This is a genomic window from Pseudoalteromonas sp. MMG012, assembly GCF_018100875.1.
In the GTDB taxonomy this organism is placed as follows: domain Bacteria; phylum Pseudomonadota; class Gammaproteobacteria; order Enterobacterales; family Alteromonadaceae; genus Pseudoalteromonas; species Pseudoalteromonas aurantia.
Genome location: NZ_JAGJEF010000010.1, coordinates 1 through 57,671 on the forward strand (window position 1 = coordinate 1; position 57,671 = coordinate 57,671).

Sequence of the window (57,671 nt, forward strand, 5' to 3'; positions counted from 1 at the left end):
GTGATAGGTGGCCTAATGTATTGACGAAAGAGTTGTCTCAATACTCTAGTGCACTGCCTTTAAAGATATTGAAATTATTAGAGGTAAAGCGTACATAGCCAGTACGGCGTTCAATTAGTGACGGCGCGACAAGCCCAATACGTTTAAACTGTTCTATTAATTGCTTTCTAGCTCTGTGTATTTGAATATTAATGTGGCACTCACTGAGCCCTAAGTCTTTTGACAACTTTTTAATTGAGACCCACCCGTCATCAGCTTCTTGTTTTAGCATATCTGTTTTATATCGGGCGAGTAAGGCGGTTAAATAATGATGACAACGTACATCCATATCAATCATTGTTTTATTATGTTTTACTTTTAACCCAGTGTGCTCTTCATCTTGACTGATACGAAATATATACTTTAACTCAACCTCTTCTTGCTGATTAAGTGCCACCGTTGCGATATCATTTTCGTCAGATCCAGTGACAAGTTTCCACTGCGTGTTTGCAAAATAGATTTTTTCTCCTTCAGAAACTGGGTGGGATGTCATATCTTCAGCATTTTCACATACCCAGCGTTTTTCTTCAGTGTTATATGACAACACAATTTCAGGCGCTGTTTCATTGGGCAGTAAGTTTAACTCGTCAAGGAAAATGGCTTTGGGTAACTGATTATGGTGAACAGTTTGTTTTGTGTCAGGCACTAATGCATCGAGTGGTTTATCTAGGTTGGTAACGGTGAATGTAAAATCGGCTGTTGCATTGAGAGATATCGTGTCGCCTATTGATAGAGGGTATTCAAGATCTACATCCAGCTGTTTGTTATTTAGCCAGACACCATTTCTACTCATATCTTTCACATGCCAACTATTATCACTCCACTCTATCAGCATATGTATACGAGATACATTGGGGTGATTAATATGAGTATTAACAGCATCTTCTTTACGACCTATTAAATGATATTTTGAAAGGTAAACTAGCTCTTGTGATGCATTAATTTTTAACTCTGCCATGCGTAATGTCCTTTTATTAAGTCCTTGCTATATATTAAACTTTAGACTAGCAAGGTGTATATGTATGTCTATTACATGAATATTACATCTAATTATCGCTATCAAATAAGGCATTATTATTGACTCGTCATAAAGCCCATATGCTTGCTACTTGCTACCAGAGGTATTGATGTGATGTTTAGGTTGTACTGCACTTGAATACATTTTAGAGATAGTACCTTCGAGAGAAAGCCTTTTGAATAAAGGAGTCTCGAAGATATCGTCATATTAAATATATTTAGCGCTTTAAACGTAGAGTCCTTGCTGATTAATGGTTGATTCATTTTTTGCCTGTTTCACCCAACCTAAATCGACAGGCACTTGATACAGGCGTTGATTAGCCAGTTGTGGCCATATATGACACAAACCAGGTGCAAAGACTTTTGCCGTATTTATGGGTAACTCATCTCGGGTATAGTCCACAACTAACACTTCAATGTTCTGATCTTCAAGTGCTGCAACCACAGCCTGAATATTATTTTTAATATCTTTGTCAGTTACCAATTTAACACTTTCAACCGGTACATTTTGCGGATAGAGAAAAGGGCGCTTAGTTATGGCATCAAAATCAAATGGTGCATTCTTTTGGTCTCTAACCGGAATTAATTGACAGAGTTCCGTGAGTGCTCTTTGGGCAGCCATTTCAGGCTCTAAATGGCAACCAAAACCAAAAATGAGACCGCCATTATGCAGATGCTCTCCCACAGCCGCCATAACCGGAATACCAAAATCATGGGTTAAGTCGAGCACCCAAAAATTGTGGCTGACTTTGAGTGTGTCGTTCAAAGGTGTAAAGTAATCTAAGGCAATACGAGAAAGCTCAAATGCAGGCCTGTGTATTTGGTTATACCACCAGATGGCCGTTGCATCACGCTCTATCAGTTCAAATAGCCCTTGCAGTATCGCTTCTTCCAATGAATTACCAGCGGCGGCACCATTTGAATGCCAGCGGCCAAAAGAGTCGTCTGTAAAAGGAATATTAGCAAAGCATATACTTAGAGGAAGGTACACTTTTTCGTTATTGGATAATGACCAACTCGCAAACCAATGTATGGAGTCACTGTGATACCGTCTGACAGCTTGGCTGCGCTGAGATTCTGGATTATTAATGTCACAAAACATTGCGTACTGCTTCTCACTAAAGGGGGCCAGCTGATGAAAGTTCATGTGTCGCTCGTTCAATGAGTGAGCCGTTGAAATGTGAAAGGATTCATTCCCTTGGTACTGCGCATTACGCCTTTCTATTGCCTCACACAATGCACTTGCTTGCGATTGTGAGTGGCTAACCCCTTTGCCTAAACAACTTTGTACGAAACTATTATTATCTAAGCGGTTAATATGTTTTCCCAAAGGCGTTTTAAAAAAAGCTGTTTGATAAATTTTTATTGGCCCTTCATATTTTGTTTCAAGTGGTTTCAGGTGGCTGATAAAGCCCGTTACAGGGTCTACAAAGGGCATGATTTTTAATATGGTTTGTTCTGGTGTTAAAGTCCGAGAACCACCATCTGTATTGTATGTAATCGGGCTGCTTTGTAATAAAATAGGTTGGCCAAATAATGTCTTTTGTAGTGTAAGTACGCGCCTATCTTCTGGAATTAGGTGAGTTGATGTCTGATCCTTGCCTATATCATATTGTAGTAGCTCACAATGATGACTCTCCATTTGCTGCTTTAGTAATCTTTGTATATCTTGCCATTGAGGCTCTAAAAATTCATGACGCAACTCGTATGGTGCAAACGCTACTCGCCCCTCGTTTTGACAGGTAATAAAGTGGTTTACGGGACGGTTTTGCCGAAGTAGATCTTGAAGATATCGCAAGCTGGCTTTTTTAGTGGTTAAACTTTGCGGTGACGTGTTACGTTTTTTGCTAAAAATAGGGGTGAATTGCAGTATATTTCCGGTAACTTTGATAACGCAGTATTTATCGAGCTTTTTGGTTAGAGGCAAGAGTTGTTTATCGAGTAAATCATCAACGAGTAATATATGTAACTTATCTGCACGTTTTTTTTCTTTTGACTTGAGTACGGTTTGAAGTTTCATGCTCCATAGCTTTAAGAAGTCAGAGGCTGCTGAGGATATACTTTTGATCTCAAAGTTATCGCTGACGTAAAGTTGTGAGCATAGTTGGGGAGATGGTTGGCGGTACTTAATTGTCATGGGGTCAGAGTTATTACATAAGATTTTATGTTTCACTAGCTGATTGGCGCGATATAAAAATGTGGCGCAGTGTACCGTTGAGTGTGCAATTGTTGATGCGTTTTGAAGCGGTTGTGCAAGAGTATCATTAATCGTCGTTACAGCAGGGTAATCGCGTTCACTGAGCCAAAAAAATTCATGTTCAGCAATAAGTAACACGCCTATGCGTTCAAAGCGATAGGGGAGAAACTTAGGGTGCCAGATCAATTGATTAGTATTCATTATAAATAACTTTTATTATAAATTATTGGGTTACGAACATTGTCGGGCAAACAATAACCAAAAGCGTCGGTTTGTATATGCAGTGAAATTGACAGGCTCAGCCTGAAAACATCGGAACTATTAGGTCCACTACAGTGCCAAGTATTACCGTTATGGATAGAGAATTCATTATTATTTGAGTACGCATAGACTTCTTGATAGCCCACATTGTCAGGTGTTATGTCAACAAGCTTCTGGGTTTGCAATTCAAGATCACATGGCGCGCCATCATTGAAATCATGTTCAGTATTGCCGGACCACAAATGTGAACCCTTTACAAACTTCATATTGCCGCTGTGTTTACTGATCGGGTTTAAAGGGATACATGCAACAATGATGTTTAATTTATTACATCGACTATTTTTATAGTCAGTGTGCCAACCAACGTTGCCAGAGTTACCGCTATGGGCTGGTTTAAAAAATAAATGAGATGAGTTCAATTGAATTTTATGAGCACCTGTGAGGTTGATGATATACTGAATAAGTGACGGTGAAAAAATTAATCGATATACAGAATGACTGAGCATATGCACAGTGTCGATTTTTTGAATTTTGTTCGGTTCTCCGATATTCCAACACAGCGCCGCGGGGATTTTATTGGCGGCTGCGTTTGTAAAGATCCGAGTAAACTGATAACAGATCTCATTTTTTAGTGCTTGCCAGTTTTTGTCTTGTTCTAACACAACAAACCCATCTTTTGTGTATTTGTCTTTCATTGGAGTAGCCTTAATACAATTAGCCGGTAAGTACATGGGTACTTATTGAGCGGGGTTAAATTAACAGTGCATGTTGGTTCAGTTGTGATTCTAATTTTCTCTTGGCTTGTAGCTGCATAGATACAGGGACAGAATAAAGGCGCTCTGATGCAAAGTAAGGGAATAAGTGACATGTACCTGGGATGATTACTTTTGCTGTATGTAAACACATATCTGGACGAGTGTAATTCAGTACGAGTACATCAAGTGTTAAGCTTTTTGCGCAATCTAGTAAGTGTTGTATATCGTCACAGATATCTGAGTTATAGGGCCGCCTAATTTCATTAGTACTCTCCGCGGAATATTGAAGAGGAAATAGAAAATCTTTGTTGGTTATCTCATCAAAATCAAAAGGGGCTGTATGATTGTGTCGTATTTCGAAAATTTGGCATAATTCAGTTAACGCTCTGTGTATCGCGATAGTGGGATCAATGTGGCAACCAAAACCTAAACTAAATTGTTCAGTGATTTTGTTATGTGCGACTGCTGCAAATACAGGGACGTTAAAATCGGTGGTAATATTCAAGACCCAATAATCGCAATGTTGCTCCAACGTATTTGATAGCTGAAGTGATAACTCGTTATTGATCCCTTTTAAGCAAACGCTATTTCTAGGTACTTGATTATACCACCAAATGGCAATAGCATCTCGCTCAATGATTTCAAGGAACCCCTGTAAAAGGGCTTCTTCTAAGGTATTTCCGGCAGCGCCCCCATTGTGGTAAAAACGACTGTATTTTTGATCTTCAAAAGGACAGTGATCATAACAAAAGCTGGTTGGCACAAAGCACTGTTTGTGAGTGACTAAAGACCAAACAGGGCTCCAGTGTAATGGCGTATCTCCATCGTATGGTTGTGTAGAATACAAATTATGTTGGGCATTACTTTTGGATGAAAAATGTTGATACTGAGCGTCTGAAAAAGGGGATAACTGCTGTGGTAGTATGTACTTATCAGAGTTTTTAGGTGGAGTTGCTAAGTGTGTGGGTTCGTCGCCTTGATATTGAGATGCTAAACGTTCAATTCCTTCACTCAATGCGCTAACTTTAGATTGCATGGGAGTGATCCCTTTGCCCATAGAGCTATACCAAAAAACCGGCAACGGAGTTTTTGAGTCAAAAGAGAGCGGTCGACGTGGTACTTGAAAGAACCCACTGCGGTATATTTGATTGACCCCCTTTTTAGAGCTTGATTCGGTATGGCAGTGAGTCAGTAGGCCACTAATGGGGCTGACTAATTTTTGAAGTTTATCATGGGTCTCACTTACTGGTACCGTTCTATAGCCACCATCGTCAAGGGTTAACTTTTTGCTAGGGCTTAGCTTAATAGGCTTGGTATTGTGTTTGAATAAATGGGGATCTCCGCAGCTTTGGCATTGAGGGCGTTTAATGACCGGATGGATTGTCATCGTGGTGTCATTTATTTCATAAAGCGTATTGAGGTGGTGATCATTCATTAATTCAGGAATGACTCTTTCGGCCTGTGACTTAAACTGCTGCATACGATGTGTATCATAATGAATCGGAATTGGCGCTAAGGCTTGGACTGAAGGCTCTATGGAAGCACTGTCTTGACTATCAGTGAACCAACGTAAAGCACTATGAATTAGCATACGGTGCTGCAAGCATTGCCAGCATGCACTTTCAGCTAAGGGGTTAAACAAAGGTCCGACAAACGCGCGCTCCCCCGTCACTTTAATGATTAACCATTGAACTTGATTGTCACTATATGCTTGATTAATCGCAGATAGTCGCGGATCTAAGTAATCGTCTGCGATTACGAGGCTTGTTTGCTCCAATATAGCGTCAGGGAGGGAGACACTTTCAAAATCAAAGGGTAAATCAGGTTTAGATAACCAGACGATTTCTTTCCAGCGACTATTATTGTTTATTTTGGGAGGCAAAGTATATTGGGGCACATAGTAATGACTGATTTGAGGAAGACTTTGGCGTGGTAAAATGAAGCCTGCTTGTACAAGTACTGGCAAAAGTGTTCTAAGGCTCACAATGACCTTACTGGAACAGAGCGAACTTATTTCAGTTAAACTTTTACCTTGCGTTAAAATCGAATGTAATGCGTCCATCTGCTCTATTTCAATCAGGTGGGTATCGCATTCTGCCAATAATCGGTAGTGGGTATCCCGATAGGGAGCCACAAAGAATTTTGGGTGCCACTGATAGTGCTCATTAAATACTGCCACTGTTTAATCTGCCATCTCTATGTGTGAAGCTGCAACGATATGATGTGATTCAGTAGATAGATTGGTCGCACTGGACCCGTGTTCATCGATTTTTAACTCATAAAACTCTCGACCATTATTAATAGTGATATCAATGCATTCAGTCTCGCTTAACTCGCTCAACTGTTCAGTTATATTCTCAGTCGTGAAATGCAAATGGTCTGGGTGTGGAAAGTCTGTGCCATATAATAACTTTTTATGGCCAATAATATTGATGACTTCGCGTAAACAAGGTTCGCCCAACTCAATACCTACCCAGCATTGGCGTTTAAAATACTCGGAAGGTAGCATTTTTATATTACTTTCTACTAGGCTTGGAAATTCAGGGAAGCAAATGTTATCCAAACGCCATAACCAAGAAGGTAACCAAGATGCCCCAGCTTCTAAAAAAGCGAATTTCAATTTTGGGTATCGTTCTAGTACGCCACTTTCTAGTAAAGCCACAAACGCCATTTGTGCTTCCATTGGATGAGAGCATGCGTGCAATGAGAATCTCGCACTAAAGCGTTGGTTTCCGGTGGTTGAGCCATGCAGGCAAGAGCCGCCATGAAATGCAACCGCGATATTGTTAAACTCACATGCTTGCCAAAAAGATTCGTAATCAGGGTGACCTAAGTCTCGATTTGCGATGACTTCTGGACGTAATACAATACTAGACCAACCATAGCTTATTATTTGTTCTAATTGTCTAAGTAAAGAGCTTGGCTTATGGCGACTGATCAGGCCCACTGCTTTTAACTGATTTGGTGCATGTTGGCAATAATTGTGAAGCCAACGATTATACGCATCAGCATAAGCAAGAGATACCTCAGCGGGTAGCTGTTGATGGTTGACGATAAAAGTAGCGAAAGTAGGGAATAAACACGCTACATCAATATTACTTTGCTGCATGGAATCAAGTTGTTGCTCCCCCGACATTGCTTGCTCACGTTGTTCAATACTGTCGGTATTCAAATAAGCGCTGGCAAGTTGCTCTGTGTCATGCCAATTATTGATGATAGGAATATCGCCAATTGTGAATATAGGGGGAAGGTCAATGCCACCCTGAGGTCCAAACTTTAAAATACGCTCACGCTTTTTGGCGGGCGTGTCGTATACACAGGTAAGTGGGTATTTTTGGAAAATAGTACTTTCAACATATTGCTGCCACATAGCGAAAGGCTCTACAACATGGCGGTCTGAGTCATACATCTGGGTTGTCCTTTATAATGATGTTACGGTGTCATTTCAATTTTATGAATGAGATTGCAGGCACTATTTTTCATAAATTATTGGGTATGTCGTGTTGTCTTTTAGCATTTCTCTAGCGCGTGTTTCATTGGTACTGAACGTCACTTTATCTGTTATTAAACACATACTAACGGCATATCTCCCTGTGTCAGTGGTGTTTTCGGCACTGCCATGCAAAGTTTTTGGGTGATGAAAGGCAATATCTCCTGCATTTGTTATCGAAGGCGTTTCGATCCAAGGATGGGGGAGAGAATCAATTTTTAGCAGTTGTCGCTGTTGGTGAAGATTGTGTTGTGCTATGCCAGAGTAACGAGATTTTTTTGGCCAACAATGTGATTGATTTACATAAGTGAGAGGCGCCATTGCTGCACACATATCAACCAGAGGCAACCAAGCATTTATTACGCCAGAGGTAAACGCTGAAATATAGTCGTTATCACGATGAAAACCAACTTCACCTCCTTGACCACTGTTTGGCGGTTTGTAATATAGTTGACTGAGTACAATTTGAACGCAACTTGCGCCAGTGATTTGTGCTGCGAGTTGACCAATTACAGGGGAAGTTAATAATGCTTTTATTACGTAATTAGCAAGGTGAATTTGTTGAACTCTTTGCACTTGATTATCATTGCCTACATCAGGGGTGCTCCAAGGCGCAATACCAGTATCATAACGGCCTACGAGTACTTGCTGAGTACCTGTTAATGCATCAGCAACCACGGCAGGGTTAATACTATGAGGATGCAGAGAGAATCCATCCAGTTCATAATTCGTATTATGTGCGTTATCTATTTTAGACTTCATGCAAGTATCGTTCAAAATGGAATCGGTAGTAAGTACACTACAGAGTGATTTAGCAATGTAATGTACTAATATATCAGCTTTTTACAATATACTTCTTAGCCTACAGTGAATGGCTGGCTGGCGCGTAATGCAGTAAAATCGGCTATTGCAGAAGCCCCAACATCGAGTATTTCTGGTGGTGACGGTAGTACGACTTCAAGTTCACTTGCGTACTCAGCTGGGTGCCACCTTTCGCCGCTTTTTGGCAACTCAGCGGCATAGTGTATGTAAATCTTCAATCCTGGAGGGATGGTATATCCTAGAGTTTCTAGCATTTCTGGGTAGCTAGATAATTGATCTCCACCGGTGATGGTGTTTTTAAAATTCTCATTAATAATTTTTTCTAAGCCAGCGGTCTTTAATGTGTCTGCTATATCGGTTTGTAGCTGAGGGAAATGATGCACAAATTCCCGATAAATATGCTCCTTAGAAATACCTTGTTTAAGTTCACTGCGGATCTTTTCTTGTGCCTCAACAATTGTTTTAGAGTCTTGTAATGTCGCTTTAATGGTTTTAAAAGTCTTTTCACCCGTTAAGCTATTTGAAAAACGAATCGTCGCTTTTTGCCATCGACTGTTCCAATTATAGGCAACCATCCTAGGTACAAAGTATTCCCAGTTAGCGTCTTCTGTGAAGGCGAAAGCCCCACCACGGTCGAATAATTGACCAACACTATTGGGTTGCTCTCCTGCTTTTTTATGCTGAGCGCTAAGCAGATTCAATACTTCGGCCTTTAAACCTTTAATGAATGGCTCATTACTACTGGTGTCATATGTAAAGAGGTACCAGGAGATAATTGCGCAAGACAAGCTGTCGATGATGTTAGTGGCACAATTTTGAGCAAGCTCGGCATCTGTCTTGCCTGCGTTTTCATTACAAAATGAGGGAGTAGCAGGGCGGTTTTTTGTATCATAGTCATCAAACAGCTGGCTTAGTGGGAAGTAAAAACCAAGCAATTGAAAGTTAGCAATAATATCAGCTTGGCTTTGGTTGTTATTTGCGGTGTTTTCAGCATTAAACATATGATAAAGCGAATTTACAGGGGGGATTTTGACGTGTAGCTTACCGAAAAGATGCTCATACCCATTGACAGGCTTAAATAAATCGCCGGTGTTGTATGTGATGTCGTTATCAATAGCTTGCAGTGTCACTAATACTTCTTCACCGACGGTACTGACAATATGTGCTGATGTTGGATCATACGTACCAGCAGGCGACGGAACTACATTACCTTGTTCATCGCGGTATACTTCTGTAACATTTTGGATGTTGAGGTCATATTTTAGGATGTCATATAGGCACCTTACACAATCTCCTTCATCACAACGTTGCCAGTATCTCGCGAGCACGTTCGGCCATATATGGTTCAGTACGAGTCTGTCAGTAACGACAATATTATTTATATTTGAAGACGTATTGCTCATTATTCGTTCCTTCTTGCTTTTAGGGTTATGCGATTGCACTTAACGCACTTAGGTACCGCTTAGTATATAAAATCAGGTTTATACGTGACGTTTTGTAGCCCACGTTCGTTCATGTACATGGTTAATTCTTTAAGCTTATGATTGTAATCACTTGTCATCAGCTCAGGCGCAATTGCCTTTAAACAATGCAGTGCTTCGAGGGCAGACCACCTAGAGTTTTTTTGCCACGCTAATTGTATTGAATCATGTAAGAGTTGCTTGATTTCATGACTCACAGGGTTGCTTACTCCTTCATGATAACCTTTTAAAAATAGGCATTTCGCTAACGTTGTTTTGATATATGGAAACCATATAAATGTGTTATTCCGCTGTGCAATGGCAAAGCTATCTCTAAAGCGTTTGATTGCTTCATCAAAGTGATGATGTTTCATGTACAGTTTGGCTAAAAAAGTACACCATCTAGCGGTGGAAATATTTTGCTCAGATTGCCTAATAATATTTGTTTTTAAGTTGCCTAATTCAAAATCGTCCGTTGCAAAGGCATAAAGCGCACTCAGATATACAGTATGATGTACCACGGAGGTTCCTTTACCATATTGACGATCATAAGCGTGCATACTGTCTTTGATTTGTTGGTTGTCATTTAAGTGAATTGCATTAATTGCCTGAAATAAGTAGACAAAGACTCTAGATATGTCATCTAAGTCATCAGTAATTAATGATTCGGCTTGGGCGAGCCTAATTGCTGCTGTGGAAATATCACCGCTATGCAAGTAGTACATCCCACCCATCGCGAGATTCTGTACATGAGGATGTATACCGTAATCGCGGTAACAATTTTTATCGCGCTCAGGATCCCAAAGTGATATCGCCTTTTCGTGCAAAACCAACGCGTTGTCTATATCACTATCAAAAAAGTAGACTTCGGCTAACATCATCGCAACCATCATGTGTCTTTGAGTGTCATTATGCGCAATAGCATCGGCCATCATTTCTCGGCCTAAGATCCCCGCTTTTTCGCGTTGCGATTCGTAGAATAAATTCAGGAATAATACCCAGTCGCTTTTATCTTTGGTTAATTTTCGAAGGTGTGTATTACCTGTCGGCGCTAACTCATTTAGTTGTTTTACAAGTGCAGGGATCTGCTGGGTTATATGGGCTACTCTATCTCCTCCATATCCGTCTAGTGATAAAACAGGGGCTATTTGAGCACCAAGGATTTGTATTTCTAGCTCCATAGCAACTGTGGGAGTTTTAATATGTTGACACCAGTCTAAAACCTCTTTGGTAGCTTCAAGTGCCTCGACGTTTGCTGAATAAGTGACTTGTTGTTGAACACCTTTTAAACCGTATTCGGTTGCCTCGCGGTATTGTTTCGCTAAAAAGAAGTGCCTAGCAATTAAAGACATAGACAAATCGGCATTATATTCCAACGACTTCTCTAAAGACTTAGCTACTTGTAAGTGAATTTGTTCTTTTTGTTGAAGAGACATCGCTTCATAAGCGGCATCTCTTACTAAGGCATGTTTAAAAATATAATTATCGCCATCCACTTGCCGTTGTTGGAAAACAAGCTCCGTATTGATTAACGCTTGTAAATCATTTTGTATTTGTGCTTCATCTTTGTCAGAGGCAGAGACAAGTAGCGCGTAATCAAATTCGCGACCAATTGCTGCCGCCAGTTGTGCAGTGTCTTTTCCTGATTGCAGCTGATCAAGCTTTTGCTGTAATGAATCTCGTAACGTCATGGGTACAAGGGCTTTTTTATCTTCACTCACGAAGTCAAATTGCCCGTTTATTTTATGGACCAGTTTTTGTTTTTGTAATGAGGATGCCAGTTCTTCAATAAACAATGGAATACCATCAGTGCGCTCTTGAAGCACTTGAAGCAGGCCTGATGCGAGAGGCTGGTGGTCAAACAAATAAGTGATAAAAGAAGTTGTATCTTCTTTGTTTAGCTTTGGCACACATAGCTGAGTGAACAAATGAGGGTCAACTGACGCAGGCTGAGACTCTCTTGAAGTTGTTAGCCAGCTGTGAGCACCTTCTCGAAATACACTGGTTGAAACAAAGTACCCAATGAATTCCTGGCTGGTTGGATCTGCCCAGTGCATATCTTCAAAAATAAACAAATGCCTGACAACGGCTGCTCCATTATGGTAAAGCTCAGAGGGCTGGCATAACAGGTGCACTAAAATATCGAATAGTCTTTGTTTTTGTATTTCTGGAGATAAACTCGAGGCGTTATTATGCTCTGGCAATGGAAGATTTAACCACGCGGATAAAATTAACAGCCCTTGTTCTTGCTTTTCTTGAGTCAAAAATGTTCTTTGTATTGCCTGTTTGAGGACACCTAATGCTTGGGTATCAGTGAGGGCATCAAGCGAATATTTAAATTTTAACAACGTGATGATAGGGAACAGCGCATTGTTTCTATATTCCGGTAAACATTGTGCAACTAGGTGACGCAACGCTTTACTCTGAGTGCGCAGCTCAAAAACTAGACGTGATTTGCCAATACCTGCTTCACCTTGAATATGTACACACCTAGGTCGGTCGGGGTTTAATTGACTAGTAAGTAGGGTGTGTAATGTTCTCAGTTCAGGCTGGCGACCAACAAAAATGGAATTTTTTCTGGTGCCTCTAAGAAACCCAAAAGCCTCTAATTGACGCTCTCCATGTAAAATGAATATTGGGTCATTTTGATTATGAGTAAGATTTACTTGATTGCACATATCAAAATGTAAATAGCCATCTAGCAAATGTTTTACGTTTTCAGAGCAAAGAATTTGATTTGGCGGGGCTTGTCGACACAGGTTCATTGCTTCATGTGCGGTTTTTCCTTCCGGCATGTTATTCGCTAGGCTCACCATCATCCCTACTTGTATGCCCATATGGGCATAACATGTCACACCTTGTGTTTTTTTGAGTAACGCATTTTTTTTATGTAAATTGCTGGCAATTTCAAGAGCTGTGCGACTACATAAACGACTATCATTGTCGGTGACTTGCGGGTAGCCAAAATAGAACAGTAATGTATCGCCTAAGTTTCCAACATGGTAGGCACCATACCTCACAGCAATATCGATACATTGCTGCATTTGATCAGCATGGAGCGTGTCAAGAATGTCTTGTTCTTCATTGCCGATTGTAGCTTCTTGAACCGTGCTAATAATGACACAAAGCACAGAGACTTGTTTTCGCTCAGTTAATCGAGTATATGATAAGCGAGCATCGTAGTATTGCGTTTCATCGTCATCGTTAGATTGTACAATTCCTCTATTATCACGGTTGGTTTGAAAAGAAAGAGAGCCAACTAAATTAGAGAAATTCAGCTTTTTAAAATGGTGATAAAGTTCGGTTGTACTTGCTGGGCGTTCTTGGGATTTCTTGTTTAATACACGACGCAATAGATTTGCGGACTCATGGCCCGCTAAAAGCCCTAAAGGTACATTGGAGGGACTTAACTGTTGATGAAAAATAGCAGCTAAGCTACTACCTGAAATGGCAGGTTGGCCAGTAAGGCACTCTAAAAACACAAGTCCCCAAACATAAATGTCAGTTTGAGGTATTGGAGGTTCTCCTCTGAGCTGCTCTGGTGCGCTATAAGATGGAGTACCCAAGGTTTCTTGCGTCAATGTAATACTTTTGTAATCAAGCTGACGAGCTTCGTGTCTTAATGCTCCAATGCCAAAATCAAGTACTTTAACGTGTGTATTTGCACCTACACGGTAGAGCATTATGTTTGCTGGTTTTATGTCTCTATGAATAACACCTTTGTCATGTGCATGGGCAAGGGCATCTAATACACTCGCCATGATATGTGCAGCGTCTGAGGGTTCAAAAGGGCCTGAGTTAATTAATTTGTCGCGAAGTGATTGCCCATCAATGTATTCATACACGGCGTAAAGTAGAGAATCTTGTTGTTGACCTTTATCGATTAATTGCACGATATTGGGGTGATTCAAGCGACCAATTAAATCAACTTCCCGGTGAAAGCGCTCGATATAGCGACGTCTTTTATCTTGAACCAGTTCATGTGGCAGTGAGAGAAATTTTATTGCGACAATTTGCCCTGTACTTACTTGCTTTGCCTTATAAACGAGCCCAAATCCTCCTTCACCAATTTTATTAAGTAGTTTGTAATAGTCTGAACGAAAAGTTGTTTTGATATCAAGGTCCGTGGTTAACGTAGCCATGTGCGAACATATTCCATATGAGGTACAACTGTTAAATGTTTGTTTTTATATTATATCCAATGTACATCCTTATCAATAATTACTGTGTAGTCGAGGGATTATGTTTAAGGAAATTGTGGTTATATGAGGGTTACTGATTCTGATGGTAAGTCGCAGATGTAAAGCGTGTTCGTATTAGACATTGAACAAATATCAAAAGAGGCCTTCAATTCTTAGTTACGTTACATATATCATGTGATGAATCGGGGTTTTCCTGTCATTAATTAGACATTATAGGGTTGTGCTTTTTATCGAGCCTAACCTTGAGTTTTATATACTTCTAGACAACACTTAAGCTACTGAAAGCGAAGTTAAGCGATGCAATGAAACAATTTATAGAGCAGTTAAACTCCCGCGTTGTACGGCTGTATGTTGTCGCATTTTCGGTTGCAACTATTTTGATATTGAATGCTTTATTGGTTCATTTATTACACTTGAAAACACATCAAAAGGGGGTTGAGATTGTAAAAGAGGTACATCAATTAGCGACACAGCATAGAACAAATGAGAAAATTTCAGAAATTGCACAGCAATATGGTTTTGATTCGCTCTTATCAGAGGAAGTTGGCGGATCATTAGAACATGAAGTATTTGTATTTGACGGACTGAAATTAACCTTATCACACCCCACCATAATCGAGCAGTACGCAGCTGTGTTACTCTTTTTTAATGTGTTATTTATTGGTTTTTTAGTTTTCTGTTATCGTTGGTGGCTAGTTTATCGAGTGAGGCCAAAAACCTTCTATTCGCAAAATAGGCAAGTGAGTACTTCGAGTAGTGTGGCACTGCCCGCTGCAATTGAGCCAAGAAAGTCGGACGACTCACTGTTTAATGTGTTTGCGTTAGTTAAATGGCGGTATGTCATTGATTCAAAAATAGATGCTCAGCAGCACTTTTCCGTTATTTTAGCAAAGCATTTTTCTAATTATACTAAGTGTTCGGTGAAGTGCCTTAATTCGGGAGCGCTCGCTGTGACATTTGAGCGTATTCCTTTTGGTGATGTAAGCCAAATTGAGAAGCGATTACATGAAGTTGTTTTTCAGGCGCTTTTAATTATGCGTCCAGATTTGTCTCGTAAAACGGTTAAAATCGGTGCCTGTTATTATCAAGCAAGAGCAGATCAAACTCAGGTATACCAGTTAGCCCGTTCAGCGCTCGCTGTTGCTGTGAACAATGTGTGGCAGCATGTGCATATGGTACCGTTAAACAAAACACATGCAACGACCATGCAAAGTAGTGAAGATGATTTTATAGCGTATATCCATAAAGGGCAGTTTGTTTTATTTTTTCAGCCTTTGTTTTGTTTCAAGCAACAAGATATTAAACAAAGTGAAGCATTGCTTAGAGTAAGACACAGCCAACTGGGTTTAATTTCAGCTAAACAGTTTATTCCACAAATTCACAGTAGTGAGCATATTAACACCTTGGATAAGACTATCGTGACGCATACGTTGAAAGTGTTACAGAAAGAAGCCAATAAAACAAAGGTAAGTATTAACTTACACTATATCAACTGGTGTGATGAAACATTTGTTAGTTGGCTAGTAAAAAAAATCACAGACAGTGGCGTAGCTTCTCGAGTACAGTTCGAAGTGTCAGCTTATGACTATTATCATCATCACCGCGCGTTATTATCTGCTTTTAGTCAGCTATCAAAACTGGGAACGGGTGTGTTGCTGGATCATGTAACCGATGTTTTACCTGGTAAAACACTGCGTGCAATACCTGCGATGGAAGCCATAAAACTGTCTTTTGAAGTTGTGCACCATATTGATACAAATCAATTGCAACAGCGTAGTGTTCGTCAAATAGTACGACAAGCCGAAAGGGTTGGCATACCTGTTTATGCCGTGGGTGTTGAGACCCAAGCCGAGCTTAATTGCCTTCAGCAGTTAGGTGTACAAGGTGCTCAGGGGTATTATTTTGCTGAATTACTTCAACAAATTGAATTAGTCGGATACTAAAGTGCGAGGTAACTCGTGATTTTTATTCTGTGAGTTAATGCTTTATTGTCAATTTAGATCATATCTCGATACCTGAGCCCGTCTAGACCTTGTAGCCCGCCAGTGTGTATAAATGTGATATGGCTTTGGGCAGGGAAATACCCTTGTTCAATGAGGTTCCATAGCGCGTAAAATGCTTTTCCTGTGTAAATAGGCTCCAATGGAAGGTTATATACGTGTTTCATCTTTTTACAAAAGAGCCATAGTGTTTTGGAAAACTTACCATAGCCGCCATCGTGATGATCACATAATAATTGCCAATTATGTTGAATGGCAGCGTTGGGATTTAACTTAATGATGTCTTGTCGAAGGTATTCGGCGTTTTTTAACACAGCAACCCCGATTAGCTGTGTGCTTTCAGGAATACCCCCAATGAGTCCGGCAAGAGTTCCACCACTGCCTGTAGCACAGACAATATAATCTGTATTATTGAGACTACCTGCGAGCTCTTTGACCCCCTCAAGTGCGGCATGATTACTCCCACCTTCTGGGATTAAGTGACAATGCGGGAATGTATTACGTAATTTGTTTTGATAGGCGGGTTCGTTACGTTGTCGATATGTGAGTCTATTTACCGGATATAAATGCAATTTACAGGCTCGAGCCATTTTGATAGTTGGGTTTAATTCATCAATATTGGGTCCTCGGATAATAATATTCCCTTGAATGTTATATAGTCTAGCAGCCATTCCTGCGGCATATAGATGATTAGAAAATGGTCCTGAAAACGTTAAAAATGCGTTTTTATTATTTTTTTGCATTTCTTTTAGGTTGTATTTAAGTTTGCGCCATTTGTTGCCACTGATTGTTGGGTGTAACAAGTCATCACGTTTAATGTTTAATGTGATCTGCTGTTTTTGTATGATGGGTGAGGTTACCTGCTGTATTGGTGACTCAGGCCAATCAAATTGAAGAGGGCGCATAGACATATCTCTGATTTTAAGTGTGATAAGTGTAACAAACCTCCTATATAGAATGAAAATCTCAATAGAATACTGGCAACGAACTAGGCAATAGGGGTAAACTGAGATATTAATTGCTCAAAGCTTGTGTTTTACCTTGTAAGTACATAGCATAAAGCCTTAATTATAAAAAATAACAACGACCAAATAATTGCCGCTTTTGGGAATGGAATATATGCGAATTGCTCCTTTATCTTTTTTTGTCACTGCCACTTTGATGGCTGCCGGTGTTTTTGCGCAGGATACAGCTACCGTTAATGCCGTTGAGTCAGAGTTAGCTGTAAAGCAAACTGAGTTAGATAACTATACGCAGATATTAGATAAGCATATTAGTGAAGAAGCTCGGTTACAGTCACAGTTAGCTTTGTTGCGTACACGTTCATCTGAGTTAGACAAAGAAAAAAACCAGGCGTTAGATGCAATGAATGAATTGTACAGACGCTTAATTGATGATCCTTCAATTGACATCACAGCCGCGCAAACTCGTTATCAACAAGCTGTGGCAACACATAAGCAGAATAAAGATGATATTTCGATGCAGTTGGCGGCGATTGCATCACATCGTAAAGATATCGAACAAATCAGAATTACTAAGCACACATTAGTCAATACACTCGAAAGCTTGAAAGACCAGTTAAGCACGGCGCGAGTTGAGCGGTTGCGAAATGAATTTACCCGTGAAGGTACACTTGAGGTAGAACATACCATTAATTGTAAGCGTACTGAAACATTGGCAGCGTGCGAGCTACGTGGGCAACAGCTCGGACTACAAAAAGCAACTAAGCGCTTTATTGATCAGGTGTTTGCTAATTTAACAGAGCAACGCATTGTTGAACCAAAACGCAATATTGCGGGGGCACAGGTTCAAGTGGTAAATAGCCATGTGGTAGGTAGTGCCTTTAGTGGACAGGGGAATTATAGTGTTAATCTAAGTGTGACCATGCGTGGAGACATGAATAATAGTCGTCTTTGTAGCCTGTTAAATTTAGATAATCGTTTTTGTTCTGAATATGGAACCCCATTGTCTATGGGATATCAAGCAAGCTATCCCACAACATTTAGTGACACGCAGTTAACGTTTAAAGATTCAACAGATAACATAGGGCAAGTTGAAGTTGCTAAGGTTCAACAACAGCCTATTATAGAAGTCAATACACCTCGAGTTGCAAATACGAAATCAACACCATCTCCTGAAGTTAACTCAGTTTCGGTAACGTTACGCTCAAATGTATATGACGATGAAGTTTTTATAAATGGTGTGAGCTATGGTTCAACAAAGTTAACCGTAAAAGTCCCTAAAGGCATTCACGATATTGAAGTCAGAAAGTTAGGATATCAGCCATATAAAGCGCAAGTTAATATTCGCAAAGCGCAAACGATAAATGCTCGGCTATCAAAAAAGCCTGAGTCGATTGCTGCACCGACACCGAAAAGTGAGCAAAATACCAAACCTATCAAATTAGCAACGTCGACAGTTACATCTGCAAGTAACAATGGGATTGTGATTATTCCAGCAGGTACTTTTAAGATGGGAGATTTGACTGGTAATGGTTTGGCAAATGAGAGACCTGTAGTTGAGAAGGTGCTGAGCAATTCATATGCTATGCAAAATACGGAAGTCACCGTTGCACAATTTAGGTCGTTCATCACCAGTACGGGTTACCAAACTGAAGCTGAAAAAGGCAAAGGTTGTGCTTATTATAAAAATGGTGAGCCAATATGGGAACTTGATTACAACTGGAATAACCCAGGCTTTAAACAAGCAGATAATTTCCCTGTGGTATGCGTGTCGTATGAAGATGCAAAAGCGTATGCGAATTGGTTATCGGGAGAAAAAGGACAACAGTTTCGCTTACCCAATGAAGTTGAGTGGGAGTATGCAGCGAGAGCAAGCACAGCATCAGAATACCCATGGGGCAATGAAATTGGTAAAAATTTAGCAAATTGTGGTTGGTGTGGTAGTGAGTACTCGAATAAGAGTGCAGCCCCTGTTGGTGAGTTTCCACCAAACAACTATGGTTTGTATGACACTGTTGGGAATGTGTGGGAATGGACTCAAAAGCGCGCGTCACAAGATGATGTTACAGTCAGAGGTGGTGCTTGGAACTTTGCGCCTAGCTTGGCTCGAGTGTCGACTCGGTTAGCACTAGCTGCTGACTTTAGAGCAAATTATATTGGTTTTCGATTAGTTCGAGAGCGATAAATAACAATTACGATGGGTGGCAGAATTGTTTGCCACTTGACTTAAAGTATTTCTGTAAGGTTACCCAGCCTCATGTTTAAAAAATTACGTGGATTATTTTCTAATGACCTATCTATTGATTTAGGTACGGCCAATACTTTGATATATGTAAAAGAGGAAGGCATTGTATTGAATGAACCTTCCGTTGTCGCGATACGCCAAGAACGTGCTGGTGGTCCTAAAAGTGTTGCATCGGTAGGTACTGCAGCGAAACAAATGTTAGGTAGAACACCTGGTAATATTAAAGCAATTAGGCCTATGAAAGATGGTGTTATTGCTGATTTCTATGTTACGGAAAAAATGTTGCAGCACTTTATTAAACAGGTGCATAACAATAACTTTATGCGTCCGAGTCCGAGAGTACTGATTTGTGTTCCATGCGGAGCAACACAAGTGGAAAAACGTGCCATTCGTGAATCTGCAATGGGGGCTGGGGCACGTGAAGTTTATTTAATTGAAGAGCCAATGGCTGCGGCAATTGGTGCAGGTCTTCCCGTCTCAGAAGCAACAGGATCAATGGTTGTTGATATTGGTGGAGGTACGACCGAGGTCGCTATCATTTCTTTAAATGGTGTGGTTTATTCATCATCAGTTCGCATTGGTGGCGATAAGTTTGATGAAGGTATTATCAACTATGTTCGTCGTAACTTCGGGAGCTTAATTGGTGAAGCGACTGCTGAACATATAAAACATGAAATAGGATCGGCATTTAAAAGTGAAGAGCCGATTGAACTTGAAGTTCGTGGCCGTAACCTTGCTGAAGGAGTGCCACGCTCATTTACTTTGAATTCTCATGAAATATTAGAGGCTTTGCAAGAACCTTTAATGGGGATTGTGAGCGCTGTTATGGTTGCGCTTGAACAATCTCCACCAGAACTGGCATCAGATATATCGGCTCATGGAATGGTATTAACTGGAGGTGGTGCGTTACTTAAAGATCTCGATCGCCTACTTATGGAAGAAACAGGCATACCTGTTGTTGTTGCTGATGATCCTCTGACCTGTGTTGCTAGAGGGGGTGGTAAAGCACTAGAAATGATAGATATGCATGGTGGTGACGTATTTAGCTACGACTAATGAATTTACTCTTTGGGCGTACTATTTCATTACAACTGCGACTGTCTGTCGCAGTTGTGCTGAGTGTGCTATTAATCTTTGGGGATCGTTATACTCAAGGTGGCACACTCGTGAGAACGAGCTTACACACTTTAGTGAGTCCGTTATTGTATTTCGCAAATGTTCCTTACGAGATTTTTGATATTGGTGCTAAAAGCTTGCACACACGGGATCAACTCAGACAAGAAAATAATCTCTTGAAAGAAAAGCAGCTGTTACAAAGCGAGCAACTTCAACAGCTGGCATTTTTGAAAAAAGAAAATCAAGAACTTCGAGCCTTATTGAATGCATCAGCTCGTCAGAGTAATACTCGGCTTATCGCTCAGGTTCTCTCAGTACATTCAAACCCTTATAGTCATCAAGTGGTGGTTAACAGGGGAACAATTGATGGTATTACGGAAGGCCAAGCTGTTATTGATGAGATGGGAGTGGTGGGTCAGCTTGCACAAGTTGGTACAACGACCTCTAGAGTACTGTTGATGACAGATATTACTCATGCAACCCCAGTGCGAATTTTGCGTAATGACGTGCGGACGGTGATTGAAGGTATTGGTAAAATAAATAGCCTTAAATTATCTCATGTACCACATAGTTTAGATGTACGTATCGGAGATGTATTGGTTACCTCGGGACTTGGAGGGGTTTTTCCTGAAGGGTACCCTGTTGCTGTGGTGACAAATATCAATAGAGATGAAGGTTTGCCGTTTGCACAAGTGTATGCGGAACCAGTGGCACAGCTAGATCGAATTCGTTTATTGGTTGTATTAGGAAAGTCAGCACAAGAGACATTAAGTAATGATTAAACGTAGTTATTTTTTAGTTGCTTTAAGTATCTTTTTTGCTTTGGTAATGGCATTAATGCCATTACCAATTTCGGCTGAACCGTTTCGACCTGATTGGGTATTATTAGTATTGATGTATTGGTCTCTTGCGGTGCCACATCGCGTCAATATAGGCTGGGCCTGGATAACGGGTTTAGTTATAGATTTGGCTATGGGGTCACCACTGGGTGTAAATTCTTTAACATATTCTGTATGTATTTATATTACCGTGAGTAATTTCCAAAAAATCCGCAATTTCTCAATTTGGCAACAAGCAGTTTTGATCGGGTTGTTTTTGACCTTATATCATTTATTGCAGTTTTGGCTAAATCACTTTCTGCTCGATATTTATTTCAGTCCACACTATTTATGGCCAGCCTTTACGGGCATGTTATGTTGGCCCTGGATTTTTTTACTGCTCCGTAAATATCGACGCCAATTTAGGATTCGTTAATGATCCCTTTATATTTAGCGTCAGCTTCAGCAAGACGAAAGCAATTACTTACTCAATTGGGCTATGAGTTTGAACAGTTTAGTGTTGATGCAGATGAAACGCAGTTGCCATATGAATCAGCGTTAGAATATGTCGAACGACTGGCAATACTAAAAGCCCAATCGGGCGTCGCTATGGGGTATATTGACCGGCCAGTTTTAGGCAGTGACACGGTTGTTGTCATCGATGGTGATGCACTGGGCAAGCCTATTGATAAAGATAACTTTATGGCGACAATGCAGCGTTTATCTGGCCGTACCCACCAAGTATTGACCGCTATTGCATTGGTAACAGAGGAGCGGGTGATTAGCTCAGTTGTGAGTACAGATGTAACCTTTAAAACACTAAGTGAATTGGAAATGAGTGATTATTGGTTAAGTAATGAGCCTCAAGATAAAGCGGGTGGTTATGGTATTCAAGGTCTAGGTGGGCGTTTTGTAACCAATATATCAGGTAGCTATTTTGCCGTTGTCGGCTTACCTTTATATGAGACCGAGGCATTAGTCCAACAATTTGTAGTGGAGATAACATGAGTAGTGAATTACTGATTAATGTTACGCCGAGTGAGAGTCGTGTTGCACTAATTGAAAATGGTGTTCTCCAAGAAGTTCAAGTTGAGCGTATAGGCAATTTAGGTATTGTTGGTAATATTTATTTTGGCAAAGTAAGCCGCGTTTTACCGGGTATGCAAGCTGCATTTGTGGATATTGGTTTGGAAAAAGCAGCATTTTTACATGCTTCAGATATCGTCAATAGTGCTTCTTTTGAAGAAGGGGTGGATGATCAGCCAGTAAAAAAAGTTCAAGATATACGAGAGTTGGTTAAGCAAGGCCAATTTATTATGGTACAAGTGGTGAAAGACCCACTTGGCACCAAAGGAGCGAGATTAACAACAGATATAACAATTCCTTCTCGTTATTTGGTCTTTATGCCAGATGCGACTCATGTAGGCGTGAGTCAGCGAATAGAAACAGAAGAAGAACGCAGTCGATTAAAAAAGATTGTCTCGCACTATAATGATGAAAATGGTGGTTTTATTGTTCGCACCGCGGCAGAGGGTGCTACTGAAGCGGAACTACAACATGATGCACAGTTTCTAAAAAAACTGTGGCAAAAAATAGTGAGTCGAAGAAAAAAAGCGAGTAAAGCCAGTATTCTACATGAAGATTTGACACTCGCTTTTCGAACGCTACGGGATTATGTTGGTGAAGACATGGAGCGTATTCGTGTTGATTCTAAGCTGACTTATCAAGAGCTAAAAGAATTTACCGAAGAATTTGTCCCATTGCTTGCGCAAGTGCTTGAATATTATCCTGGTGAGCGGCCAATCTTTGATTTGTTTGATGTCGAAAGTGAGATTCAAAAGGCTTTGCATCGAAAAGTTGATTTGAAGTCAGGTGGTTATTTGATCATTGATCAAACTGAGGCAATGACTACGGTTGATGTGAATACCGGAGCGTTTGTAGGGCATAGGAATTTAGAAGAAACCATTTTTAACACAAATGTTGAAGCTACCTCTGCGATCGCTCGTCAGCTTAGGTTAAGAAATCTGGGCGGCATTATTATTATCGATTTTATAGATATGATATCAGACGAGCATAAGCGTCGAGTTTTGCATTCTTTGGAAACCGCACTCGCAAAAGATCGAGCAAAGGCAAATATAAATGGATTGTCAGCACTTGGCTTAGTTGAAATGACACGTAAACGTACGCGTGAAAGTTTAGAGCATATTCTGTGTGGGGTGTGTCCAGCATGCTCTGGTAGAGGATCATTAAAAACAGTTGAAACGGTTTGTTATGAGATCTTGCGTGAAATTGTTCGGGTAAATAGAGCATATGATTCAGATAAATTCATGGTATATGCTTCACCCGCTGTGAGTGAAGCACTGACAAACGATGAGTATCATAACTTGGCTGAATTGGAACTATTCATTGGAAAACCAGTCAGTATTCAAATAGAGAGTTTATACAGTCAAGAACAATTTGATGTTGTCATGATGTAAGGCGGCACGGGGTTAAATGCAAGCTAAAAAGATTTGCTTTTTTTGTTTCAGAAAAGTGTGGCAAATATTTGCTGTAGCACTGGTCGTTATGGCTGTGTTGGTATCGCTATTAAAATATACTTTACCGTACGCAAATGATTATAAACATGACATTGAAACACTCATTAATAAACAATTTGGTGTTGACTTAGCCATTGGTGCTATTAGCGCTAGTTGGCAAGGTACGGGCCCTGCACTGGTGCTAGAAAACCTTACGTTTGAAGATAATCAAAATGCACCGATTGCTTTAAGTATTGCAAAGACCAGTTTGCAACTGAATGTGGTCGAGTCACTTAAAAACTGGCAATTGCGTTCAGATTACTTCGTACTTAATGGTTTTGTTGCCGATGTGAACTTACAAGAACTCAATAAGTTAAAATCAAATGACGATAGTGAGTTTGAACAACAATCATTAATTGAAAGTTTATTCTTAGGTGAAACTGGACACTTTTCAATTCAAAAAAGCCAATTGAATTTAGTCACTGACTTAGGGCGTAGGCACACATTATTGCTTGAAGATATTACGTGGCAAAATAGTCCCACAGCCCATCAAGGTGTGGGGGAAGTAAGTATTCCTGGTTTTTCACAAGGTCATTACTCAGCAAGACTGTCTTTTACCGGTGAGCGACTGAGAGAGTTAAGTGGGCAAGTTTACTTGCGTGCTTCAAAAGTGGATGTAACTGATTGGCTTACGCAATATTTAAATAAAGCCAAGGTAGGGATCCATACAGAACTCAATGGTGAACTATGGCTCTCGATGAAAGAGGGTGAGCTTGACGATGTACATGTTAACTGGTTACCAAGTTATATCAAATGGTTAGATAACGGGCAAAGTGAACGGATTGAGTTAGCGTCAGGGCAAGTGTTGTTGGCACCCTCTAAGCAAGCATTGGCTTGGGAGCTGAATACCACGCCATTACAATTGCTTTATAATGATGAACCGTACTTGAAGACTCAAATTCAAGGTGAATTTGACGCTAAGCAACAACAAGTTTGGTTTACTAACGTCAGCCTAGAGCTTTTATCTGATTTAGGTGCTCTCACCAATTTTGACTTCACTGAGCGAATTACTAGGCATAAGCCTCATGGTATGGTTGAGGGAAAGTTTGAGTCAAATACAGAGCAAAATTTTGCATTATGGCTAGGTGGACGAGATATTGCTTGGCGGCAAGTTGGGGGGATTCCCGGTGCTGATAACATACGACTTGAGTTAACCGTTAACCAAGATAAAGGCGCCGTTTCGATATTTTCTGAAAATGCACAATTTCAGACCTCAGGTCTATTTGATAAATCTTTGAGTTACAACCAACTCAATCTGGAGTTGCAGTTTTTTAAAGACAATAACAATTGGCATGTACTGAGTGATTCATTATGGTTTGATAATGATGACTTAACCATTGCAGGAGAAATGCATTTAAATCTTACTGAGCAGCCTGAATTGGATTTATATGTTGAGGTGCTCGGCGGCAGTGCTGAAGTGGCTGGTCATTACTTTCCTCAGACGCTGATGAAGCAGAGTTTAATAAAGTACTTGAATGATGCTATTTTAGGTGGATTTCATCGTGAGTCTCAAGTGTTATTTTCTGGGCGGTTAACGGATTTCCCTTTTAGTAATGGTCAAGGTCAATTTGATGTGGTGTCCAAGATTGATAATGCCGAATTTGCATTTGCGCCACAGTGGCCAGCAATAAAAAATGCAGATGTTACATTGCATTTTGCTAATGAGAGAATGGATATTTATGCCCATACGGGGCAGTTAATCAATCAGCAGATTGATAATTCGGTTGTGGTGAGTATTGCCAACTTAGATGAAGCAAATGAACTTATGGTTGATATCAACCATACGACAGCTGCCCAAACGTTACAGACTTTTTTTACTGCAACACCATTGAAAGATCCATTAGTTGAAGTATTGAATATCGTCCAAGGACAAGGGGGGGTGACAGGTAATATTGGACTAAAAATTGATTTACATGATTTAAATGTACTGGCATCAGGGGAGGTCACGTTGCGTGACCTGCCAATTTATTTGTCAAAACCTGGGCTGCAACTTGAACACGTTAATACAGTTTTAAAGTTTTCTGATGATGTGATTTCTATTTCAGATGCGACAGCGACTTGGCTGGGTATGCCGTTAGAATTTAGTGTTAGTGGCGATGGTAATGAGACAAAATACCAAGTTGATATCTCGACCAGCTTGTTAGCGCAAAGCGACAAGTTGTTACCCTATAGTGAAGGTTTACTCTATGGTTATCTATTAGGTGAAACCGATTTAATGACAGATATTAGTTTAGTTTTTAATGAGCAATCATTTAACTACACGGCGGTGTTTTCATCAGATTTAGTCGGTATGACGAGTAACTTTCCGTTACCGTATCGAAAAGAAATAGACAGTGTTAGGCCATTAAAAGGCATAGTTCAAGGCGATGATATATCAAATTTAATTACTGCAAATATTGATAATTCTTTATTTTTTAACGCAATTTTGGATAATGAAACAGGTGCCTTGAGTAATGCGCATATCATTTCAGGAGCGCATGATAAGGGATTGGCGCAGCAAGATTTTAGAGTATCAATAACTCAACCTGAATTATTGCTTAAACCTTGGATCCCGTTCATTGATCGTTTGATTGACTTAAGGGATAAACCAGCGAGCCAAACTCCATTATTACCTCCATTAAGTGCAATTAGGGCTGAAATAGGTAAAGTTGATATGGAGGGAGTTTCGTTTAATGATTTCGAAATGCGCTTAGAGCCGAGTATCGATGGGATGACAATGCGTCTCAATGCAAAAGAATTACGTGCCCAAGTACTGTTGCCGTCAGGAGGTTCAAGTCGTCCAATTGCTATTGATACGGATTATCTCAGGTTAAACTTACCTAAAAATAAACAAACAGAAGATCAAACTGAGATTTTGCTATCTAACCCTCCCGAAGACCTGAGTTGGTTAGCGCGTTTACCAGCTATTGCTTTTAACTGTTCAGATTGCCGAATTGATAATTATCAACTGGATGCTGTTTCAATCTCGTTATTTGGTGACGGCAATAAACTAGTTGTACCAGAGTTGGTTATTGATAAAGGAGATCATGTATTACGAGGTCAAGGGCAATGGTTCGATGGCATTACCCGTGTTGATGGGATCATGAATAGTAAAGATATTGGTGAGCTATTTGATGAGTTTGACTTAACGTCAACCATAAAGGATTCAAAAGCGAATATCGGGTATCAACTGCATTGGTCGGGAGCACCGTTTGATTTACATACTGCTAGTTTAGGCGGAGAAATAAACTGGGAGCTCGGTGATGGACACTTGACTGAAATAAGTGATCAAGGTGCTCGGGTTTTTTCTTTATTGAGCTTAGACTCATTGGTACGTAAGTTAAAATTAGATTTTAGAGATGTATTTTCGAAAGGCTTTTTCTACAATAAAATGCAGGGAACAGTACAATTAGAACAAGGGATTGCATATACCAAAGATACCAGGATGGATGGTGTGCCTGCAGATTTGAGTATTCAAGGGTATGCAAACTTAAATACACAAGAAATTAATTATGATCTCGCCGTAGCACCACAAGTTACATCAAGTTTGCCCGTCATAGTTGCTTGGATGGTGAACCCTGTCACCGGGTTGGCTGCGCTGGCACTAGATAAAGTGATTCATTCGGCACGGGTCATTTCTGAAATTAAATTTAAGGTAACAGGGACAATGGATGAGCCCGTGGTTACTGAGATTAATCGAAAAAGCCGAGAAATGGAATTGCCCCAGGCTGCCCAAAATACGCCTCCTCAATCATCGCAAAGCGACGCAGCAGTATTGCAACGCAAAGAGGTTGATAAAGTGCTTTATATCAATCGTTCAGAGAAAGGCGTATAAAATGCGAACGGTTCCGCAAGTTGTGGCAATACAAATGTGCTCGAGTGTCGATCCCGAAGTGAATTTTGCTTATCTATCAAAGCAATTAGAATTACTCGAAATATCTTCTCCAACATTGGTGTGTTTGCCTGAAAGTTGGCTGGCATTTAGTCATACAAGCAGTGATACTTTGGCATTGAGTGAGTCTAATTGGCAATGGATTGAAAAACTTAAATTGCTTTGCCAACATTACGGAATTTGGCTTGCAGCTGGCACAATCGCGTTACCTTATAAAGATGGACAGTATTATGCTGCAAGTATATTGCTGAACGATAAGGGAAATATTGTAGCCCAGTACAATAAAATACATTTATTTGATGTAGACGTTGATGATGGTTCGACAGGGTATAGAGAATCAACACACACAGTGGCAGGTCGAGATGTTGTTGTGGTTGATAGCCCGTTTGGAAAAATAGGCTTAAGTGTATGTTATGATGTGCGCTTTGCTGGTCTTTACCATATGATGGTGGAGCAAGGAGCGCAGCTTTTATTGGTCCCAAGTGCATTCACAGTGGTAACAGGAGTTGCGCATTGGCAGCCATTATTACAAGCTCGTGCAATTGAAACTCAGTGTTATGTTATTGCTGCTGCGCAAACAGGGGTACACGAAAATGGCCGCAAAACCTTCGGACATAGCCTAATATTATCACCATGGGGTACGGTACTTGCCGATGCAGGAAAAGCACCTAAAGTGATCCAATCTGATATTGATTTGGTAGAACTCATGCAAATCAGAACTAAAATGCCAGTATTGGCACATAATCGATTTAAGAGTGAATTTTATGAATAATGTTGAACAACATTTGTTAGCTGATAGTCAATTGACCAGAGAGCAGCTTGAACAAACGCTAAATTACATTCACCAACATCAAGTGGATTATGCAGACTTATATTTTCAATCGAGTTATAACGAAACTTGGGTCTTAGAAGATGGCATCGTTAAAGACGGTAGCTATAACATTGAGAGGGGCGTGGGTGTTAGGGCATTATCAGGAGAGAAAACGGGTTTCTCATATTCAGATGCGATTAACTTTGATGCTTTAAGTAAAGCAGCGATGGCCGCACGCAGCATTGCACAATCGGGTGAATCTAAAAAAGTTCAGGTATTTAGCGATATAGCCGTAAAGCAGCAATTTTCAGCTGTACAGCCAATCACTAAGATGGCGGATGCTGATAAAGTTGCACTGTTACGTGAAATTGAAGCACATATTAGAGATATAGCCCCTGATGCCCAGCAAGTTGTTAGTTCAATTTCAGCGGTATATGAAGAAGTACTTATAGCAGCGAGTGATGGAACTTTTGCAACCGACATTCGTCCATTGATTCGACTTAATTGTTCTGTATTACTGGAAAAAAATGGTCGTCGAGAACGTGGTGGTGCCGGTGGTGGAGCTCGATTAGACTACGGTTATTTTAAAGAGTTAGTGGACGGGAAGCCACGTTGGCTAGAGTATGCAGAAGAAGCGGTGCGTATGGCGCGTGTTAACTTGGAGGCTGTAGATGCACCAGCAGGTGCTATGCCAGTGGTATTGGGTGCTGGCTGGCCAGGAGTATTATTACATGAAGCCGTTGGGCATGGCTTAGAGGGCGACTTTAACCGAAAAGAGGCATCTGCATTTAGTAGCAAAGTAGGTCAACAGGTGGCTTCAGAACTGTGTACTGTTGTAGATGATGGTACCCTCGCAGACCGTCGAGGATCTTTAAATGTGGACGATGAGGGAACGCCTGCTGCATATAATGTTTTAATTGAAAAAGGTATCTTAAAGGGATACATGCAAGATAAGCTGAATGCACGTTTAATGGGCGTTGCGCCAACGGGCAATGGACGCAGGGAGTCTTATGCACATTTGCCAATGCCAAGAATGACCAACACGTATATGTTACCTGGTGAGGATACGCCAGCAGATATAATTAGTAGTGTTAAAAAGGGAATCTTTGCGTCTAATTTTGGCGGCGGGCAAGTTGATATTACATCTGGTAAATTTGTATTTTCTGCCTCTGAAGCGTATTTGATTGAGAATGGAAAAATAACGCGACCGATTAAAGGTGCAACCTTGATAGGTAACGGACCTGATGTGATGCACAAAGTTTCAATGGTTGGTAATGACTTACAACTCGATAGAGGTGTTGGGGTGTGTGGTAAAGATGGTCAAAGTGTCCCCGTGGGGGTTGGCCAGCCAAGTTTAAAAATTGATGAAATTACGGTGGGTGGAACGGCGTAATTTAGTTTGATATTAAGCATAAAAAAACCAGCATCGGCTGGTTTTTTTTATGCTTAAAGATACGAATTAAGGCATCATGGTTTCTTTTAAGTATTGGAATAGTTCTTTAAATCCTTTTGCTGGCTTTTCAGCATCGGACTCTTTTTTGGCCTGACGAACGAGTTGGCGCATTTTCTGGCGTTCTAAACTGGGGAATTCGACGAGTAGCTCGTTAATTTTTGAGTCACCTTGTTGGATTAACTCGTCTCTCACAAGTTCAATCTTATTGAGAAGCACATCTGCTTGATTATTTTTATTCAGCATTAAATCAATCGCAGCTTCTATTTCTGCGATGTTTTCAGTCGTTCTTAGCGTTTTAGTGATGTAGTTCATATGTCTACGATAAGCTTCACTTTTCGCTCTAATCTTATCAGCGACAACCATTGCTTGCAGCAAGTCTTCTGTTAGGGGAAGTTTATCACGTTGCTTTTTTGCCATGCTGGCTAAGTCGAGAGCAAGTTGCTGATACTGTTGGGCATCACGTTTCAGTTCACTTTTGGAAACGTAAATAATTTCTTCTTCAATTTCGGGTTTCTTTTTCTTAGCCATGGTTCAAACTAGTCGGAATCTATTTGTGCTAAGTATACCAATTATAAGTTGGAAAAGCTTTGCTTGAATGGGGCGATAATCGTGATGTGTGTTAGCATTAATATAAAGCAATAACTTATCAGAGAAAATGCCCATGAGCAAAACCCAACAAGATCCCATTTATCAACAAATTGATGACGTAAAGCAGGCTGTGTCAGAAGCCCTTACACATGCGAAAAAGTTAGGAGCGACGGCTGCTGAAGCTGCAATGTCAAGTACCTCCGGTTTATCAGTAAGTACTCGCATGGGCGAAGTTGATACGATTGAATTTAATCAAGATGGAGGCTTGGGGATCAGTGTTTATGTTGGTAATCATAAAGGGAGTGCATCAACTGCCGATTTGAGTCCCAAAGCATTGCGTTCAGTAGTAGAAAAAGCGGTTGATATTGCCAAGTTTACCTCAGACGACCCTTGCAATGGTGTGGCAGACAAAGCGTTATTAGAAATGTCACCACCAGATCTTGATTTGTATCACCCGTGGGATGTATCCCCAGAAGAAGGTATTGAGTTTTGCTTAGACGCTGAAAAAGCAGCGTTAGAATTTGATAAGCGCATAGTCAATTCTGATGGTGCAAGTTTTGCTAGCCATCAAGGTTTACGAGTTTATGGTAACAGTCATGGGTTGGTGGCAGGTTTTCCTCGTACTCGTCACACATTAAGTACGATGGTTATCGGACAAGATGGTGAGCAGATGCAGCGGGATTCTGCATATACAATTTCTCGAGAAAAAAATGGGTTAAAAGTGGCAGAATCAGTGGGTATTGAAGCTGCTGAATCTACGCTTGCTAAATTAAATAGCCGAAAAATAAAAACGATGAAAACGCCTGTCGTATTTCGCGCTGACATTGCTAATAGCTTATTTGGGCACTTAGTGTCAGCCATTGGCGGTGGCGCTTTATACCGAAAATCAACCTTCTTGCTCGACAGTTTGCATACTCAGATCTTTAATTCGTGTGTTTCAATTAAGGAACGCCCCCATTTATTAAAAGGGTTAGCATCAAGCCCTTTTGATAGCGAAGGGGTGATAACTCAAGATCGCGATATTATTCATGGTGGTGAATTACAGACCTATTTAATGGCTAGCTACGCGGCTCGTAAGTTAGGCATGACGGCGACAGGACATGCGGGGGGGATCCATAATTGGTTAGTACAACGGACACATGATGACTTATGTGCTGTGTTAAAAACAATGGGTACAGGTTTATTGGTAACAGAATTAATGGGTCAAGGAGTTAACACGGTGACTGGTGATTATTCACGTGGAGCAGCTGGTTTTTGGGTTGAAAATGGTCAAATTCAATACCCCGTAAGTGAAATCACCATCGCTGGTAATCTAAAAGATATGTTTAAAGGTGTTCAAGCTATAGGAGGCGATGTTGAAGTGCGAGGGAGTGTGCAAACAGGCTCAGTGCTTATTGAATCGATGCAAGTGGCAGGGGAGTAAGCCTGTTGGATAAGGTTTAAAGGCCGGTTGAGTGCCTTTAAACCTTGAGCTTTAAGTTAAAAACCAAGTCGCCGTGCCTAGAAAAGCAAATATACCGACAATATCAGTTACGGTTGTAAGTACTACGCTCCCCGCTAAAGCAGGGTCTATTTTCATTCTTTTAAGAATTATTGGGATACTCGCACCAGCGATACCAGCGGCAAGTAAATTCATAAACATCGCAAAGGCGATAACAGCACCGAGTGTGAAATCCCATTTCCATAGCGCAACAACACCAGCTATCAATAATGACCAAAGTAATCCATTTAAAGCGCCAATGGCTAACTCTTTTCCGAGAATAAACCGTTGATTAGTTTGATTAATATGGCCAAGCGCAATCCCTCGAATAACAAGTGTTAGAGTTTGGCTACCAGCCACACCACCCATGCTAGGAACTATCCCGTTTAGGACCGCAAGAACGGGTAAAATATCGAGTGTATTCTCGAAAAAGCTTGCAACAAAAGCAGCTAGAAGCGCGGTTAATAGGTTGATCCCTAACCAAATCGAACGGCGGCGGCTACTTTGTAAAACAGGCGCAAAGGTGTCTTCTTCGTCATCTAAACCAGCCATACTGAGGAGGCTATGTTCCGCATCCTCTCGAATAACATCGACGATGTCATCAATTGTAATTCGCCCTAGTAGGTGGTTATTATCATCGACAACCGCCGCAGAAATCCAATTATGGCGCTCAAATAGTTGTGCGACTTCGGTTTCATCCATTGAAATAGGGATCGATTCTTTATCTTCGTCCATGAGGTCATGAACCAGTTTATCCGGCGGGTTGGTTAACAGTGTACTCAATGGCATAGCACCGATAAAGCAGTTGTCTTTATCTACTACATATAAATCATCAGTGCCGTCTGGTAGCTCGCCTTTCAACCGCAAGTAGCGTAATACAACATCTAATGACACATCAGCTCGGATTGTGACTGTATCGCTGTTCATCAGTGCGCCAGCAGAGCGTTCTTGATACGATAGCGCTTGAGTGGCACGTTCACGATCTTGTGTGTCCATACTACCGACAACGTCGAGGTAGATGGTATCAGGTAAGCCCCGTAGTACTTCTCCTAAGTCATCATCACCCATATCTTCCGTAGCGGCGGCAATAAGCTCAGGGTCCATTTTTGCGATAATGCCAAGACGCACATCTTCAGACAGTTCTTCCAGTACGTCACCTTGTATATCAGGGTCGACCAGCTTCCAAAGCTGGGTACGTACTTTGTGCGGTGAAGATTCAAGTAATAGGGCCGTATCACATGGAGCTGTTTCTGCTAAAATTCGCCTGACTTGAACAAATTGTCCACTATTAAGCGCAAGCGTGACTTGCTGGAGTTGTTGTAGCGTATAATCTTGTTCAAGCGCTTCAGGCATAGGCGTCCTAATGATGTTGTTTTGTTAGTATCTTTACGCGTACCCAGGTGATTTTATACTATATAATAAGAAATTGAGTGATGCAGAGGTACGCAGCCTTTGGCTTGAGAGTTTAACGTACTTTAGAGTGTGTTGCCATGTGAGAAAGAGGTAATAATATTAACTTCTTGTGCTTGGAAAGTTATTCTTGCTCGTGAAATTTTTGTTCTATCAAGGTGCCAATCGCGTTTAAGGCAGATTGAGCATCAGGCCCTTCGCACTTGATCCTTACGTATTTTCCTTGGCTACTTTCTAACAAAAGTAATGCCAAAACACTGTCGCCAGCAGCTTCTTTGTCATCTTGGTATAAGGTAATTTTTGCGTCGAACTTGATGGCCAGTTGTGCCAGTACTGTTGCGGCTCTGGCATGCAGACCACACTTATTCTGAATTAAGAAAGTACCCTCATAATACATTGTATTAATTGTTTTGCTCACGATGACGGATCTGAACATTTGGATGAGATCGTTGAAAACTTTCCCCAATTGTTTGCGCTAAATACACAGAGCGATGTTGCCCGCCTGTACAGCCGATAGCGATGGTAAGATAGCTGCGGTTATTACGTTCAAGATGGGGTAACCACGTTTGTACAAAGGTTTGAATTTGCCAAGTGAATTTTTGTACGATGCTATGCCCAGCTAAATACTCTTGAACGGGTTGATCTAAGCCCGTTAGTGGTTTTAGTTCTGGTTCCCAATGAGGGTTAGGCAGGAAGCGTGCATCAAACACATAATCAGCATCTTTTGGCATGCCGTGTTTAAAGCCAAAAGATAAAAAGGTAATAATAAGTTGTTTATCTTTTTTACCTAAAATCCGCTCACGGATAGATTCAGCTAACTGGTGGACACTGAGGTCGGTTGTATCAATAAATACATCGGCACTGGTGATCAGTACATCCAATAGCTGCTTTTCTTCTTTAATCGCCAGATCTAATGGTAAGTTATTTATAGAGAGTGGGTGTAGCCTGCGAGTTTCAGAAAAGCGTTTGATCAATGTTTGATCATCACTGTCCAAGTAAAATAATATCGGATTAGCAAATCCTGGTAAATACTCAAGAATATCGTTGAACTCTTGCTGTTGTTTTGGCAAGTTACGCACATCAATACTGACCGCAATTTTGTCATAGCTCTCAGACACGCTTCTAACCAAAGACGGAAGTAAATTGACCGGAATATTGTCAACACAATAGTAGCCTAAATCTTCTAACACTCTTAATGCAACGGACTTCCCAGAACCAGAGCGACCACTAATAATGATTAATTCCACAATTATCCCCTATTTACTAATCTTGAGCCTTAATAATACTATAGAGCTCGGTATCATTGCAGGCATGTCTCAACTGCTTACAGAACTCTTTATCTTTTAAGCTTTCAGCAATTGCAGCGAGTGTTTTCAGATGCTGTTGATTATCACCTTCAGGTACAATGAGTGCAACAAAAATATCGACTGGACGATTGTCTATGGCATCGAATGGAACTGGTTTTTTACTAACTAATATCATCGCAAAAACTTGTTCGATACCTTGCATTCTGCCATGTGGAATAGCGATGCCTTTACCAATTCCAGTGCTGCCTAACTTCTCTCTAGACATGAGTGCAGATAAAACATCATGCTGTTCTAGGTGGGGTAACTGTTCATGTGTAAGTTCGCTAACGTATTCGAGAATACGTTTTTTGCTATTAAAAAGGACCGCAGCTTTACTGCAGTCCTTGTTGATTATTGAGCTAAGTTTCATGGTTAATGTCGAGTAAGCTTTTCTTTGTGTTTGATTACTTGTCTGTCTAGCTTGTCAACCAAACCATCAATAGCAGCATACATATCTTGATGCTCGGTAGAGGCAAATACTTCTGCTCCGCTTAAGTGTAAGGTCGCTTCGGCTTTTTGTACGAGTTTTTCAACATCTAAAATCACATGCACATTATTGATATGATCAAAGTGCCTTTCTAGCTTCGCAAACTTGGTGTTGACATAGTCTCTTAGTGATTCAGTTACTTCTACGTGACGACCAGTTAAATTTAGTTGCATGAGCATTTTCCTTCTTTGATATTACGTCTTATATCAAGCTTTTACGCTGATTCGACGGTGGAATGGCTAACGACTCCCGATATTTTGCTATCGTACGTCGGGCCACTTTGATTCCTTGCTCTGCCAATATATCCGCAATTTTGCTATCACTTAATGGCTTAGCAGTATTTTCGGCGGCAATGAGCTTTTTGATCAATGCTCTAATCGCTGTGGAAGAGCATTCACCTCCGTTTTCGGTACTCACATGGCTCGAGAAGAAATATTTCAACTCAAAAATGCCCCTAGGTGTGTGCATATATTTTTGTGTTGTGACACGTGAAATAGTGGACTCATGCATCTCTACCATTTCAGCCACATCATTTAGCACCATAGGTTTCATTGCTTCAGGGCCATGTTCAAAGAATGCCTGTTGTTGCTGCACAATGCAATTAGTTACTTTCATTAACGTATCATTGCGGCTTTCTAAGCTTTTAATAAACCATTTAGCTTCTTGTAAATGCGAACGAATAAATTGACTATCAGTGCTTGATTTCATTGAGCGAGACATCGCCGCATAGTGATCATTGACTCTAATTTTCGGCATTGAATCAGGGTTTAATTCAACTAACCATCGGCCTTTCACTTTTTTCACAGAGACATCAGGTATGACATATTCAGACTCTTCGCGGATGATACTGGCCGCAGGTTTTGGATTTAAGCTGTGTATTAGAGTCATGACTTCTTTTAAATCGGACTCTTTCAGCTTCGTCTTTTTCATTAGCGTTCGATAGTCTCGACTTGCAAGTAAGTCGATATGTTCGGTGAGCACATGTTTAGTATGTTCCAGCCAAGGTGTACTTTTATCAAACTGATTAAGCTGGATACATAAACATTCTTGTAAGCTCCGAGCAGCAATGCCGACAGGGTCAAATAATTGAATGCGTTTCAGGACAGCCTCAATTTCATCAAGTTCAATGGCATCTTCTGAACTCTCGTCATTAAGGCTTTCTAAGATTTCATCGGTCGATAAGGTTAATAAACCACCATCATCCACGGCTTCCACAATAGCGACAGCGATCCCTCTATCAGTATCACTAAACGGGGTCAGTTCTAGTTGCCACATTAAGTATTCATGGAGCGATTCGGTGGTTGCGCCTTGGTACATGTTTTCGTCTTCAGGCATAGGGCCGCTGCTTGTTGCTGGTGCAGCACTCATGTATTCATCCCATGTGACATCCATCGCAAGTTCTTCGCTAACAGTGTCTTTACTCATAGCCGCGTCTGCATCAAGCTCATAGTCACTGACTGGAGCTTCTTCAATACTGTCTGAATTAGATTCTTCTTTCGAGAGCTCTTTATGTTCTTTTTCTATATTTTCGTTGTCGTTTTCATGCTCTGATTCTTCAACTTCCAGTAATGGGTTGCTGTCCAAGGCTTCTTGGATTTCTTGTTGGAGATCTAGCGTGCTCAATTGCAACAAGCGGATAGCCTGTTGTAATTGGGGTGTCATGGTTAATTGCTGACCCATGCGCAGCTGTAACGATTGCCTCATGTATCTCTAACAATCCTTTCTATTAATCAATTATTAAAATTACCTAGATACTATAACTATAGCCTGAATTGTTCACCTAGGTAGACATCTCGAACAGTTTGATCGGCAAGCACGTGTTCTGGAGTACCTGATGCAATTAATTCACCATGTGAAACTATGTATGCTTTTTCGCACACATCAAGTGTTTCTCGTACATTATGATCTGTGATCAGAACACCTATACCGCGTTTTTTTAAATGTTCGATAATTTTCTTTATATCTAACACCGAAATTGGGTCAACACCAGCAAAAGGCTCATCTAACAGGATAAATTTTGGGTTTGCGGCTAAAGCGCGAGCAATTTCGACTCTTCGACGTTCACCTCCTGACAATGCCATACCTTGACTTGTACGTATATGTTGGATGTTGAATTCATCTAATAATTCATTAAGAATTTGCTCTCGATCAGGTTTACTCAGCTCATTACGAGTTTCTAAAATAGCCATTAAGTTCTGGTAAACGGTTAACTTTCGAAAGATGGAAGATTCTTGCGGTAAATAACCTATGCCTAACCTTGCTCGACTGTGCATCGGTAACAGGGTGATATCGTGGTCATCAATTGTTACGGTACCGTTGTCGCTTGGCACTAATCCAACAATCATATAAAAACTGGTCGTTTTACCTGCCCCGTTGGGGCCTAGCAAGCCAACAATACTGCCTGCCTCGACGGCAAGGCTGACATTTTTTACGACTTGTCGTCCTTTGTAGCTTTTAGCCAAAGCGGTTGCAGTCAAAGTACTCATTTATTATTTGCCTTGTTCTTTATTCGATTTTTTTTCTGGGACTAGAATTGTGTGTACTCGGCCAGTATTTTCATTACCCTTTTCAGCATTTATTAATTGTTTATCCATATCGTAAATTATGGATTGTGCTTTTATGATTTGGCCTGCTTGGTTAATTTCTGCATCACCTTTGATTGTCAGCTTTTTATTCGCTACATCATATCGAACCTCACTCGCCGTGGCACTTAATACGGTGCCATCAGCTTGTGTCTCGGTAAAACGCGCTGGGTTACCTGTAGCGACAAGCAGTTGTTTATTTTCTCCTAACTCAGCCCGTCTATGCACTTCTAGGCGATCAGCGTTAATTTGTCTATTACCATGTATAATTTCAACATTTTGTTCAAAAATACCAATGTTGGTTTTTAATTGTGCGGTTTGCTTGCCTGCTTTAATTGATACTTGTGATGCAAAGTCATTATTGTTGGCCGCAAGCGCGCTGCTGAATGTAAGCCCAATAAAGGCTACGGTGACTATTAATCTATTGGTCATAATAAATGGTTCTAGTATGGTTAATTAGCTCTATAACATCGGTATTTAAATCGGCGTGCAGACCTTTACCTGTGATGAGTAAGTCTGGACCTGTGATTTCTACCGGTTGCTCCGATTGCATTAGTTTATTGATAATTTCAACCCGAATATGGTCCGCGTTGATATGTGTAATCATGGCTTTATCTGTTAGATTTTGCGCCACAACATTACCTTCCAAAATGAGTATGTTATTTTCGTATAATGTGGCTTCAGTTGCTGTGATTTTCCAGTTTTTAGGCCCGTTATATAAAGTAAAAATAGGTGCTTCAAAATGGCTAAAGCCAAGCTCTTGATATAATTCCATTTTATCCGCAGTTACTGTATGGCTACGAACACCCGTTTCATCATAGATTGTTTGTTGTAATTGTGTTGCTATATAATCTGGCTTAGCAATGACATCACTGGTACCGTTTTCTGATGACGGGGGGTGGGTGAAGTAAGGGTACCACAACCATCCCATAATCATTGAAAAGATAATCAATAATGCAATTCGATTTATGGTCATGTGCTTGTTCCAGTGGTACCTAACGAGTGACCTTGTGCTAACATAATCAAATCGGTTAATTCACGTACAGCACCAAACCCTCCAGGTAACATGGTTGTATAATGCGCAACGCGCTTTATAAGAGGGTGAGCATCGTTAACTGCGACTGAAAAGCCCACTAATTGCATGACGGGCAAATCAGGGCCATCATCTCCGATATAAGCGATGTCTTCATCTTGTAAATCTAATGCTTGCTTTAGTGTGTCATATGCCAGCAGTTTATTTTCTTGGCCTTGATAAATATGCTGTACGTTTAAGCTAGTCATTCTTTGCTGAACAATCTGTGAATGCCGGCCAGTAATAACGGCAACTTGCACGCCACTATTGATTAGAGCTTTGATGCCAAACCCATCTTTTGTATTAAATGCTTTTAATTCTTCACCGTTGTTGCCAAGGTAAATCCGACCGTCAGAAAAAACGCCATCAATATCACATATCAGTAGCTTAATATTAGCAGCCTTGCTGTATGCAACATCACTGATAGGTTGATATAAGTCTGAGAATTGCATTATAAAACTCCTGCTCGTAGTAAATCTTGCGTATTTAAAGCACCGACCGGGTAGTGGTTATCATCTATGACAATCAAACCATTAATTCGTTTCGTTTCCATTATATTCAATGCTTCAGCTGCAAGAATATTTGCATGTACGGTTGCACAGCTTTTAGTCATTACCTCGCTAATGAGTGCGTTATGTAAATCAATTCTTTGTTCAATGATTCGCCTTAAATCCCCATCTGTAAAAATACCACATAAGCGAGATTCAGAGTTAATTACGGCTGTCATTCCTAATCCTTTGGCTGACATCTCGAAAAGCGCAGCTTTTACCGTGTCTAGATCAGTCACTACGGGTACTTCGGCGCCTTTGTGCATGATGTCATCGATGGTCAGTAATAGTCTTTTCCCTAATGCACCACCAGGGTGAGAAAGTGCAAAATCATCGGCTGTAAAGCCTCTTGCCTCTAACAAAGCGACGGCGAGTGCATCACCCATTACCAATGTTGCCGTTGTACTAGCTGTTGGAGCAAGTCCTAATGGGCAGGCTTCTTTCGATACGGCAATACATAAATGTACATCGGCTAACTTAGCAATGGTTGAGTGCGAATTACCGGTCATTGCGATCGTTTTTGCGCCAATGCGCTTAATCACAGGTATGATACTCAAAATTTCGCTCGTTTCACCTGAATTAGAGATCAGCAGGACAGCATCTTCTTTGGTGATCATGCCTAAATCACCATGACTGGCTTCCCCAGGGTGAACAAAAAAAGCGGGGGTACCAGTACTGGCAAATGTCGCTGCAATCTTACTCCCAATGTGACCTGATTTTCCCATGCCAATGACTATCGTTCTACCTGTACAATTAAAGATAGTTTCACAGCCAGCTTCAAAGCTCTCATCGATATACTGCGTGATTTCATCTATAGCTTGGCGCTCAATTTTGATCACTTGTCTTGCAGTCTTAGAAAAATTTATTTGGCTCATCAGTGACTTCCTAGAATGAAATAATGTAATACATATAGCTAATGAAAGCGGCTAATAACAGCCCTCCTTCTATACGGTTTATTTGTCGAGATCCTGTGAAACTTAGGCTCATAAGAATAAGCGCGGCAGTGGCTGCTAACATGATATAGATGTCTCGTTGTGCAATATTCAAATCTAGAGAAGCTGGGTTTAAAATGCCAGCAATGGATAAAACCGCGAGTATGTTAAAGATATTAGAGCCGATGATGTTACCAAGGGCGAGGTCATCTTCTTTTTTTAATACGCCAGCAATACATGCAGCAAGTTCAGGCAAACTGGTTCCGATCGCTATGATTGTTAGCCCAATTAATAAGTCGCTCATGCCAAAAAATTTTGCGATATCGACAGCTGAGCCGACAAGGTAGTGTGAGCTGACGGGTAACAATACCATACCAACGACTAACCAAAATACGGCTTTCTTCGTAGGGACATTTTCAGGCACTTCGTCACAAGCTTCATTAACTAGAGGATCGTTTTGATTGCCTTTTTGTTTTGTGATGATGATTAACGTCAGTAAAAATAGTACAAAGCCGACCAATAATAGGGAACCTTCAATCAAACTGAAGTAATTATCGCTTATGATGAACCATGCTGCTAATGAGACAATGACAAGTAACGGCATTTCACGCTTGAGGATCCCTGAACTAACAGATAATGGACGTAATAACGCAGTGATCCCTAATACGAGTAAAATGTTTGCGATATTTGAGCCTATCGCGTTGCCTACCGCTGTATCTGTTTTATTAGCCAAAGCCGCTTGACCTGCTACCATCATTTCAGGTGCTGATGAGCCCATTGCGACGACCGTTAAGCCGACTATCAATGTTGGTACTCCAAAGTTACGAGCGAGTGCAGCCGCGCCAAAAACAAAACGATCAGCACTCCAGACTAGGGCTGCAAAACCAAGAATGAGGATAATAAAAGATAGAACCATTAAAATTATGCCAAGTGATAAAGTGTCATTGATGCAAATAGTAACAAATGCGACAAAAAAAGTATAAATAAAAGGAGGTTGTTCATATTGATAGCAAGGGGGCTCGGTAACATTGAAAGAGACATGTTATATTACAAAATTTTACGAAATGTATTTTCCCTCGGGCGGCAAAAAATCGTATTATGACATAATTAGTCAAACTAGATGTGGAGAGCGACTTGTCGCAAGCAATAGTTGAGATCAAGGATGTGACATTTTCACGTGGTGAAAAGACCATCTATAAGAATATGAGTTTCTCGGTACCAAAAGGGAAAATTACGGCGATTATGGGCCCCAGTGGTATTGGTAAGACAACGATGTTACGTTTGATTGGTGGTCAACTCAAGCCAGATAGTGGGGATATTTTATTTGAAGGCAAGAGCATTCCCAGTATGACACGTGCTGCATTGTATGATGCACGCAAGAATATGAGTATGCTTTTTCAAAGTGGCGCACTTTTTACAGATATGTCTGTTTTTGACAATATCGCTTTTCCGTTGCGTGAACATACTACATTAAATGAAGAATTGATCCGCTTAGTTGTATTAATGAAATTGCAAGCCGTCGGATTACGTGGGGCTCGTGACTTAATGCCATCAGAATTGTCGGGGGGGATGGCGCGTCGTGTTGCACTCGCGAGAGCGATTGCATTGGACCCTGAATTAATTATGTATGATGAACCTTTTGCTGGACAAGACCCTATTTCAATGGGGGTCTTGGTCAAGTTAATTAAATCCTTAAACGAAGTGCTCGGGTTGTCATCACTTATCGTGACTCATGATGTAACTGAGGTATTAAGTATTGCCGAGCACGTAATTATTATTGCGGAACAGGGGGTTATTGGAAGTGGTACAGCGCAAGAAATGCTTGCTCATCGTTCTCAGCTAGTTCAGCAATTCTTACAAGGTTTATCTGACGGACCGGTGCCATTCCACCAACCTGCAAATCCTTATGAGCAAGAGCTATTGAGCGGAGGTGCTGTGTGATTAACTTTTTTCAGAAGTTAGGTCATAAAACACTGGGTCGATTTGCATCGTTAGGACGCTCGACTAGCATGTTATTTGGCGCATTGGTTAACATGCCAAATATAAGAAAGGGCACGCCGCTGCTTATCCGCCAGCTTTATATGATTGGTCACCAGTCACTTTTAATTATCATGGTTTCAGGACTCTTCATTGGCATGGTCTTGGCGTTACAAGGCTATACTGTGTTGGTTGGCTATGGTGCGGAGGATAGCTTAGGGCCTTTGGTCGCATTGAGTTTATTACGAGAACTGGGTCCGGTAGTAACGGCATTGCTTTTTGCCGGAAGAGCGGGCAGTGCTTTAACGGCTGAAATCGGTTTGATGAAAGCAACAGAGCAACTTTCTAGTTTAGAGATGATGGCTATTGACCCATTAAAGCGCGTTATCGCTCCTCGGTTTTGGGCTGGATTTATTAGTATGCCATTGCTTGCTTTGATATTTTCCGCAGTGGCCATTTTAGGTGCGCATTTGGTTGGTGTTGATTGGTTAGGCGTTGATTCTGGTAGTTTCTGGTCGATCATGCAAGCACAAGTGTCGTTCGAAAAAGATATTCTCAATGGTATTATTAAGAGTTTTGTTTTTGCATTGGTAGTGACTTGGATCGCACTTTATAAAGGCTATGACTGTATTCCCACATCAGAAGGGATCAGTAAAGCAACAACAGAAACGGTTGTACATTCTTCATTGGCAGTGCTTGGGTTTGATTTCTTACTCACTGCTGTCATGTTTTCAGGTTAAAAGGTTTTAAATCGTCATGAATACACGGAAAATAGAAATTTTAGTTGGATTGTTTGTTGCTTTAGGCGTGCTGGCATTTGCGGTACTTGCACTGAAAGTGGCGAATTCAGGTATTAGCGGTAGTGGTGAAACATACACATTAAACGCTAAATTTGAAAATATCGGCTCCTTAAAAGCCAGAGCTCCAATTAAAGTCGGTGGAGTTGTTATTGGTCGAGTTGAAGGTATTAGCATTCACCCTCAAGAGTTTGTGCCTGTGGTCAATATGACGATAGATGCAAATTATGAGTGTCAGTTTTCAGATACAACCTCAGTGTCAATTTTAACATCGGGGATTTTAGGTGAGCAGTATTTAGGCATTTCTCCGGTGATTGCTTCAGAGTCAGCTCGTCAGTCTTGTTTTGGGTATGAGGTTGCGCATGATGATGCTTCTGATGAGCTAGAAGACTTATTTGGAGTTGAAAGTAAAGCTCTGAGAAACGGAGATTTAATCACAGATACAAAATCAGCACTGGTATTGGAAGAGTTAATCGGTCAATTCTTATTTAACCAAGGTAGTGAATAATGATGATGCTTCGTAAGTGGATTTGCGTATTTGCAGGGTTGTTGGCAATGGTTAGTATGCAAAGCCTGGCTAAAGTTGATTTAAGTGATCCTTATAGCATGGTGCAACAAGTTGCTGATAACACATTTAAGCGCGTGGCGCGAGATCAAGAAAAGGTGCAAAAAAATAAAGAGCACCTACGGGTGATCGTGAAAGAGGAGCTGATGCCGTATATTGATTATAAATATGCCGCTTATCGAGTGTTGGGAAGCTACATACAAAAAATTCGTACAATGGAAAATAAAAAAGATAAAGCACAAGCAATTAAACATGTGCGTACTTTTATTGATGTTTTTCAACGTTACTTAGTCGCAACGTATGCTGGCGTATTTACTCAATACACAGATCAGAAAGTAGAATTTGGGGCCGTAAAAGACTTTTCAAAAGATGATGTCGCAATCGTTAAAACGAAGATAATCGAAGCAGGTAAACCTGATATTCGTATCGATTTTAAAGTGCGTAAAGGGAAAAATAATGAATGGCGAGCTTATGACATGATGGCGGAAGGAATTAGTTTGTTGGATGCTAAGCAAACAGAACTGCACGGTATTTTACGTCAGCAGGGTATTGAGCATGTGATTCAGTTGCTCGATAAGAAAAGTCGACTTCCAGTACAATTTAGGGGGGATGATGGCAGCAACTAAGGTTCACTTTAAATCACAAAGTGATGGCATCATTTATGTCAATGGTGAATTGACCAGAAATAGCTTAACAGATGAACGACTTCTTAACCGACAGTTAGAAAGTGCCCAATCAACCCTCTATTTTGACCTTTCTAACGTATCAAGGGTTGACACAGCGGGCTTAGCTTGGTTAATTCACTCTTTAGGTAAATTGCAGCAACAAGATAAACGTCTTGAGCTTAAGAATATACCTGAACAATTGCGCAATTTGATGGCATTGGGTCAGGTTTCAACCTTATTTGAGTGAATATAATGGAAATAAACGAAGTCGAAACATTATTAAAAGAGGCGCTGTCGCTTAATGAAGTGGTAGTTAAAGCGAATGGAAGTCATTATGAAGTGATTGCCGTTGGAGCATGTTTTGATGGGCTTAGCCGCGTTAAAAAACAACAGTTAGTATATGGACCACTGATGGATACTATTTCAGATGGGACGATTCATGCTGTAAGTATTAAAGCATTTACGCCAACGGAGTGGCAAAGAGAACGTAAGTTTATCCTTCCACAATAAGAGGCCTCGATGGATCAGTTTATTATCCAAGGTGGCACTACTTTAGCGGGTGAAGTCACAATATCAGGTGCAAAAAACGCTGCATTGCCCATTTTATTTGCTGCATTACTAGCAAATGGTAAAAGCCGTTTTAGCAATGTCCCTCAATTACGTGATATAGGCACAACGGAAGCGCTTTTGAAGACACTGGGGGCTGGTGTTGCTTGGCAAGGAAGTGTACTTGAAATAGATGGTAGTTGTGTTGATAAAGTACTTGCTCCCTATGAGCTTGTAAAGCAAATGCGTGCATCAGTACTTGCTTTGGGGCCTTTACTGGCTCGTTTCGGTGAAGCTCAGGTGTCTTTACCTGGAGGCTGTGCAATCGGTGCTAGGCCTGTTGATATTCATATCAAAGGCTTAGAGCGTATGGGGGCTGAAATAACTGTTGAAAATGGTTATATCAATGCCAAATCGATCGGGCGCTTGCAGGGCGCTGAAATATATATGGAAATGGTGAGTGTTGGAGCGACAGAAAACCTGTTGATGGCGGCAACATTGGCTGACGGCGTAACAGTTTTAGAAAATGCAGCTCAAGAACCTGAAATAGTCAATTTAGCTGAGTGCTTGATTGCTATGGGGGCGAATATCAAAGGGGCTGGTACTAGTCGCATTGAGGTACAAGGGGTCGAGCAGCTCTTAGGGTGCGAACATAGAATCCTACCAGATCGAATTGAAACGGGGACTTTCTTAGTTGCCGCGGCGATGGCGAAAGGCGAAGTCTTGTGTAAGAGTACGGATCACACGAGTTTAGAGCCTGTGCTAGAAAAGCTTAGAGCTGCGAATGCATTGGTGGAAGTGACTGCAGACAGTATTTATGTTGATATGCGACAGCGTGCGTTGCAGGCTGTAAACATTAAGACAATGCCACATCCAGGGTTCCCTACGGATATGCAGGCTCAATTTACCGCATTGAATGTTGTTGCGCAGGGTAGTGCAACTATCACTGAAACTATTTTTGAGAACCGTTTTATGCATGTGCCAGAGCTGCAAAGAATGGGCGCAAATATTCGTTTAGAGGGCAATACAGCGATCTGTGGAGAAACCGATAAACTAAGTGGTGCGCAAGTCATGGCAACAGATCTGCGAGCTTCTGCAAGCTTGATATTGACAGGGATAGTAGCTAGTGGTGAAACAGTGGTTGATCGCATCTATCATGTTGACCGCGGCTATCAAAGAATCGAAGATAAGCTAAGTAAGCTTGGTGCTAATATTAAAAGAAAGCACAATTAACACTTTCTGAGTGATTAAGAAAAAAGCGAGCTTAAGCTCGCTTTTTTCTTGGGTTATTATATATAAACCGCTACTGGGTTCTGCTTTCAAGTTTTGCAACTGTGACTTGAAAAGTTAATAGCTCGGTATTTCGGTATGCTTCGAACTCTAATATGGTGCCAGGGCGAGTGTTACCAATAAATTTAAGTGTTTGCTGCGGGTTGGTGACAGCATTACCTGCAACTTTGACAATGATGTCATTATCTTGCATGCCTGATTGCCATGCAGGCCCTAAGGGGTCTATGTTATTAACTCTGAGCCCAACCACTTTGGTGTATAAGTCAGTAACGACTTTACCCGTGCTATCGACCGCATTTCCGGTGAATCCAAGGTATCCGCGAACCACTCTGCCATCACGTTTTAATTTCTCCATGACTTCTTTAGCAAGTGAGTAGGGAATCGCAAAGGAAATCCCTTGAATGTCGATATTATAGCGAGTTCTAAATTGGGCTGAAGTGAGCCCGACCAATGTGCCATTTGAATTTATTAATGCGCCGCCTGAGTTGCCGACATTCACGGCCGCATCCATTTGTAATAGGCTGCTATAAGAATTGTCCGGAGTCAGTTTCTTCCCCGTTGCGCTGATCACACCTTGAGTAATAGTTTGACCCAAATTTAGTGGATTACCAATCGCTAAGACAACATCACCAACTCGAGGATTGAAAGTGTCATCCATTGGAATAACGGGAAGGTGTTGCTCATCGATTTTTAATAAGGCTAAGTCAGTTACTGTATCAAAACCAATCACTTGAACTTCATTGAAAATACGTCCGTCAGTTAAAATGACCATGATTTGATCTGCATTATTGACCACGTGGTAGTTTGTTAATATGTAACCGTCGTTTGACATGATGACGCCAGATCCGAGCTCTTGTGTGGTATTTGCACGCTTAAACCTAGGAACAGAGGTGATCCCTTCAGAAAAAATAGTGACTACAGCGGGGGAGGCTTTTTCAACCGCATCAGCAAAGCTCATATGAGTATTACTATATCGGCTTGATACATCAATTTTAGGCAGCACTGCGCTGCGTAAGTTTGGCGTGAACCAAATGATTAAAAAAGCAATGCCGAGGCCTGCTAGCAATGGCGGCATAATAAAGCGAAGTAGTTTAAGCACAGTCGTAATCTATTTATATTTATTTATTGTTTATGATGGCACAAATAAAAACACAGCGGCAAGAACCACTGTGTTTTTTTATTGAAAAAGTGATTATTGAATTAAAAGAAATACCGAGTCGCGACCTCTTTTAATGCCGAGGACGATATTTCCTTGGATGTCCTCAATTAAGCTGCCCATTTCTCGGATGCTGTCAATCCGTTGTCGATTCACTTGCATAATTACATCGCCTTCTTCTAATCCAACGCGTGCAGCGGGAGAGCGAGCTTCAACTGATGAAACTATCACGCCTTTATTCCCCTCACGTTCTCCGCTTTCAAGTACTGCGCCGCGCAACATAGGATGGACTTTATCGGCTTGGGCTTGTAGTTCACCTTGTCCTTTGAGCGTGACGTTAATCGAACGGGTTTTCCCATCGCGGTAGACTCCCACTTTGACGGTACGTCCCTCTCCGATGGTTGCAATTTTACTTGCCAATTCGGCGAAACTTTGAATATCGTCACCATTGACTGACACAATAACGTCATTTGCTAATATCCCAGCTTCACTGGCTGCAGAATCATTGACAACTTGTGCAACATAAGCCCCTTGCTTTACATCAAAGCCTTGTGCTTTAGCAATACCTGCATCTAATGTCCTACCTTGAATACCGAGAGAGCCACGCCTAACCTGACCAAACTCCACTATTTGGTCAACTAAGTTCTTCATCATATTGGAAGGGATAGCAAAACCAATGCCCACATTACCACCAGATGCTCCTAAAATCGCAGTATTAATACCAATTAGTTCGCCTTTTAAGTTAACTAAAGCACCACCAGAGTTTCCTTGGTTAATTGCTGCATCGGTTTGTATAAAGTCTTCATACCCTTCAATGTTTAAACCACTTCGACCAAGCGCACTTACAATCCCTGATGTAACCGTATGGCTCAGTCCGAAAGGGTTACCTATTGCTACCGCAAAATCCCCAACTCGTAGCACATCGGAGTTCGCGAGTTTTACTTCTGTAAGTTCTTCTGATTCAATCTCTAATAATGCAATGTCAGATTCTTTGTCAGTGCCAACTAATTTAGCATCAAATTCTCTACCATCTTCTAAAGTAACAATGATTTTTTCAGCATCAGCAATCACATGGTTATTGGTGACGACATAACCTTCACTTGCATCAATGATGACACCTGAACCTAATCCACTGAATTGACGCTTTTGGCTGCGAGGTTGAGGTTGGCCAAAAAAATAATCAAATGGGTCAACGCGGCGACGCACTTCTTTTGCGCCAGAAACTTGGATGCTAACGACCCCTGGGGTAACACGCTCTAGCATAGGGGCTAGGGTCGGTAAGGTTTGGCCATTAACAGCAACAGGCAATTTAGCGAAAGAGACACTGGGATTTAATAAGAAAGTTGAAGATAAAAGTGTCGCTGATAATAACGAGAATTTCAATTTCATAGTCAATAAGTACTCCGAAAAAAGCAGTTAGTTATTGAAAAGACATTGGAACATAATTATCGGACCAACGTCAATTCGCTATTTGGTTATCTGTACTTACTGACTATGGGGTCAAAAAAAAGTTCATCAAGATACTTTTGTTTGCTCATTTTCTAAACTTTCACCAGAAAAAATACCCGATTCGCCTTCTACATAGTCAACGGGTTGTGCTGAGTCATCAGAGCGATTACTTGCTCTTCTGCGTTCAGGCCGGCTTTTTAGAGAAGCATGAAGCTGCTCTGTTGTTTCTTTGGAAAAGAATGGCTCACTTGGGTGAGTTGGCTTTTCAGTTAATAGCACTTGATCTGTTTGTTCTACATGGCTAAATAGTTGCGTGTAGCTTTCTTGCATCTTGCTCATCAGTTTTTTTGTACTGGCTAAGTGATCAGAGACATCTTGACGATATTGTTCTAATTCACTTTTTGCTTGAATAGCTTGCTGTTCTAATTCCGTTTGTTTCAATTGTTTTCTAGTGACTTGAGCACCAATAAAAAAACTAACAACACCTGTAATAATCAAAAGTCCTAACCAAACGATGGTTGTCATATTTCTCTCCTATGAATTATCGCAGTCTCAGTTAAAAAATTAGAACCGTATATTTGCGATAAGAATAAAATCTACCTAGTTGTTCAATATACGCGTAGATTGGTTGCGTGTTAATATAGAGAACAAATAAAAACGGTTAACAGTGTAAAAAATGATGACTCCTTGGCAAAAATATCAACAAGACCTACAAACGGAAGATTTCCAGTATGACAGTGCACAAGAAAATGCGGTTAAGCATTTGCAACGTTTGTATGATGATTTATGCGCCCAACCAGTCGCCCCTTCGGGCAGTTTTCTATCTCGTATTTTTGCTAAGAAACCAGAGCCAAAAAAAATTAAAGGATTGTATTTTTGGGGAGGTGTTGGCCGAGGGAAAACATATTTAGTTGATACGTTTTTTGAAGCATTGCCCAGCGAGAGGAAAATGCGTGTGCATTTTCACCGTTTTATGCATCGTGTTCACGATGAATTAAAAAAACTTCAAGATGTTAAAAATCCACTTGAAGTCGTTGCTGATATTTTTAAAAAAGAAACCGATATTATATGTTTTGATGAATTTTTTGTGCAAGATATCACCGATGCGATGTTACTAGGAGGCTTGATGCAGGCGCTTTTTGCTCGTGATATAGTTTTGGTGGCCACCTCAAACATTGTACCCGATGATTTATATCGAAATGGCCTGCAACGCGCGCGATTTTTACCCGCAATAGAGCTTGTTAACGCCAATACTGAAGTCGTGAATGTGGACTCTGGTATTGATTACCGATTACGTACACTTGAACAAGCTGAAATATTTCATAGTCCCTTAGACAAAAAAGCGGATGATAATTTATTTGCTTATTTTGATAAGTTATCTCCAGAGCCTGGGCGAGTGGATGAGGCCATTGAAATTGAAGGGCGCTTAATTAACACGCGCAAAGTGTCAGACTGTATTGTCATGTTTGATTTTACACAGTTGTGTGAAACTGCGCGCTCACAAGTGGATTATATGGAAATTAGTCGTCTATATAACACCGTGATTTTATCCAATGTAAAGCAATTGAGCCAACAGAATGACGATGCCGCTCGGCGTTTTATTGCGTTAGTGGATGAGTTTTATGAGCGAAATGTGACGCTTATCATATCGGCACAAGCACCTATCACAGAGTTGTATTCTACCGGCACACTCGAGTTTGAGTTCAAACGGTGTATCAGCCGTTTACAAGAAATGCAATCGCTTGATTATTTGGCGCGTGAACATCTCGCTTAGTTAAATGATCAAGCCATCGTAACGTGTGAAACCAACGAAAAGCAATTTTTTTGTGGAAAAAACAATCGCGCGCTAGTCAATCTCCTTATGAGTTGCTATAATCCGCGGCCTGCCACGTTGCGTTCTATTGCCCTCGTCGGCTTAGCCACTGACTTGAGCGGCAAAAAGTCTTCAACTCGAAGGGGTTAAAGCACTATATAGTAAAGCGATAACCATTTTGGTTATCTGTGGTTTTAATTGAAAACATTGGATTTTTTAGATGAAAACGTTTGTTGCTAAACCAGATACAGTAAAACGTGACTGGTACGTAGTTGACGCTGAAGGTAAAACTTTAGGTCGTATCGCTACTGAAATCGCTAGTCGCCTACGCGGAAAGCATAAAGCTGAATACACTCCACACGTAGATACTGGTGATTATATCATCGTTATCAACGCTGAAAAAGTTACTGTAACTGGTAACAAATTCAAAAACAAAGTGTACTACGCACACTCTGGTTTCCCAGGTGGACTTAAGTCTGTAACTTTCGATAAGCTTCAAGCTGCTAAGCCTGAAATGATTATTGAGAAAGCGGTTAAAGGCATGTTACCTCGCGGCCCTCTAGGTCGTGAAATGTACCGTAAGCTTAAAGTTTACGTTGGTAATGAGCACAACCACGCGGCACAACAGCCGCAGGTTCTAGACATTTAAGGAGCACATCATGGCAAATCAATACTACGGTACAGGTCGTCGTAAAAGTTCAAGTGCTCGCGTATTCTTACGCCCAGGCACTGGCAACATCGTAATCAATAAGCGCTCACTAGATGAGTACTTTGGTCGTGAAACAGCTCGTATGGTTGTTCGTCAAGCTCTTGAGCTTGTAGACATGACTGAAAAGTTTGACCTTTACATCACTGTTGAAGGTGGTGGTACAACAGGTCAAGCTGGCGCAATCCGTCACGGTATTACTCGTGCACTTATGGAGTTTGACGAGTCACTACGTCCTACACTTCGTAAAGCTGGCTTTGTTACTCGCGATGCTCGTAAAGTTGAGCGTAAGAAAGTGGGTCTACACAAAGCGCGTAAGCGTCCTCAGTTCTCAAAGCGTTAATTTTTTACGTTTCAAGAATTCAAAAACCCAGCTTGTGCTGGGTTTTTTGTTTTTACTGATTAACCCTGCTCACCTAAAGTTGCCTTTTTATACGACGGTCTGTCGTTTAAATTATCCTCAATATACTAATATCCCGTTTTTATTGACAAAAAAAGTTCAATATTTATTACATTTAGTGCAAATCTGTCGATAACTCAGCGCTTTTTTTTGCTACAATTGCAGGGCAAGTAAAGTGAGTGAGTTTCAACGGGAATTCTGTAGAGGGCATTTTTTCATACAGAGGTTGATCTTGGTCAGTAAATTGTTGTTATTGAAGCGATATCATAAGAGATTAGCTTTTTGCTCTGGTTAACTTAGACTGTGTTGTTTGGTTTATCGGATCATTAGGTTTGAATAACCTTGTTTTAATCAAGGGATTTATTTATGATCGCGTCTATTTTGTAGTTTCTTAAAATTAACCTGCTGTAACGATGTTCTCAATATAGCAAGTGTTGAGATTCATAGTGGAGATAAGTGGATGAGCAATGCGCCTGTAGACAATGGCCGACGTCGCTTTTTAACCATAGCTACCTCTGTTGTAGGTGGTGTTGGTGCGGCTGGGGCTGCTGTTCCCTTTATTGCGTCTTGGAATCCAAGTGAGCGAGCTAAATCTGCAGGTGCGCCTGTAGAAGTGGATATCAGCAAACTTGAGCCTGGACAATTAATTCGTGTTGAGTGGAGAGGTAAGCCTGTTTGGGTTATTTCTCGTACCCCAAAAATGTTAGAAGAGATGAAAGCTCATGAAGGGCAACTTCGTGATCCTGCTTCTGAAGAACCTCAACAACTCGATTCAGCTAAAAATCCATATCGCTCTAAGCGTCCGGAGATTTTTGTTGCGGTCGGTATTTGTACACACCTAGGCTGTTCACCTAGCTTCCTGCAAGGTGGCTTTGGTGAAAAAGTTGAAGGTACAGAGGATGGTTTCTTCTGCCCATGTCATGGTTCTAAATTTGATATGGCTGGTCGAGTATTCCAAGCGGTTCCTGCACCGTTAAACCTTGAGATCCCTCCATACACCTTTATTGATGACACCACGATTATCGTTGGTGAAGAAGAAGGGGTAGCGTAATGGCTGAAAACTCTAAAGCAGCTTCAGGCGTTGTAGGTAACGTCATTAACTGGATCGATGACCGTATTCCAATGACTCGCGTCTGGAATATGCACATTGCTCAATATCCTGCACCAAAGAATTTTAACTTTTGGTACTTATTCGGTTCATTAGCGATTCTTGTGCTAGTAAACCAAATCCTAACGGGGATTTGGTTAACCATGAACTATGTTCCATCTGCTGAAGGCGCATTTGCTTCAGTGGAGTACATCATGCGTGATGTAGAGTATGGTTGGTTACTGCGATATCTGCACTCAACAGGCGCATCTGCGTTTTTTGTGGTTGTATACTTACACATGTTCCGTGGCATGATTTACGGTTCTTATCAAAAGCCACGAGAGTTGTTGTGGTTATTTGGTATGTTTATTTTCTTAGCGCTAATGGCTGAAGCATTCATGGGTTACTTACTACCTTGGGGACAAATGTCTTTTTGGGGAGCTCAGGTAATTATCTCGCTATTTGGTGCAATTCCAGTGATTGGTGAAGACTTAACTCAGTGGATCCGTGGTGATTATGTTATTTCTGGTGCAACGCTTAACCGCTTCTTTGCATTACATGTTATTGCATTGCCTTTAGTCTTGGTTATTTTAGTATTCCTTCACATCGTAGCATTACATGAAGTTGGTTCAAATAACCCAGATGGTATTGAAATTAAACATAAAAAAGGCACTATTTCAGAAGATGAAAAGCCTAAGTTTAAGTTTCACGAGTATTATACTGATAAGAAAGATATTGTTGACGCAATTCCTTTCCACCCTTACTACACAGTGAAAGACATTTTAGGTGTAGCAGGTTTCTTAATTTTATTTTGTTGGGTTGTCTTTTTCTCTCCAGAGATGGGTGGTTTCTTCTTAGAAGCGCCAAACTTTGAAGCTGCAAATCCACTAAAAACACCAGAGCATATTTTCCCTGTTTGGTATTTCACACCATTTTATGCGATATTACGTGCCATCCCTGATAAATTAATGGGTGTTGCGGCAATGGGGGCCTCAATCGTGGTACTGGCATTGTTACCTTGGCTTGACCGTGGTTCAGTGCGCTCCATTCGTTATCGTTGTGCACTACACAAGTGGAATATAGCTCAATTTGTTGTAACGTTTGTTATTCTTGGCTGGGTTGGTGCTACACCACAAACAGACTTTAAGACAATCTTATCGCAAATTACGACTGTGACTTACTTCATGTTCTTCGTGTTACTATTTGTGTATTCAAAGAACGAGACGACTAAGCCATTGCCTACGAGGGTAACCAAATGATGAAAAAACTAGTTATCGGTTTGTTCGCATTGTTGCCAACATTTGTTATGGCAGCAGGACCATCAGTACCTTTGATGGAAGCTAATAATGATTTAACTGACAAAGCGTCACTTCAACGCGGTGCTCAGTTATTCATGAATTACTGCCTTGGTTGTCACCAAATGCAGTACCAACGTTATGAACGTACGTTCCGTGACATTGGTATTCCAACAGACATTGGCCAGGAGCAGCTAATTTTTGATGGTTCAAAAGTGGGTAGCCACATTTTGAATGCAATGGATCAAGATGATGCCGCTAAATGGTTTGGTGCAGCGCCACCAGATTTAACTTTGATTTCACGTGTTAAATCACCAGACTACATCTATACGTATTTAAAGTCGTTTTACAAAGATGAGTCGCGTCCATTTGGTGTGAATAATATTGTATTCCCATTAGTGGGTATGCCACATGTACTACAAGAATTGCAAGGTTTACCATTGCCTATTACTGAAGAAGTAGAAGAGCATGGTAAAACGGTTACGAAAGTAGTAGGTTTAAAAACAGATGGCTCAGGTGAAATGAGCACTGATGAATATGACCATGCTGCACGTGACATTACTAATTTCTTAGCTTATGTTGGTGAGCCATCTCGCCTAGAGTCTGAGTCAATTGGTATTAAGGTATTAGGGTTTTTATTAATTCTATTTATCCTTGCATTCTTCTTGAAGAAAGAATACTGGAGAGATGTTCACTAAAGCGAACAAATCTAAGGTGATTTTGTAATAGGGGCAGTAGCCCCTATTGCTGTTTAAAGTGATTTATTACTTTTGTAATTATTAATGGAGGTAGGCATGGCCGTTGCTGCCAATAAGCGCCCTGTAATGACTCTTTTCTCTGGTGCGAACTGTATGTACAGTCATCAAGTACGTATTGTACTTGCAGAGAAAGGCGTAAGTGTTGATATCCACCTAGCAGAAAAGGACAATCTGCCAGAAGCTCTTCATGAGATAAACCCTTATGGCACTGTACCAACTTTAATTGATCGTGAGCTTGGTCTTTACCGTGCAGACATCATCATGGAATATCTTGATGAGCGTTTTCCACACCCTCCACTAATGCCTGTATATCCAGTTATGCGTGGTCGCAGTCGTTTAATGATGCACCGTATTGAAAATGATTGGTATAGCCTTGCAGAAAAAATCTCAGAGGGTGGTTCTGATGCTGCTCTTGCACGTAGGGATTTAACCGAGGCCTTGTTAGCGGTTGCAGCTATCTTTACTGAAGCACCTTACTTCATGAGTGAAGAGTTTAGCTTGGTTGATTGTTATTTAGCACCGTTATTATGGCGTTTGCCAGAACTTGGTATTGAGCTTAATGGCGCAGGTGCAAAAGAGATGAAAGATTACATGCTACGTTTATTCGAGCGTGATTCGTTCCAGGCATCATTAACTGAAGCAGAACGCGAGATCAGATCATAATGACGCCAAATCGCCCATACTTATTGAGAGCATTTTTCGACTGGATTGTTGATAATGAATGCACCCCTCATTTAGTGGTTAATGCTGATTATCCTGAGGTACAAGTACCAACGCAATTTGTTCAGGATGGGCAAATAGTTTTGAATATCAGTCCTTCAGCAGTTACTGCATTTTCTTTGGATAATGAGCAACTTAGTTTTAATGCGCGATTTGGTGGTCAACCTATGCAGGTCTATGTACCTTTAGGTGCAGTATTGGCTATCTACGCTCGAGAAAATGGTGAAGGTACTGTCTTTACTCAAGAAGCATTTGATGATGCTGAGCTTGAAGAGACGCTAGAGCCCGTAGAAAGTGAAGAAACAGTATCGTCTGATCCTGTTGAAAAACCTGAGAAAAAGAAAGGTTCTCATCTACGAGTGGTCAAATAGCGACTATTTAGTCAGTAAAAAACCCGCATTCAGCGGGTTTTTTTATGCATACTTTGGTCGTTATTGAATTGGGAAAATTAGGTTCACTATTAGAGGTATTCGAATGCCTTAATAACGCGCTCCACACCACTGATATTTCTGGCGATCTCAACAGCTTGTTCTGCTTCAGCTGGCGCAACTAAGCCCATTAAGAAAACCTCTGAGTTCTCGGTCACAACTTTTATATTGTTACCACTGACGTTTTCGTCGGCTAAGAGTTTGGTTTTTACTTTAGAGGTAAGCCATGTATCGTGTGTTTGTGTTGTTAGCCCGATGTTTGTTCCAATTCGTAGTTGATTATGAACGCTACGTATTGCTGGTATCGTTTTTAATGCATTCTCAGCTTCAGCCTGCATTTCAATATTACTCACTTGCCCAACCATAAGTACAATACCATTAACACTGACCAGGCTAATATTGGCATGTTTAGATAGGCGGTCAATGCTTTTTATGGCAAGCGTTCCTTTTATTTCGATATTGTTGTCATCAATTTGTGTACCAATGGTACGACGATCATTCGCAGCCGACATTGCGCTGGCTGTACCTGCGACAACGGCTGCGGCACAGCCTTGTAAGAGAGTAAGGCTGAGTAATAACGCAATCGGTTTTATACGCATTTATTGTTCTTCCTGTGGGAATAAGGTGTCATCAATGAGCTGAGTTAAGCAGTGTATAGAAAATAAATGGGACTCAACAATACGACTTGGACGCTTACTCGGTACTCTGATTTCAACATCGGTTGGGCCAAGTAGCCCGGTCAGTTCGCCACCATCATCACCAATTAATGCAATGACTTTCATATCTTTAGTTAATGCAGCTTCCGCTGCGCTCACCACACTTTTCTCATTCCCATTTACACCAATGACGAGCAGTAAATCACCTTGTTGGCCAAAAGCTCTTACTTGACGGGCATAATGCTCCATATCATCGTCGGAGCCCATACTGCCAAGGTGTATGCTGTTCTGCGTTAAGGCAACCGCAGGTAAGCAAGGCCTTTCGGTTTCGTAGAAGTTGACTAATAACCCAGCCATGTGAGTGGCCAACATATGGCAACTGGGCACGCCACAACACACCACTTTATTACCATTAATTAAACTTTGCACAATTGTCAGTGCTGCAGCTTCTAGGGAACTGGGGAGTACTTCACCAGCTGCAATTTGTGCTTGAATACTTTCTGTAAAAATCGTTTTAATAGATTCTTGCATATCAAAAAACGCTCTTAATCCATTGTATATTGGGAGGATTCTCACCCTCGATTGCTACAAAGTCTACGCGTACTTGAGTATTATGCAACTGTTGCTCTGTCAAATACTGATAAATACTGCGCTTTAACCTTTGTTGTTTTTTATATGATAAAGCCGATAAAGCTCCACCAAATTGTGTATGTTTGCGATATTTTACTTCAATAAAAACCAAAGTATTGTTATCTCGCATAATTAAATCAATTTCACCATATCGACAATAATAATTGTTTGTTTCTGGAATCAACCCATGTTG

Annotated in this window: 54 protein-coding genes (1 of these 54 running past the window's edge); 26 read left to right on the forward strand and 28 right to left on the reverse strand. The window is 40.9% G+C overall.

The genetic code is table 11. The features are described from left to right. Positions 1-37 precede the first annotated feature (37 nt). From J8L97_RS05245 to J8L97_RS05280, 8 genes are all read right to left on the reverse strand, one after another. Positions 38-997 (reverse strand): FHA domain-containing protein, encoded by a 960-nt coding sequence (locus J8L97_RS05245; RefSeq protein ID WP_211048143.1) that lies wholly within the window; start codon positions 995-997, stop codon positions 38-40. Between the two features lie 285 nt (positions 998-1,282). After that, on the reverse strand, positions 1,283-3,454 hold the full coding sequence (locus J8L97_RS05250; protein ID WP_211048144.1) for a YcaO-like family protein: 2,172 nt from the start codon (positions 3,452-3,454) through the stop codon (positions 1,283-1,285). After that, positions 3,454-4,209 carry a phytanoyl-CoA dioxygenase family protein gene (locus tag J8L97_RS05255; RefSeq protein WP_211048145.1) on the reverse strand — a complete coding sequence of 252 codons (756 nt, stop codon included), beginning with the start codon at positions 4,207-4,209 and terminating at the stop codon, positions 3,454-3,456. Before J8L97_RS05255 ends, J8L97_RS05250 begins: the two co-directional genes overlap by 1 nt. A gap of 55 nt (positions 4,210-4,264) precedes the next feature. Beyond that, a complete protein-coding gene (locus J8L97_RS05260) occupies positions 4,265-6,448 on the reverse strand; it encodes a TOMM precursor leader peptide-binding protein (RefSeq protein ID WP_211048146.1) in 2,184 nt (727 codons plus the stop codon). Positions 6,449-6,451: 3 nt separating this feature from the next. Next, on the reverse strand, positions 6,452-7,678 hold the full coding sequence (locus J8L97_RS05265) for an amidohydrolase family protein (protein WP_210995826.1): 1,227 nt from the start codon (positions 7,676-7,678) through the stop codon (positions 6,452-6,454). A 63-nt stretch (positions 7,679-7,741) separates the two neighbouring features. Continuing rightward, positions 7,742-8,521 (reverse strand): phytanoyl-CoA dioxygenase family protein, encoded by a 780-nt coding sequence (locus J8L97_RS05270; protein WP_211048147.1) that lies wholly within the window; start codon positions 8,519-8,521, stop codon positions 7,742-7,744. A gap of 95 nt (positions 8,522-8,616) precedes the next feature. Next, positions 8,617-9,984 (reverse strand): hypothetical protein, encoded by a 1,368-nt coding sequence (locus J8L97_RS05275; RefSeq protein WP_211048148.1) that lies wholly within the window; start codon positions 9,982-9,984, stop codon positions 8,617-8,619. Positions 9,985-10,043: 59 nt separating this feature from the next. Then, positions 10,044-14,183 carry a TOMM system kinase/cyclase fusion protein gene (locus J8L97_RS05280; RefSeq protein ID WP_211048149.1) on the reverse strand — a complete coding sequence of 1,380 codons (4,140 nt, stop codon included), beginning with the start codon at positions 14,181-14,183 and terminating at the stop codon, positions 10,044-10,046. Between the two features lie 362 nt (positions 14,184-14,545). Here J8L97_RS05280 and J8L97_RS05285 point away from each other — a divergent pair, with 362 nt between their 5' ends. After that, entirely contained in the window at positions 14,546-16,186 is a 1,641-nt protein-coding gene (locus tag J8L97_RS05285; RefSeq protein ID WP_211048150.1) for an EAL domain-containing protein, read from the forward strand. A gap of 53 nt (positions 16,187-16,239) precedes the next feature. Here the strand turns inward: J8L97_RS05285 and J8L97_RS05290 are convergent, their stop codons facing one another. Further along, complete coding sequence (locus tag J8L97_RS05290) at positions 16,240-17,148, reverse strand: 1-aminocyclopropane-1-carboxylate deaminase/D-cysteine desulfhydrase (protein WP_211048151.1); 909 nt, start codon at positions 17,146-17,148, stop codon at positions 16,240-16,242. A gap of 214 nt (positions 17,149-17,362) precedes the next feature. Here J8L97_RS05290 and J8L97_RS05295 point away from each other — a divergent pair, with 214 nt between their 5' ends. The 9 genes from J8L97_RS05295 to tldD all read left to right on the forward strand — a co-directional run bounded on the left by J8L97_RS05295 (position 17,363) and on the right by tldD (position 30,035). Continuing rightward, positions 17,363-19,390 carry a formylglycine-generating enzyme family protein gene (locus tag J8L97_RS05295; protein ID WP_211048152.1) on the forward strand — a complete coding sequence of 676 codons (2,028 nt, stop codon included), beginning with the start codon at positions 17,363-17,365 and terminating at the stop codon, positions 19,388-19,390. 72 nt (positions 19,391-19,462) lie between these two features. After that, on the forward strand, positions 19,463-20,506 hold the full coding sequence (locus tag J8L97_RS05300; RefSeq protein WP_192506299.1) for a rod shape-determining protein: 1,044 nt from the start codon (positions 19,463-19,465) through the stop codon (positions 20,504-20,506). Beyond that, a complete protein-coding gene (mreC, locus tag J8L97_RS05305; RefSeq protein ID WP_192506300.1) occupies positions 20,506-21,348 on the forward strand; it encodes a rod shape-determining protein MreC in 843 nt (280 codons plus the stop codon). Before J8L97_RS05300 ends, mreC begins: the two co-directional genes overlap by 1 nt. Then, on the forward strand, positions 21,341-21,820 hold the full coding sequence (mreD, locus tag J8L97_RS05310; RefSeq protein WP_192506301.1) for a rod shape-determining protein MreD: 480 nt from the start codon (positions 21,341-21,343) through the stop codon (positions 21,818-21,820). The genes mreC and mreD overlap by 8 nt, the downstream gene beginning before the upstream one ends. Then, positions 21,820-22,392, forward strand: coding sequence for a nucleoside triphosphate pyrophosphatase (locus tag J8L97_RS05315; protein ID WP_211048153.1), 573 nt, complete (start codon positions 21,820-21,822; stop codon positions 22,390-22,392). Before mreD ends, J8L97_RS05315 begins: the two co-directional genes overlap by 1 nt. Beyond that, positions 22,389-23,861: a ribonuclease G gene (gene rng, locus J8L97_RS05320; protein ID WP_192506303.1), complete on the forward strand. Its 1,473-nt coding sequence runs from the start codon at positions 22,389-22,391 to the stop codon at positions 23,859-23,861. The genes J8L97_RS05315 and rng overlap by 4 nt, the downstream gene beginning before the upstream one ends. 16 nt (positions 23,862-23,877) lie before the next feature. Beyond that, the gene (locus tag J8L97_RS05325) at positions 23,878-27,774 is read left to right on the forward strand and encodes a YhdP family protein (protein ID WP_211048154.1); all 3,897 of its coding nucleotides are present in this window, start codon (positions 23,878-23,880) and stop codon (positions 27,772-27,774) included. 1 nt (position 27,775) lies between these two features. After that, positions 27,776-28,603 carry a carbon-nitrogen hydrolase family protein gene (locus tag J8L97_RS05330; protein ID WP_211048155.1) on the forward strand — a complete coding sequence of 276 codons (828 nt, stop codon included), beginning with the start codon at positions 27,776-27,778 and terminating at the stop codon, positions 28,601-28,603. Further along, positions 28,596-30,035, forward strand: a complete 1,440-nt coding sequence (gene tldD, locus J8L97_RS05335) for a metalloprotease TldD (protein WP_211048156.1) — start codon at positions 28,596-28,598, stop codon at positions 30,033-30,035. The genes J8L97_RS05330 and tldD overlap by 8 nt, the downstream gene beginning before the upstream one ends. 66 nt (positions 30,036-30,101) lie before the next feature. On the opposite strand, the gene yjgA is transcribed toward tldD, so the two are convergent. After that, positions 30,102-30,623, reverse strand: a complete 522-nt coding sequence (gene yjgA / locus J8L97_RS05340; RefSeq protein ID WP_192506307.1) for a ribosome biogenesis factor YjgA — start codon at positions 30,621-30,623, stop codon at positions 30,102-30,104. 133 nt (positions 30,624-30,756) lie between these two features. Here yjgA and pmbA point away from each other — a divergent pair, with 133 nt between their 5' ends. Continuing rightward, positions 30,757-32,106, forward strand: coding sequence for a metalloprotease PmbA (gene pmbA, locus J8L97_RS05345; protein ID WP_211048157.1), 1,350 nt, complete (start codon positions 30,757-30,759; stop codon positions 32,104-32,106). Between the two features lie 51 nt (positions 32,107-32,157). Here the strand turns inward: pmbA and mgtE are convergent, their stop codons facing one another. The 12 genes from mgtE to J8L97_RS05405 form a co-directional block, all read right to left on the reverse strand. After that, positions 32,158-33,516: a magnesium transporter gene (gene mgtE, locus J8L97_RS05350; RefSeq protein WP_192506309.1), complete on the reverse strand. Its 1,359-nt coding sequence runs from the start codon at positions 33,514-33,516 to the stop codon at positions 32,158-32,160. Positions 33,517-33,697: 181 nt separating this feature from the next. Further along, a complete protein-coding gene (locus J8L97_RS05355; RefSeq protein WP_210995987.1) occupies positions 33,698-33,970 on the reverse strand; it encodes an HPr family phosphocarrier protein in 273 nt (90 codons plus the stop codon). A 4-nt stretch (positions 33,971-33,974) separates the two neighbouring features. After that, positions 33,975-34,820: an RNase adapter RapZ gene (gene rapZ / locus J8L97_RS05360; RefSeq protein WP_192506310.1), complete on the reverse strand. Its 846-nt coding sequence runs from the start codon at positions 34,818-34,820 to the stop codon at positions 33,975-33,977. Positions 34,821-34,836: 16 nt separating this feature from the next. Further along, positions 34,837-35,289, reverse strand: coding sequence for a PTS sugar transporter subunit IIA (locus J8L97_RS05365; RefSeq protein WP_211048158.1), 453 nt, complete (start codon positions 35,287-35,289; stop codon positions 34,837-34,839). Positions 35,290-35,291: 2 nt separating this feature from the next. Beyond that, positions 35,292-35,579 (reverse strand): ribosome hibernation promoting factor, encoded by a 288-nt coding sequence (gene hpf, locus J8L97_RS05370; protein WP_010361359.1) that lies wholly within the window; start codon positions 35,577-35,579, stop codon positions 35,292-35,294. A 28-nt stretch (positions 35,580-35,607) separates the two neighbouring features. Then, complete coding sequence (locus tag J8L97_RS05375) at positions 35,608-37,110, reverse strand: RNA polymerase factor sigma-54 (protein ID WP_192506312.1); 1,503 nt, start codon at positions 37,108-37,110, stop codon at positions 35,608-35,610. Between the two features lie 56 nt (positions 37,111-37,166). Continuing rightward, complete coding sequence (gene lptB / locus J8L97_RS05380) at positions 37,167-37,892, reverse strand: LPS export ABC transporter ATP-binding protein (protein WP_192506313.1); 726 nt, start codon at positions 37,890-37,892, stop codon at positions 37,167-37,169. A 3-nt stretch (positions 37,893-37,895) separates the two neighbouring features. Further along, positions 37,896-38,420 (reverse strand): lipopolysaccharide transport periplasmic protein LptA, encoded by a 525-nt coding sequence (lptA, locus tag J8L97_RS05385; protein WP_210995838.1) that lies wholly within the window; start codon positions 38,418-38,420, stop codon positions 37,896-37,898. Further along, positions 38,410-38,964 carry an LPS export ABC transporter periplasmic protein LptC gene (lptC, locus tag J8L97_RS05390; protein WP_211048159.1) on the reverse strand — a complete coding sequence of 185 codons (555 nt, stop codon included), beginning with the start codon at positions 38,962-38,964 and terminating at the stop codon, positions 38,410-38,412. The genes lptA and lptC overlap by 11 nt, the downstream gene beginning before the upstream one ends. Further along, a complete protein-coding gene (kdsC, locus tag J8L97_RS05395) occupies positions 38,961-39,512 on the reverse strand; it encodes a 3-deoxy-manno-octulosonate-8-phosphatase KdsC (protein WP_211048160.1) in 552 nt (183 codons plus the stop codon). Before kdsC ends, lptC begins: the two co-directional genes overlap by 4 nt. Further along, positions 39,512-40,483: a KpsF/GutQ family sugar-phosphate isomerase gene (locus tag J8L97_RS05400; RefSeq protein WP_211048161.1), complete on the reverse strand. Its 972-nt coding sequence runs from the start codon at positions 40,481-40,483 to the stop codon at positions 39,512-39,514. Before J8L97_RS05400 ends, kdsC begins: the two co-directional genes overlap by 1 nt. 10 nt (positions 40,484-40,493) lie before the next feature. Then, positions 40,494-41,456 (reverse strand): calcium/sodium antiporter, encoded by a 963-nt coding sequence (locus J8L97_RS05405; RefSeq protein ID WP_211048162.1) that lies wholly within the window; start codon positions 41,454-41,456, stop codon positions 40,494-40,496. A gap of 218 nt (positions 41,457-41,674) precedes the next feature. Here J8L97_RS05405 and J8L97_RS05410 point away from each other — a divergent pair, with 218 nt between their 5' ends. From J8L97_RS05410 to murA, 7 genes are read left to right on the forward strand one after another with little or no spacing between them, the layout of a single operon-like run. After that, the gene (locus J8L97_RS05410) at positions 41,675-42,481 is read left to right on the forward strand and encodes an ATP-binding cassette domain-containing protein (RefSeq protein ID WP_211048163.1); all 807 of its coding nucleotides are present in this window, start codon (positions 41,675-41,677) and stop codon (positions 42,479-42,481) included. Beyond that, positions 42,481-43,257, forward strand: coding sequence for a lipid asymmetry maintenance ABC transporter permease subunit MlaE (mlaE, locus tag J8L97_RS05415; RefSeq protein ID WP_409455150.1), 777 nt, complete (start codon positions 42,481-42,483; stop codon positions 43,255-43,257). The genes J8L97_RS05410 and mlaE overlap by 1 nt, the downstream gene beginning before the upstream one ends. A 16-nt stretch (positions 43,258-43,273) precedes the next feature. After that, positions 43,274-43,822 (forward strand): outer membrane lipid asymmetry maintenance protein MlaD, encoded by a 549-nt coding sequence (gene mlaD / locus J8L97_RS05420; protein WP_192506321.1) that lies wholly within the window; start codon positions 43,274-43,276, stop codon positions 43,820-43,822. A gap of 5 nt (positions 43,823-43,827) precedes the next feature. Next, positions 43,828-44,505, forward strand: coding sequence for a phospholipid-binding protein MlaC (locus J8L97_RS05425; protein WP_211048201.1), 678 nt, complete (start codon positions 43,828-43,830; stop codon positions 44,503-44,505). Continuing rightward, positions 44,492-44,791, forward strand: coding sequence for a lipid asymmetry maintenance protein MlaB (locus J8L97_RS05430; RefSeq protein WP_211048165.1), 300 nt, complete (start codon positions 44,492-44,494; stop codon positions 44,789-44,791). Before J8L97_RS05425 ends, J8L97_RS05430 begins: the two co-directional genes overlap by 14 nt. A 5-nt stretch (positions 44,792-44,796) precedes the next feature. After that, positions 44,797-45,054: a BolA family iron metabolism protein IbaG gene (gene ibaG / locus J8L97_RS05435; protein WP_211048166.1), complete on the forward strand. Its 258-nt coding sequence runs from the start codon at positions 44,797-44,799 to the stop codon at positions 45,052-45,054. A 9-nt stretch (positions 45,055-45,063) separates the two neighbouring features. Further along, positions 45,064-46,323, forward strand: a complete 1,260-nt coding sequence (gene murA, locus J8L97_RS05440) for a UDP-N-acetylglucosamine 1-carboxyvinyltransferase (protein WP_211048167.1) — start codon at positions 45,064-45,066, stop codon at positions 46,321-46,323. A gap of 70 nt (positions 46,324-46,393) precedes the next feature. Here the strand turns inward: murA and J8L97_RS05445 are convergent, their stop codons facing one another. The 3 genes from J8L97_RS05445 to J8L97_RS05455 all read right to left on the reverse strand — a co-directional run bounded on the left by J8L97_RS05445 (position 46,394) and on the right by J8L97_RS05455 (position 49,510). Next, a complete protein-coding gene (locus tag J8L97_RS05445) occupies positions 46,394-47,479 on the reverse strand; it encodes a trypsin-like peptidase domain-containing protein (RefSeq protein ID WP_192506325.1) in 1,086 nt (361 codons plus the stop codon). Between the two features lie 93 nt (positions 47,480-47,572). Then, entirely contained in the window at positions 47,573-48,925 is a 1,353-nt protein-coding gene (locus J8L97_RS05450; RefSeq protein WP_211048168.1) for a DegQ family serine endoprotease, read from the reverse strand. 126 nt (positions 48,926-49,051) lie between these two features. Continuing rightward, a complete protein-coding gene (locus tag J8L97_RS05455) occupies positions 49,052-49,510 on the reverse strand; it encodes a YhcB family protein (protein WP_210995844.1) in 459 nt (152 codons plus the stop codon). A 154-nt stretch (positions 49,511-49,664) separates the two neighbouring features. On the opposite strand from J8L97_RS05455, the gene zapE reads away from it, so the two are divergent. From zapE to J8L97_RS05495, 8 genes are all read left to right on the forward strand, one after another. Beyond that, positions 49,665-50,759, forward strand: a complete 1,095-nt coding sequence (gene zapE, locus J8L97_RS05460) for a cell division protein ZapE (RefSeq protein WP_192506545.1) — start codon at positions 49,665-49,667, stop codon at positions 50,757-50,759. 259 nt (positions 50,760-51,018) lie between these two features. Next, positions 51,019-51,447 (forward strand): 50S ribosomal protein L13, encoded by a 429-nt coding sequence (gene rplM / locus J8L97_RS05465; protein WP_010361380.1) that lies wholly within the window; start codon positions 51,019-51,021, stop codon positions 51,445-51,447. 7 nt (positions 51,448-51,454) lie between these two features. Further along, entirely contained in the window at positions 51,455-51,847 is a 393-nt protein-coding gene (rpsI, locus tag J8L97_RS05470; protein ID WP_171041054.1) for a 30S ribosomal protein S9, read from the forward strand. Positions 51,848-52,364: 517 nt separating this feature from the next. Continuing rightward, on the forward strand, positions 52,365-52,955 hold the full coding sequence (gene petA / locus J8L97_RS05475) for a ubiquinol-cytochrome c reductase iron-sulfur subunit (protein WP_119860956.1): 591 nt from the start codon (positions 52,365-52,367) through the stop codon (positions 52,953-52,955). Next, positions 52,955-54,250: a cytochrome b N-terminal domain-containing protein gene (locus tag J8L97_RS05480; RefSeq protein ID WP_192506328.1), complete on the forward strand. Its 1,296-nt coding sequence runs from the start codon at positions 52,955-52,957 to the stop codon at positions 54,248-54,250. The genes petA and J8L97_RS05480 overlap by 1 nt, the downstream gene beginning before the upstream one ends. Continuing rightward, a complete protein-coding gene (locus J8L97_RS05485) occupies positions 54,247-54,984 on the forward strand; it encodes a cytochrome c1 (RefSeq protein ID WP_192506329.1) in 738 nt (245 codons plus the stop codon). Before J8L97_RS05480 ends, J8L97_RS05485 begins: the two co-directional genes overlap by 4 nt. A gap of 96 nt (positions 54,985-55,080) precedes the next feature. Next, positions 55,081-55,707, forward strand: a complete 627-nt coding sequence (gene sspA / locus J8L97_RS05490; protein WP_192506330.1) for a stringent starvation protein SspA — start codon at positions 55,081-55,083, stop codon at positions 55,705-55,707. Continuing rightward, the gene (locus J8L97_RS05495; RefSeq protein ID WP_211048169.1) at positions 55,707-56,135 is read left to right on the forward strand and encodes a ClpXP protease specificity-enhancing factor; all 429 of its coding nucleotides are present in this window, start codon (positions 55,707-55,709) and stop codon (positions 56,133-56,135) included. The genes sspA and J8L97_RS05495 overlap by 1 nt, the downstream gene beginning before the upstream one ends. Before the next feature lie 89 nt (positions 56,136-56,224). Here the strand turns inward: J8L97_RS05495 and dolP are convergent, their stop codons facing one another. The 3 genes in view from dolP to J8L97_RS05510 are tightly spaced (at most 1 nt apart) and all read right to left on the reverse strand, a layout consistent with a single transcriptional unit that may run on beyond the window. Continuing rightward, the gene (gene dolP, locus J8L97_RS05500) at positions 56,225-56,791 is read right to left on the reverse strand and encodes a division/outer membrane stress-associated lipid-binding lipoprotein (RefSeq protein WP_211048170.1); all 567 of its coding nucleotides are present in this window, start codon (positions 56,789-56,791) and stop codon (positions 56,225-56,227) included. Next, a complete protein-coding gene (locus J8L97_RS05505; RefSeq protein WP_211048171.1) occupies positions 56,792-57,379 on the reverse strand; it encodes an SIS domain-containing protein in 588 nt (195 codons plus the stop codon). Position 57,380: 1 nt separating this feature from the next. Beyond that, positions 57,381-57,671 carry the 3' portion of a YraN family protein gene (locus tag J8L97_RS05510; RefSeq protein WP_192506334.1) on the reverse strand. It continues 75 nt past the right edge of the window, so only the last 291 of its 366 coding nucleotides appear in the window; the start codon falls outside the window, past its right edge; its stop codon occupies positions 57,381-57,383.

Excerpts from the sequence above, each read along its gene's own strand:
- J8L97_RS05245 (WP_211048143.1), bottom strand. The coding sequence starts at position 997 with ATGGCAGAGTTAAAAATTAATGCATCACAAGAGCTAGTTTACCTTTCA.
- J8L97_RS05250 (WP_211048144.1), bottom strand. The coding sequence starts at position 3,454 with ATGAATACTAATCAATTGATCTGGCACCCTAAGTTTCTCCCCTATCGC.
- J8L97_RS05255 (WP_211048145.1), bottom strand. The coding sequence starts at position 4,209 with ATGAAAGACAAATACACAAAAGATGGGTTTGTTGTGTTAGAACAAGAC.
- J8L97_RS05265 (WP_210995826.1), bottom strand. The coding sequence starts at position 7,678 with ATGTATGACTCAGACCGCCATGTTGTAGAGCCTTTCGCTATGTGGCAG.
- J8L97_RS05270 (WP_211048147.1), bottom strand. The coding sequence starts at position 8,521 with ATGAAGTCTAAAATAGATAACGCACATAATACGAATTATGAACTGGAT.
- J8L97_RS05275 (WP_211048148.1), bottom strand. The coding sequence starts at position 9,984 with ATGAGCAATACGTCTTCAAATATAAATAATATTGTCGTTACTGACAGA.
- J8L97_RS05280 (WP_211048149.1), bottom strand. The coding sequence starts at position 14,183 with ATGGCTACGTTAACCACGGACCTTGATATCAAAACAACTTTTCGTTCA.
- J8L97_RS05285 (WP_211048150.1), top strand. The coding sequence starts at position 14,546 with ATGAAACAATTTATAGAGCAGTTAAACTCCCGCGTTGTACGGCTGTAT.
- J8L97_RS05290 (WP_211048151.1), bottom strand. The coding sequence starts at position 17,148 with ATGCGCCCTCTTCAATTTGATTGGCCTGAGTCACCAATACAGCAGGTA.
- J8L97_RS05295 (WP_211048152.1), top strand. The coding sequence starts at position 17,363 with ATGCGAATTGCTCCTTTATCTTTTTTTGTCACTGCCACTTTGATGGCT.
- J8L97_RS05300 (WP_192506299.1), top strand. The coding sequence starts at position 19,463 with ATGTTTAAAAAATTACGTGGATTATTTTCTAATGACCTATCTATTGAT.
- mreC (WP_192506300.1), top strand. The coding sequence starts at position 20,506 with ATGAATTTACTCTTTGGGCGTACTATTTCATTACAACTGCGACTGTCT.
- mreD (WP_192506301.1), top strand. The coding sequence starts at position 21,341 with ATGATTAAACGTAGTTATTTTTTAGTTGCTTTAAGTATCTTTTTTGCT.
- J8L97_RS05315 (WP_211048153.1), top strand. The coding sequence starts at position 21,820 with ATGATCCCTTTATATTTAGCGTCAGCTTCAGCAAGACGAAAGCAATTA.
- rng (WP_192506303.1), top strand. The coding sequence starts at position 22,389 with ATGAGTAGTGAATTACTGATTAATGTTACGCCGAGTGAGAGTCGTGTT.
- J8L97_RS05325 (WP_211048154.1), top strand. The coding sequence starts at position 23,878 with ATGCAAGCTAAAAAGATTTGCTTTTTTTGTTTCAGAAAAGTGTGGCAA.
- J8L97_RS05330 (WP_211048155.1), top strand. The coding sequence starts at position 27,776 with ATGCGAACGGTTCCGCAAGTTGTGGCAATACAAATGTGCTCGAGTGTC.
- tldD (WP_211048156.1), top strand. The coding sequence starts at position 28,596 with ATGAATAATGTTGAACAACATTTGTTAGCTGATAGTCAATTGACCAGA.
- yjgA (WP_192506307.1), bottom strand. The coding sequence starts at position 30,623 with ATGGCTAAGAAAAAGAAACCCGAAATTGAAGAAGAAATTATTTACGTT.
- pmbA (WP_211048157.1), top strand. The coding sequence starts at position 30,757 with ATGAGCAAAACCCAACAAGATCCCATTTATCAACAAATTGATGACGTA.
- mgtE (WP_192506309.1), bottom strand. The coding sequence starts at position 33,516 with ATGCCTGAAGCGCTTGAACAAGATTATACGCTACAACAACTCCAGCAA.
- J8L97_RS05355 (WP_210995987.1), bottom strand. The coding sequence starts at position 33,970 with ATGTATTATGAGGGTACTTTCTTAATTCAGAATAAGTGTGGTCTGCAT.
- J8L97_RS05365 (WP_211048158.1), bottom strand. The coding sequence starts at position 35,289 with ATGAAACTTAGCTCAATAATCAACAAGGACTGCAGTAAAGCTGCGGTC.
- hpf (WP_010361359.1), bottom strand. The coding sequence starts at position 35,579 with ATGCAACTAAATTTAACTGGTCGTCACGTAGAAGTAACTGAATCACTA.
- J8L97_RS05375 (WP_192506312.1), bottom strand. The coding sequence starts at position 37,110 with ATGAGGCAATCGTTACAGCTGCGCATGGGTCAGCAATTAACCATGACA.
- lptB (WP_192506313.1), bottom strand. The coding sequence starts at position 37,892 with ATGAGTACTTTGACTGCAACCGCTTTGGCTAAAAGCTACAAAGGACGA.
- lptA (WP_210995838.1), bottom strand. The coding sequence starts at position 38,420 with ATGACCAATAGATTAATAGTCACCGTAGCCTTTATTGGGCTTACATTC.
- lptC (WP_211048159.1), bottom strand. The coding sequence starts at position 38,964 with ATGACCATAAATCGAATTGCATTATTGATTATCTTTTCAATGATTATG.
- kdsC (WP_211048160.1), bottom strand. The coding sequence starts at position 39,512 with ATGCAATTCTCAGACTTATATCAACCTATCAGTGATGTTGCATACAGC.
- J8L97_RS05400 (WP_211048161.1), bottom strand. The coding sequence starts at position 40,483 with ATGAGCCAAATAAATTTTTCTAAGACTGCAAGACAAGTGATCAAAATT.
- J8L97_RS05405 (WP_211048162.1), bottom strand. The coding sequence starts at position 41,456 with ATGGTTCTATCTTTTATTATCCTCATTCTTGGTTTTGCAGCCCTAGTC.
- mlaD (WP_192506321.1), top strand. The coding sequence starts at position 43,274 with ATGAATACACGGAAAATAGAAATTTTAGTTGGATTGTTTGTTGCTTTA.
- J8L97_RS05425 (WP_211048201.1), top strand. The coding sequence starts at position 43,828 with ATGCTTCGTAAGTGGATTTGCGTATTTGCAGGGTTGTTGGCAATGGTT.
- J8L97_RS05430 (WP_211048165.1), top strand. The coding sequence starts at position 44,492 with ATGGCAGCAACTAAGGTTCACTTTAAATCACAAAGTGATGGCATCATT.
- ibaG (WP_211048166.1), top strand. The coding sequence starts at position 44,797 with ATGGAAATAAACGAAGTCGAAACATTATTAAAAGAGGCGCTGTCGCTT.
- murA (WP_211048167.1), top strand. The coding sequence starts at position 45,064 with ATGGATCAGTTTATTATCCAAGGTGGCACTACTTTAGCGGGTGAAGTC.
- J8L97_RS05450 (WP_211048168.1), bottom strand. The coding sequence starts at position 48,925 with ATGAAATTGAAATTCTCGTTATTATCAGCGACACTTTTATCTTCAACT.
- J8L97_RS05455 (WP_210995844.1), bottom strand. The coding sequence starts at position 49,510 with ATGACAACCATCGTTTGGTTAGGACTTTTGATTATTACAGGTGTTGTT.
- zapE (WP_192506545.1), top strand. The coding sequence starts at position 49,665 with ATGACTCCTTGGCAAAAATATCAACAAGACCTACAAACGGAAGATTTC.
- rplM (WP_010361380.1), top strand. The coding sequence starts at position 51,019 with ATGAAAACGTTTGTTGCTAAACCAGATACAGTAAAACGTGACTGGTAC.
- petA (WP_119860956.1), top strand. The coding sequence starts at position 52,365 with ATGAGCAATGCGCCTGTAGACAATGGCCGACGTCGCTTTTTAACCATA.
- J8L97_RS05480 (WP_192506328.1), top strand. The coding sequence starts at position 52,955 with ATGGCTGAAAACTCTAAAGCAGCTTCAGGCGTTGTAGGTAACGTCATT.
- J8L97_RS05485 (WP_192506329.1), top strand. The coding sequence starts at position 54,247 with ATGATGAAAAAACTAGTTATCGGTTTGTTCGCATTGTTGCCAACATTT.
- sspA (WP_192506330.1), top strand. The coding sequence starts at position 55,081 with ATGGCCGTTGCTGCCAATAAGCGCCCTGTAATGACTCTTTTCTCTGGT.
- J8L97_RS05495 (WP_211048169.1), top strand. The coding sequence starts at position 55,707 with ATGACGCCAAATCGCCCATACTTATTGAGAGCATTTTTCGACTGGATT.
- dolP (WP_211048170.1), bottom strand. The coding sequence starts at position 56,791 with ATGCGTATAAAACCGATTGCGTTATTACTCAGCCTTACTCTCTTACAA.
- J8L97_RS05505 (WP_211048171.1), bottom strand. The coding sequence starts at position 57,379 with ATGCAAGAATCTATTAAAACGATTTTTACAGAAAGTATTCAAGCACAA.